The organism is Vibrio galatheae (assembly GCF_000967545.1).
Lineage (GTDB): Bacteria > Pseudomonadota > Gammaproteobacteria > Enterobacterales > Vibrionaceae > Vibrio > Vibrio galatheae.
This window is the reverse complement of record NZ_JXXV01000002.1, coordinates 1-46,018: the sequence shown is the minus strand read 5'-3', so window position 1 is coordinate 46,018 and position 46,018 is coordinate 1. Positions and strand designations below refer to the sequence as shown.

At 45.4% G+C, this 46,018-nt stretch carries 41 protein-coding genes and 1 other RNA gene; 15 read left to right on the top strand and 27 right to left on the bottom strand.

Going from position 1 to position 46,018, the window contains the following annotated elements; genetic code table 11:
• Positions 1–275: 275 nt before the first annotated feature.
• The 5 genes from eno to rlmD form a co-directional block, all read right to left on the bottom strand.
• Positions 276–1,574, bottom strand: coding sequence for a phosphopyruvate hydratase (gene eno, locus TW81_RS00360; protein WP_045953744.1), 1,299 nt, complete (start codon positions 1,572–1,574; stop codon positions 276–278).
• A 78-nt stretch (positions 1,575–1,652) separates the two neighbouring features.
• Positions 1,653–3,293: a CTP synthase gene (locus TW81_RS00355; protein ID WP_045953743.1), complete on the bottom strand. Its 1,641-nt coding sequence runs from the start codon at positions 3,291–3,293 to the stop codon at positions 1,653–1,655.
• A 212-nt stretch (positions 3,294–3,505) separates the two neighbouring features.
• Positions 3,506–4,303: a nucleoside triphosphate pyrophosphohydrolase gene (mazG, locus tag TW81_RS00350; RefSeq protein WP_045953742.1), complete on the bottom strand. Its 798-nt coding sequence runs from the start codon at positions 4,301–4,303 to the stop codon at positions 3,506–3,508.
• A 94-nt stretch (positions 4,304–4,397) separates the two neighbouring features.
• Positions 4,398–6,617 carry a GTP diphosphokinase gene (gene relA, locus TW81_RS00345; RefSeq protein ID WP_045953741.1) on the bottom strand — a complete coding sequence of 740 codons (2,220 nt, stop codon included), beginning with the start codon at positions 6,615–6,617 and terminating at the stop codon, positions 4,398–4,400.
• Positions 6,618–6,688: 71 nt separating this feature from the next.
• Entirely contained in the window at positions 6,689–8,008 is a 1,320-nt protein-coding gene (gene rlmD / locus TW81_RS00340) for a 23S rRNA (uracil(1939)-C(5))-methyltransferase RlmD (RefSeq protein ID WP_045953740.1), read from the bottom strand.
• Between the two features lie 183 nt (positions 8,009–8,191).
• Between rlmD and barA the strand changes: the two genes are divergently transcribed.
• Positions 8,192–10,981, top strand: coding sequence for a two-component sensor histidine kinase BarA (gene barA, locus TW81_RS00335; protein ID WP_045953739.1), 2,790 nt, complete (start codon positions 8,192–8,194; stop codon positions 10,979–10,981).
• A gap of 17 nt (positions 10,982–10,998) precedes the next feature.
• On the opposite strand, the gene acpS is transcribed toward barA, so the two are convergent.
• From acpS to rpoE, 11 genes are all read right to left on the bottom strand, one after another.
• Positions 10,999–11,379, bottom strand: coding sequence for a holo-ACP synthase (gene acpS, locus TW81_RS00330; protein ID WP_045953738.1), 381 nt, complete (start codon positions 11,377–11,379; stop codon positions 10,999–11,001).
• Positions 11,380–11,381: 2 nt separating this feature from the next.
• Positions 11,382–12,113, bottom strand: a complete 732-nt coding sequence (pdxJ, locus tag TW81_RS00325; protein WP_045953737.1) for a pyridoxine 5'-phosphate synthase — start codon at positions 12,111–12,113, stop codon at positions 11,382–11,384.
• Positions 12,110–12,832, bottom strand: coding sequence for a DNA repair protein RecO (recO, locus tag TW81_RS00320; protein ID WP_045953736.1), 723 nt, complete (start codon positions 12,830–12,832; stop codon positions 12,110–12,112). The genes pdxJ and recO overlap by 4 nt, the downstream gene beginning before the upstream one ends.
• Before the next feature lie 81 nt (positions 12,833–12,913).
• Positions 12,914–13,891: a GTPase Era gene (gene era, locus TW81_RS00315; RefSeq protein WP_045953735.1), complete on the bottom strand. Its 978-nt coding sequence runs from the start codon at positions 13,889–13,891 to the stop codon at positions 12,914–12,916.
• A complete protein-coding gene (rnc, locus tag TW81_RS00310; protein ID WP_045953734.1) occupies positions 13,884–14,561 on the bottom strand; it encodes a ribonuclease III in 678 nt (225 codons plus the stop codon). Before rnc ends, era begins: the two co-directional genes overlap by 8 nt.
• 163 nt (positions 14,562–14,724) lie before the next feature.
• Positions 14,725–15,621 carry a signal peptidase I gene (gene lepB, locus TW81_RS00305; RefSeq protein WP_045953733.1) on the bottom strand — a complete coding sequence of 299 codons (897 nt, stop codon included), beginning with the start codon at positions 15,619–15,621 and terminating at the stop codon, positions 14,725–14,727.
• Between the two features lie 90 nt (positions 15,622–15,711).
• Positions 15,712–17,505 carry a translation elongation factor 4 gene (lepA, locus tag TW81_RS00300; protein ID WP_045953732.1) on the bottom strand — a complete coding sequence of 598 codons (1,794 nt, stop codon included), beginning with the start codon at positions 17,503–17,505 and terminating at the stop codon, positions 15,712–15,714.
• 126 nt (positions 17,506–17,631) lie between these two features.
• A complete protein-coding gene (locus TW81_RS00295) occupies positions 17,632–18,102 on the bottom strand; it encodes a SoxR reducing system RseC family protein (RefSeq protein WP_045953731.1) in 471 nt (156 codons plus the stop codon).
• Entirely contained in the window at positions 18,099–19,064 is a 966-nt protein-coding gene (gene rseB, locus TW81_RS00290; protein ID WP_045953730.1) for a sigma-E factor regulatory protein RseB, read from the bottom strand. The genes TW81_RS00295 and rseB overlap by 4 nt, the downstream gene beginning before the upstream one ends.
• A complete protein-coding gene (locus tag TW81_RS00285; protein WP_204243966.1) occupies positions 19,061–19,684 on the bottom strand; it encodes an RseA family anti-sigma factor in 624 nt (207 codons plus the stop codon). The genes rseB and TW81_RS00285 overlap by 4 nt, the downstream gene beginning before the upstream one ends.
• Before the next feature lie 13 nt (positions 19,685–19,697).
• On the bottom strand, positions 19,698–20,276 hold the full coding sequence (rpoE, locus tag TW81_RS00280) for an RNA polymerase sigma factor RpoE (protein WP_045953728.1): 579 nt from the start codon (positions 20,274–20,276) through the stop codon (positions 19,698–19,700).
• A 412-nt stretch (positions 20,277–20,688) separates the two neighbouring features.
• Here rpoE and nadB point away from each other — a divergent pair, with 412 nt between their 5' ends.
• Positions 20,689–22,302, top strand: coding sequence for an L-aspartate oxidase (gene nadB / locus TW81_RS00275; protein ID WP_045953727.1), 1,614 nt, complete (start codon positions 20,689–20,691; stop codon positions 22,300–22,302).
• Between the two features lie 11 nt (positions 22,303–22,313).
• Here the strand turns inward: nadB and TW81_RS00270 are convergent, their stop codons facing one another.
• Positions 22,314–22,712 (bottom strand): protein YgfX, encoded by a 399-nt coding sequence (locus TW81_RS00270; protein WP_338061728.1) that lies wholly within the window; start codon positions 22,710–22,712, stop codon positions 22,314–22,316.
• Positions 22,681–22,941 (bottom strand): FAD assembly factor SdhE, encoded by a 261-nt coding sequence (locus tag TW81_RS00265; RefSeq protein WP_045953725.1) that lies wholly within the window; start codon positions 22,939–22,941, stop codon positions 22,681–22,683. Before TW81_RS00265 ends, TW81_RS00270 begins: the two co-directional genes overlap by 32 nt.
• A 200-nt stretch (positions 22,942–23,141) precedes the next feature.
• On the opposite strand from TW81_RS00265, the gene ygfZ reads away from it, so the two are divergent.
• The 3 genes from ygfZ (at position 23,142) to TW81_RS00250 (ending at position 25,422) form a co-directional block, all read left to right on the top strand.
• Positions 23,142–24,110 carry a tRNA-modifying protein YgfZ gene (gene ygfZ, locus TW81_RS00260; protein ID WP_045953724.1) on the top strand — a complete coding sequence of 323 codons (969 nt, stop codon included), beginning with the start codon at positions 23,142–23,144 and terminating at the stop codon, positions 24,108–24,110.
• Positions 24,103–24,579 (top strand): aminoacyl-tRNA deacylase, encoded by a 477-nt coding sequence (locus tag TW81_RS00255; protein WP_045953723.1) that lies wholly within the window; start codon positions 24,103–24,105, stop codon positions 24,577–24,579. Before ygfZ ends, TW81_RS00255 begins: the two co-directional genes overlap by 8 nt.
• 636 nt (positions 24,580–25,215) lie before the next feature.
• Complete coding sequence (locus TW81_RS00250; RefSeq protein WP_045953722.1) at positions 25,216–25,422, top strand: DUF1107 domain-containing protein; 207 nt, start codon at positions 25,216–25,218, stop codon at positions 25,420–25,422.
• 40 nt (positions 25,423–25,462) lie between these two features.
• On the opposite strand, the gene TW81_RS00245 is transcribed toward TW81_RS00250, so the two are convergent.
• Genes TW81_RS00245 through TW81_RS00235 form a run of 3 tightly spaced genes read right to left on the bottom strand, consistent with a single transcriptional unit; the run spans position 25,463 to position 28,486 of the window.
• The gene (locus TW81_RS00245) at positions 25,463–26,695 is read right to left on the bottom strand and encodes an FAD-dependent 2-octaprenylphenol hydroxylase (RefSeq protein WP_045953721.1); all 1,233 of its coding nucleotides are present in this window, start codon (positions 26,693–26,695) and stop codon (positions 25,463–25,465) included.
• A gap of 24 nt (positions 26,696–26,719) precedes the next feature.
• On the bottom strand, positions 26,720–27,895 hold the full coding sequence (gene ubiH / locus TW81_RS00240; RefSeq protein ID WP_045953720.1) for a 2-octaprenyl-6-methoxyphenyl hydroxylase: 1,176 nt from the start codon (positions 27,893–27,895) through the stop codon (positions 26,720–26,722).
• Positions 27,896–27,907: 12 nt separating this feature from the next.
• Entirely contained in the window at positions 27,908–28,486 is a 579-nt protein-coding gene (locus TW81_RS00235) for a YecA/YgfB family protein (protein ID WP_045953719.1), read from the bottom strand.
• A 236-nt stretch (positions 28,487–28,722) separates the two neighbouring features.
• Here TW81_RS00235 and TW81_RS00230 point away from each other — a divergent pair, with 236 nt between their 5' ends.
• From TW81_RS00230 to serA, 5 genes are all read left to right on the top strand, one after another.
• On the top strand, positions 28,723–29,031 hold the full coding sequence (locus TW81_RS00230) for a cell division protein ZapA (protein ID WP_045953718.1): 309 nt from the start codon (positions 28,723–28,725) through the stop codon (positions 29,029–29,031).
• A gap of 19 nt (positions 29,032–29,050) precedes the next feature.
• Positions 29,051–29,233, top strand: a non-coding RNA gene (ssrS, locus tag TW81_RS18900) — 6S RNA.
• A 33-nt stretch (positions 29,234–29,266) separates the two neighbouring features.
• Positions 29,267–29,854 carry a 5-formyltetrahydrofolate cyclo-ligase gene (locus TW81_RS00225; protein ID WP_045953717.1) on the top strand — a complete coding sequence of 196 codons (588 nt, stop codon included), beginning with the start codon at positions 29,267–29,269 and terminating at the stop codon, positions 29,852–29,854.
• A 99-nt stretch (positions 29,855–29,953) separates the two neighbouring features.
• On the top strand, positions 29,954–30,610 hold the full coding sequence (gene rpiA, locus TW81_RS00220) for a ribose-5-phosphate isomerase RpiA (protein ID WP_045953716.1): 657 nt from the start codon (positions 29,954–29,956) through the stop codon (positions 30,608–30,610).
• A gap of 252 nt (positions 30,611–30,862) precedes the next feature.
• Positions 30,863–32,092, top strand: coding sequence for a phosphoglycerate dehydrogenase (serA, locus tag TW81_RS00215; protein WP_045953715.1), 1,230 nt, complete (start codon positions 30,863–30,865; stop codon positions 32,090–32,092).
• Positions 32,093–32,157: 65 nt separating this feature from the next.
• On the opposite strand, the gene ilvN is transcribed toward serA, so the two are convergent.
• The 6 genes from ilvN to TW81_RS00185 form a co-directional block, all read right to left on the bottom strand.
• On the bottom strand, positions 32,158–32,652 hold the full coding sequence (ilvN, locus tag TW81_RS00210) for an acetolactate synthase small subunit (RefSeq protein WP_038174270.1): 495 nt from the start codon (positions 32,650–32,652) through the stop codon (positions 32,158–32,160).
• Position 32,653: 1 nt separating this feature from the next.
• Positions 32,654–34,378, bottom strand: a complete 1,725-nt coding sequence (locus tag TW81_RS00205; protein WP_045953746.1) for an acetolactate synthase 3 large subunit — start codon at positions 34,376–34,378, stop codon at positions 32,654–32,656.
• Between the two features lie 437 nt (positions 34,379–34,815).
• Complete coding sequence (locus tag TW81_RS00200; RefSeq protein ID WP_045953714.1) at positions 34,816–36,624, bottom strand: AMP-dependent synthetase/ligase; 1,809 nt, start codon at positions 36,622–36,624, stop codon at positions 34,816–34,818.
• Between the two features lie 165 nt (positions 36,625–36,789).
• Complete coding sequence (gene leuO / locus TW81_RS00195) at positions 36,790–37,749, bottom strand: transcriptional regulator LeuO (RefSeq protein ID WP_045953713.1); 960 nt, start codon at positions 37,747–37,749, stop codon at positions 36,790–36,792.
• A gap of 397 nt (positions 37,750–38,146) precedes the next feature.
• Positions 38,147–39,193, bottom strand: a complete 1,047-nt coding sequence (locus TW81_RS00190; RefSeq protein ID WP_045953712.1) for an MJ1255/VC2487 family glycosyltransferase — start codon at positions 39,191–39,193, stop codon at positions 38,147–38,149.
• 3 nt (positions 39,194–39,196) lie between these two features.
• Positions 39,197–39,724 (bottom strand): phosphatase PAP2 family protein, encoded by a 528-nt coding sequence (locus tag TW81_RS00185; protein WP_045953711.1) that lies wholly within the window; start codon positions 39,722–39,724, stop codon positions 39,197–39,199.
• Between the two features lie 488 nt (positions 39,725–40,212).
• On the opposite strand from TW81_RS00185, the gene leuA reads away from it, so the two are divergent.
• The 5 genes from leuA to TW81_RS00155 all read left to right on the top strand — a co-directional run bounded on the left by leuA (position 40,213) and on the right by TW81_RS00155 (position 45,902).
• Positions 40,213–41,760, top strand: coding sequence for a 2-isopropylmalate synthase (leuA, locus tag TW81_RS00175; RefSeq protein WP_045953709.1), 1,548 nt, complete (start codon positions 40,213–40,215; stop codon positions 41,758–41,760).
• Positions 41,761–41,825: 65 nt separating this feature from the next.
• Positions 41,826–42,917, top strand: a complete 1,092-nt coding sequence (gene leuB / locus TW81_RS00170) for a 3-isopropylmalate dehydrogenase (protein ID WP_045953708.1) — start codon at positions 41,826–41,828, stop codon at positions 42,915–42,917.
• A 65-nt stretch (positions 42,918–42,982) separates the two neighbouring features.
• Complete coding sequence (leuC, locus tag TW81_RS00165; RefSeq protein WP_045953707.1) at positions 42,983–44,383, top strand: 3-isopropylmalate dehydratase large subunit; 1,401 nt, start codon at positions 42,983–42,985, stop codon at positions 44,381–44,383.
• A 12-nt stretch (positions 44,384–44,395) separates the two neighbouring features.
• Entirely contained in the window at positions 44,396–44,998 is a 603-nt protein-coding gene (gene leuD / locus TW81_RS00160) for a 3-isopropylmalate dehydratase small subunit (RefSeq protein WP_045953706.1), read from the top strand.
• Positions 44,999–45,122: 124 nt separating this feature from the next.
• Entirely contained in the window at positions 45,123–45,902 is a 780-nt protein-coding gene (locus tag TW81_RS00155; protein WP_045953705.1) for a DUF547 domain-containing protein, read from the top strand.
• Positions 45,903–46,018 lie beyond the last annotated feature (116 nt).

Below are 46,018 nucleotides of genomic sequence, written 5' to 3'. Positions count from 1 at the left end.
CTTAACTGATCGGCATTACCCGAGAGCGGAGGCATTTTCTAAAGCTTTAAGTTGATAATTCGCTGGGAATTATTGACCTTTAACTTCTTTAAGACCGTTGAAAGGAGCGCGCTCACCTAGAGCTTCCTCGATACGGATTAGTTGGTTGCTTTCTTTTAGGTATGGCAGCAACACGGTCAGAACGGCTTATCGCTCTTAAATACCAATCTGAAAACAAAAACGCCCCCAAGAACGGAGGCGTTTTTTAAAGCTCTAAGTTAATAATCCGCTAGGAATTACTGACCTTTAACTTCTTTAAGACCGTTGAATGGAGCACGCTCACCTAGAGCTTCCTCGATACGGATTAGTTGGTTGTACTTAGCAACACGGTCAGAACGGCTCATAGAACCAGTTTTGATTTGACCTGCTGCAGTACCTACCGCTAGGTCAGCGATAGTGGCATCTTCAGTTTCGCCAGAACGGTGAGAGATTACTGCTGTGTAACCTGCGTCTTTAGCCATCTTGATAGCAGCTAGAGTCTCAGTTAGAGAACCGATTTGGTTGAACTTGATAAGGATAGAGTTAGCTACGCCTTTCTCGATACCTTCAGCAAGGATCTTAGTGTTAGTAACGAATAGATCGTCACCTACTAGTTGAAGCTTGTCACCTAGTAGTTCAGTTTGGTGCTTGAAGCCAGTCCAATCAGACTCGTCTAGACCATCTTCGATAGAAACGATTGGGAACTTGTTCGCTAGCTCAGCTAGGTAGTGGTTGAACTCTTCAGAAGAGAAAGTTTTACCTTCGCCCTTCATGTTGTAGATACCAGCTTCTTTGTCGAAGAACTCAGATGCAGCACAGTCCATAGCAAGAGTAACGTCTTTACCTAGTTCGTAACCAGCAGCTGCAACAGCTTCCGCGATAACTTCTAGAGCTTCAGCGTTAGACTTAAGGTTAGGAGCGAAACCACCTTCATCACCAACTGCAGTGCTGTAGCCTTTAGACTTAAGAACTTTAGCTAGGTTGTGGAATACTTCAGCACCGATACGTAGAGCTTCTTTAAGAGTCTTAGCGCCAACTGGTTGGATCATGAACTCTTGGATGTCAACGTTGTTGTCTGCGTGCTCACCACCGTTGATGATGTTCATCATAGGTAGAGGCATAGAGAACTGACCCGCTGTACCGTTTAGTTCAGCGATGTGCTCGTATAGAGGCATGCCTTTCGCAGCCGCAGCAGCTTTAGCGTTCGCTAGAGAAACGGCTAGGATTGCGTTAGCACCGAACTTAGATTTGTTTTCAGTACCGTCTAGCTCGATCATTACTGCGTCGATTGCAGCTTGGTCTTTTGCATCTTTACCAACTAGAGCTTCTGCGATTGCACCGTTAACCGCTTCAATAGCTTTAAGAACACCTTTACCTAGGAAACGTGCTTTGTCGCCGTCACGTAGCTCAAGAGCTTCGCGTGAACCAGTAGATGCACCAGATGGAGCAGCAGCCATACCTACGAAACCGCCTTCTAGGTGTACTTCAGCTTCTACTGTTGGGTTACCACGTGAATCGATGATTTCACGACCTAGAACTTTAACGATCTTAGACATTGAATGTTTCCTTCTCGTTGAATATATAATGTCAAAATTAAAGGCAGCAGAACGACTAACTCTACTGCCCGTATCCTTTTACTTCTCGAATTCGCCGCGTTGGTATTCACCAGCCGCTTTCACGAAACCTGCAAACAATGGGTGACCATCACGAGGTGTTGATGTGAACTCAGGGTGGAATTGAGCCGCTACAAACCAAGGGTGAGCTGGGTTCTCAATCACTTCAACCAATTTCTTGTCTGCAGATAGACCAGAGACTTTTAGACCTGCTTTTTCAATCTGTGGACGCAGATTGTTGTTCACTTCGTAACGGTGACGGTGACGTTCATGGATAGTTGCACTACCGTAGAGTTCACGAGCTTTAGTCCCTTTCTCTAGGTGACATAGCTGAGAACCAAGACGCATAGTACCGCCTAGATCAGATTTCTCTGTGCGCTCTTCAACGTTACCTGATTCGTCTACCCATTCAGTAATGAGACCAACAACAGGGTATTTAGTCTCTTTATTAAATTCAGTTGAGTGCGCACCTTCCATACCCGCGACATTACGCGCGTATTCAATCAGTGCGACTTGCATACCTAAACAGATACCTAGGTAAGGTACATTGTTTTCACGAGCGTATTTCGCCGCCATGATCTTGCCTTCTACACCGCGATCACCAAAACCGCCTGGTACTAGAATTGCGTCAAGACCCGCTAGCGCCTCATCGCCTTTGCTTTCTACATCTTGTGAGTCAACGTACTTGATTTTCACGCTTAGACGATTTTTAAGACCTGCATGCTTAAGTGCTTCGTTAACCGATTTGTAAGCATCAGGCAGTTCGATGTACTTACCAACCATCCCGATAGTGACTTCCGCCGTTGGGTTGGCTTCTTCGTAAATAACCTGTTCCCACTCAGACAGATCCGCTTCCGGAGCTGAAATACCAAAGCGAGCACATACTAGGTCGTCTAAACCTTGAGATTTGATAAGTTGAGGGATCTTGTAGATTGAATCTACGTCCTTCATAGAGATAACGGCTTTTTCTGATACGTTACAGAATAGAGCGATCTTCTTACGCTCGTTTGCCGGGATCATACGATCACTGCGACAAACAAGAATATCTGGCTGGATACCGATAGAAAGCAACTCTTTAACAGAGTGTTGAGTTGGCTTAGTTTTTACTTCGCCAGCTGCCGCTAGGTAAGGAACCAGAGTAAGGTGCATGAACATCGCGCGTTCACGGCCTAGTTCCACCGCTAGCTGACGAATCGCTTCCATAAATGGTAGTGATTCGATATCACCCACTGTACCACCAACTTCGACGATAGCCACATCGTGACCTTCAGAGCCAGCGATCACGCGATCTTTGATAGCGTTAGTGATATGAGGAATAACTTGGATCGTTGCGCCTAGGTAATCACCACGACGTTCTTTGCGTAGAACGTCAGCGTAAACACGACCAGCAGTAAAGTTGTTGCGCTTCGTCATCTTGGTACGGATGAAACGCTCATAGTGACCTAGGTCAAGGTCAGTTTCAGCGCCATCTTCTGTAACGAACACCTCACCATGCTGAGTTGGGCTCATTGTGCCTGGATCAACGTTGATGTAAGGGTCAAGCTTCATCATAGTCACTTTAAGACCACGAGCTTCTAAAATAGCCGCAAGAGATGCTGCTGCAATACCTTTACCTAGAGAGGATACAACCCCGCCAGTAACAAAAATGTAATTTGTCGTCATGTTTAACCTGAAATTGGTTGAATGAGGGAAAATGGATTTCTTCTGGACGGGATATAAATATACCAGAAGCCCTTATCCGCCACAACGTGAAATCTATCACACTGCAATTTTTTATTTTTTGCTTCAAATCAAACTGCACAAAGAGAAAACAGACAGCGAGATTTTGTTCTGAATCGCATTTCGCTTAAAAAAGCTTTCGCTATCTTTGCACTTTATTCTGGTTCTTGACGCTTTACCTGCTGCCAATATTCTTCCAATTGATCTAACGTACATCCGCCTAACTCTCGCCCCGCTTGGGCGACGTGCTGTTCAACGGCGCGGAATCGACGCGAAAACTTGAGGTTGGCTTTGCTTAACGCCGCTTCTGGGTTGGCTCCCAAATGACGCGCTAAATTTACGCAAGCAAACAGCAAGTCCCCCAATTCGAGTTCAACTTTTTCTTCATCTGGAGAGACTTGCAAAGCCTCATCCATCACCTCTTCTATCTCTTCATGCACTTTGTCTACCACAGGACCGATTGAGTCCCAATCAAAGCCAAATTGGGCGCACTTTTTCTGAATCTTTGTGGCACGCGATAAAGCCGGTAGAGAGTTCGGTATTGAGTCTAGAATACTTTGTTCCGTTTTGCCTATTTGGGCTTTTTCTTTCGCTTTTTCCGCCTCCCAATTGGCATTGATTTGCTCATCAGATTCAAATTCAACATCAGAAAATACATGTGGATGGCGACGCGTGAGTTTTTCGTTGACGCTCTCGACGACTTCAGAAAAATCAAACAAGTTCTGTTCTTTTGCCAATTGGCTATAAAAAATCACTTGAAACAATAAGTCACCCAACTCTTCTTTAAGGTTGGGCCAATCTCGGTTGTGAATGGCATCCACCACTTCATAGGTTTCTTCTATCGTGTGCGGCACAATAGTGTCAAAGCTCTGCTTCAGATCCCACGGACAACCACCCTCAGGATCGCGCAACTGCGCCATGATTTGTTCTAACTGCTCAATAGGATGATTCATATTCTTATGTTCCTTTAAATCTTTTATCTAAAGAAAAAGGTGAGCGGCCAAAACCGCTCACCTTTAGGTTATCTCTCTTTACCTTAGTTGGATACTACCCCAACCTCTTCACCGACATCACATCTTTAATCTGCTCAACGCGCTTGGAAACTCGTTGCAGTATTTCGATGTTAGTCACTTCTAAATCAAAATCCATGATCGCCAGTTGGCGGCGATAATCAACACGGTTTTTCATGCTAGTCACTTTGATTTTTTCATTGGCAAACAAGGTGGTGATGTCTTTCAACAAACCACTGCGCTCCATCGCTTCAACACGCACCGTCAAGATGTATGAGCCGACAAAACCACTGCCCCAAACGGTATCAATGATCCGCTCTGGCGCATGATGACGCAGTTCGTCTAGCTGCTCACAGTCACTGCGGTGTACCGAGATGCCGCGACCTTGGGTAATGTAACCCGAGATTTCATCCCCAGGGATTGGCTGACAGCAACGCGCTAGGTGGGTCATCAGGTTATCTACCCCTTCAACCACAACCGCATCTTTTTTTGGTCGACTTTGTGCTGGTGCTCTGTTTTCAGCCTCTTGTAACTTCTCTAATGCTTGCTGATCTTCCTCTTCCGCGGTCGGTTTATTGACCAAGGCATTGATGTGGTTAATGATTTGATTGATACGCAAATCACCGCTACCAACCCCCACATAGAGTTCGTCTGGCGTATTCATGTTGAAACGCTTAAGACCATATTGCTCTGCATCTTTTAGTGTCGCACCGATCTTGGAAAGCTCTTGTTCTAAGATCTCACGACCAGCTTCAAGGTTCTTCTCTCGACTCTGTTTACGGAACCACGCATTGATCTTGGCACGAGCACGGCTGGAAGTGACAAACCCCGTCGATGGATTTAACCAGTCACGCGATGGGTTAGGCTCTTTGGCGGTGATAATTTCGACCTGGTCACCCATTTGTAGCCTATGAGTAAACGGAACAATACGTCCTGCTACTTTCGCACCGATACAACGGTGACCAACCATTGAGTGAATGTGATAAGCAAAGTCGAGCGGCGTCGCCCCCATAGGTAAATCAACCACATCACCGCGTGGGGTAAACGCATAGACGCGATCATCAAATACCTGACTGCGCAGTTCATCCAACATCTCGCCCGAGTCAGACATCTCTTCTTGCCAATCAAGCAGTTTACGTAACCAAGTAATTTTCTCGTCGTAGCCACTACGGCCACCGCCACCTTCTTTGTATTTCCAGTGCGCGGCAACCCCTAATTCAGAATCTTCGTGCATATCTTTGGTGCGGATCTGAATTTCGATGGTTTTGCCTTCAGGGCCTAAGATAACCGTGTGAATGGACTGATAACCATTGGGTTTAGGGTTAGCAACATAATCATCAAACTCACTAGGTAAGTGCTTGTATTTAGTATGTACCGCCCCTAATGCCGCGTAACAATCTTGCAGTTTGTCAGCGATAATCCGTACTGCGCGAACATCAAATAGCTCATCAAACGCCAGCCCTTTCTTCTGCATTTTTCGCCAGATACTGTAAATATGCTTGGGACGACCACTAACCTCGGCGTTGATCGATGAGGCTTTCATTTCCGCCGTAAGATCATCCACAAAATCTTTGATGTACTGCTCACGCACAATCCGGCGCTCAGACAACTGCTTGGCTATCTGTTTGTATGTTTCTGGCTGCTGGTAACGAAAAGCGTAGTCTTCCATTTCCCACTTAAGCTGACCAATCCCCAAACGGTTAGCCAGTGGCGCGTAAATATTGGCACACTCTTGAGCTGCAGCTCGGCGCACATCTTCAGGGGCCTTCTTTACTTCAACCAAATAGGCAATTCGCTCAGCAAGCTTGATGATCACACAGCGGAAGTCATCAACCATGGCTAATAGCATGCGGCGCACATTATCAACTTGCGAAGATGCGGCACTGCCTTCAAGCGTCACGTTTAGCTGGCCTAAAGCCGCCATTTCTTCGACACCATCAATTAGCTTGATGGTCTCTTTGCCAAAATCTTCTTTGAACTGCTCACGTCCATAGGCACCGCTCGACACCAATGGGAATAGCAGTGCTGCCACAAGGGTGGCTTTATCCATCGACAAAGTGATAAGAATCTCGATCATTTCTCTTCCGCGCCACAAGAGCAGCGGACCTTGATCATTACCTTCTAAAATCGCTTCACTGCGGAGGTAAACTTCTTTTAAGCGCTGGGTAACCTTAGCATCTTGCTTTAGGCTAGCAATCCACTTATCTAGCTCAAACTGTTCGTCTTGATTTAAATGTGCGCTTCTTACCGCAACCATTATTTTCGTCCTGTTCTTTTTTATTCTCGAACTGCCCGTGTTGAGACTACTGACTCACTGGGAAGTTCGCTTTAATCCTTAACAAAGAGCGCCATTGATTCTAAATGGCTTGTATGTGGAAACATATCGAGCATGCCTAATTTATGTAATTTAAAGCCTTGATTAAGCAAGCTTTGAGAATCTCTGGCTAACGTAGCAGGATTACAAGATACGTACACAACTCGGCTCGCGCCTAGTGTTGATATCTGCTCTATAATACCACTTGCGCCCGCTCTAGCAGGATCAAGCAGTATTTTATCAAATTTTTCCTCAGCCCAGGGCTGACCAGAGACATCTTGCTCCAAATTTGCTTGGTAGAAAGCCGTGTTGGTAATCTGATTCGCCTTAGCATTGGCGGAGGCCTTTTCGACCATGGCATCCACGCCTTCAACCCCGACGACACTCGCAACTCGCTTCGCCATCGGCAAACTAAAGTTACCTAAGCCACAAAAGAGGTCTAACACTCTATCTTGTTGATTAACGTCAAGCCAAGACAAAGCCTGCTCTATCATCGCTTGGTTGACCTTTTGATTGACTTGAATAAAGTTGTTGGGCTCGAATGGTATCGTCACTCCCGCTTCTAAATAGTAACCAGATTCGCCGACAACTCGATTGAGCTGATCGCTTTCTGGCATCAGATATAAACTGGCATTGTGTAGACGTGCAAATTCTTCGAGGCTTTGCTGTTCGTTCTCTTTGAGCGCTTTTAGATGCCTCAGTACGATAAGCTTGGCGTTGTCACCTTTCACCAACTCAATATGACCAATATTTTCTCGATTTGAAAAGCGGTTTAACAGCTCATACAAAGGGACAAGCAGAGCATCAAGTTCTTTATCCAGTACCGGGCAGTGCGTAACCGTGACGATCTCTTTGCTCTGTTTTTTACGAAAACCAAATTCTAACGCTTGGGTTTTCTTATTCAGCTTTACACTTACTCGCGCTCGGCGACGATAACCTTTGTCATCACCACTAATCGGCGCTTCTAACGCGATGCTTTGCCCGGCAAACTTACTCATTAACTGAGAAAGGGTTTGCTGCTTGTACTCTTGCTGTGAAGCGCTGGCTAAATGCTGCATATTACAGCCACCACACTCGGCGTAATATTGGCAAAATGGCTCAACGCGCTGCTGACTCGCTTTTTGAATTTTGATCAACTTGGCGCGAGCAAACTTGCTCTTACTTTCGGTCAACTGAACCAGCACTTTCTCGCCGGGCAAAGCGCCTTCAATAAACATCGGCTTTTTGTTTTGATAAGCCATACCAGCGCCGTGATGATCCAACTTTTCAATCGTAACTGATTGATGCTTAGTATCGAGTTGAGTTTTCTTCTTCGGTTGGAAAAAACGCGCCATGTTTTGTGCCTACTATTTATGACCTTAGGGTCTATTGCTCGAAAATTTGCTGATGTCCTAGCTTTTCAGTCGGAATCATTGTCTGAGCCGACTGAGTTGATTATGCTTAAGCGATAACTTCGACGGCTTCTCTTGTTTTTGGAAGCTATTTTCCCATATCCACACCACGATGTTTAGACAATAATGACAAGATATGGCTTACGCGCCCGCGTTATTACCCTTACCTTAGCGCCGACGCTGATTATCGGCTTGCTTCTCAGTGCCTTTTTCTCATTCAACCGCTATCACGATTTAGAAAAGCAGGTTGTCAACTCAGGCTTAAGTATTATTGAACCGCTGGCAATCGCCAGTGAAGAAGGGTTAAAGAACAACAGTCGCGAAGCCGTACGCCGCATTATCAGCTACGCTCATCGCAAAAACTCCAAATTTGTCCGCAGTATTGCGGTATTTGACTACAATCACGAGCTATTCGTAACGTCGAACTTTCATCCCAATTTTGAGCTACTGACCTTTCCACGTACGGAACCTATTCCGTTGCTAGTAAGCTCTGTTTTGCAAGAAAACACCTTGATTCTTCGCGCCCCAGTGATCGCCGAATCTGGCATCGTCGCCACCATGAAAGGGCCAGACTCGAATCCAGCACTTGGTTATGTGGCGATTGAACTCGATCTCTCTTCTTTGCGCCTCCAACAATACCAAGAGATTTTCTCAGCTTTTCTCGTCATGCTGATTGGTTTAGGGCTATCCGCCGTGTTTGCTTATCGCTTGATGTATGACGTAACACGTCCTATTTCACACATGAAGAGTATGGTCGACCGAATTCGCCGTGGTCATCTAGATGTGCGTATTGAAGGTAAAATGCATGGTGAATTGGACTCATTGAAAAATGGTATCAATGCCATGGCGGTATCGCTGTCTGAGTACCATGTTGAAATGCAGCACAGCATCGACCAAGCCACTTCCGATTTGCGCGAAACATTAGAGCAGTTAGAAATTCAAAACGTCGAGCTGGATATTGCGAAAAAACGAGCTCAGGAAGCCGCGCGAGTCAAATCAGAGTTCTTAGCCAATATGTCACATGAGCTAAGAACCCCGCTAAATGGTGTGATTGGTTTTACGCGCCAAATGCTCAAGACCACCCTAACCAATAGCCAAACCGATTACCTGCTCACTATCGAAAAATCGGCCAACAACCTACTGAATATCATCAACGATATTCTCGACTTTTCTAAACTTGAAGCGGGTAAGTTGGCCTTAGAAAACATTCCATTTGATTTCCAATCGTCATTGGAAGAGGTTGTCAGCCTACAAGCCACCAGCGCTCATGAGAAAGGGTTAGAGCTAACATTAAAAATCGACCCTAAAATTCCAACCGGTCTTGTCGGCGATCCATTACGTATTCAGCAAGTTCTCACTAACCTTGTCGGCAACTCGATTAAGTTTACCGAACGCGGCAATATTGATATCAGCGTTGAACTCCGTTCGCAACGCGATGACTCAGTTGAGTTGCAATTCATGGTTCGCGATACCGGTATTGGTATCTCGGAGCGCCAGCAGTCACAACTGTTCCAAGCCTTTAGTCAGGCCGATGCCAGTATTTCTCGTCGCTATGGCGGTACGGGATTAGGTCTGGTTATTACCCAGAAATTGGTCAGTCAAATGGGTGGCGAAATCAGCCTAACCAGTCGCCTGCACCAAGGGTCGACGTTCTGGTTTACTCTTCGTCTAGCATCGACCGATATGCCGGTTAGCGATTTACTTGAAACTCAGGTGCTTCGTCAACGAACCTTGCTGCTGGTTGAACCTAACATGCAAGCCGCCTCGGTGATTCAACAAACACTGGTTCAAGAAGGTTTGGTCGTCACCTACCGTTCCTCTTTACCGGAAGAAACAGAAAGCTTTGACTACGTGCTACTCAACCTATCACCGAGCAAAGACAATGATGTCGAATCAGTTCAATTAATGGTTGAGCAAGCGATGCGCTGTGCCCCACACGTTGTCGTCGGCACACCAAGTACTGCCCTCGCCTTATCGGATCATTTAATTCAGCGATACCAGATTCACTGTATTACTAAGCCATTATCACGACGTAAACTGCTGCAAACCTTAGCCGCCAACCAGGAAAGTATCCCACTTTTTGAAAGCCCTGAGCAAAACAGCGAAACCTTGCCACTCAGAGTGATGGCCGTCGATGATAATCCGGCCAACCTAAAGCTGATCAGCGCTCTATTGCAAGAACGGGTAGAAAGTGTGATTACCTGTACCAACGGCGTCGACGCAGTAAAACAGGCCGAAGTACAACATTTCGACATCATCTTAATGGACATTCAAATGCCACACATGGATGGAGTCACAGCATGTGGCAACATTAAGCAAACTGAACTCAATGCGAATACCCCCGTGATAGCCGTTACCGCACACGCAATGACAGGAGAGCGCGATCGCCTACTAAAAGCGGGGATGGATGACTACCTAACCAAACCGATTGAAGAGCATGTTCTGCAACAAGTATTGATGCACTGGAACCCTCACACTAACGCAAAAGAACTGGAAAAGCTTGATATTTCCACCTCAGCTATGGTGATAGAAAATGAGGCTGAAAACTCATCCCCTATCGAGCACAGCAATATCATTATTGATTGGCAAGCAGCACTCAAACAATCGGCCAACAAACAAGATCTCGCGCGCGACATGCTGAAGATGTTGGTTGATTACATTCCGGAAGTTAACGCGATTGTGGAAGGCGCTTTGGAAGATGACCACTTCGATGTCGAACAGTTTATCCACCACGTACATAAATTGCATGGCAGTAGCTCATACTGTGGTGTGCCGAGGCTAAAAAGTGTGTGTGCGACGATAGAAAAAGCCCTGCGTTCAGGCTCTAGCATTGAAGATATTGAGCCAGAATTGTTCGAGCTACAAGATGAAATGGAAAAGGTCGAAGCAAGCGCTAAGCCCTATCTAGAAGTATAAACAAAAGAGCTAAAGTATTAGCTCTCTAGAATCACAGTCGCCACCGCATAGTGGCGCTCATCAGAAATAGACAGGTGGATATGCCCCACCTGTTTTTGTTTGGCTAATTCCAATGCTTTCCCTGTTAGGGTCAGCACGGGTTTACCGAGCTCATCGTTGGTGACTTCAAAGTCTTGAAAACTGACACCAAGTGCAATACCCGTTCCCAGCGCTTTTGATGCAGCCTCTTTTGCCGCAAAACGCTTAGCTAGGAATCGACCTTGCTGTTTAAGCGTGGCAAACTTTCCAAGCTCAGTTTGGGTTAAGACTCGCTTAGCAAACGCATCGCCGCTTCGAGAGAAAGCTTTTTCGACGCGCTCAATCTCAGCGATGTCTGTACCTAAACCCACGATTGCCATGACTAACGACGAGCCTCAACCATAACGGCTTTCATGTCCGCAACCGCTTTATGCAATCCATCAAAGACCGCGCGGCCAATAATTGAGTGACCAATGTTCAACTCAAAGATTTCTGGAATTGCCGCGATCGGTGCAACATTGTGATACGTCAAGCCGTGACCAGCATTTACCGTGATACCAAGATCGGCAGCGTAACTTGCTCCAGCCGCAATTTTCTTTAGTTCATCTTGCTGATCGGCTTCAGTCTCGGCATCGGCATAGTGACCTGTGTGCAATTCAATAAAAGGTGCGCCACACGCTTTCGCTGCATCAATTTGTTCGCGGTCTGCGTCAATAAACAGCGACACTTTAATCCCAGCTTCAGTGAGTTTTTTCGTTGCCGCTTTTACCTTGTTGAGGTGCCCCGCAACATCAAGGCCACCTTCTGTAGTCAGCTCTTCACGCTTCTCCGGTACTAAACAAACATATTCTGGCTTGGCATTCAGCGCAATTTCGACCATTTCATCGGTAACGGCCATTTCTAGGTTCATACGTGTTTGCAGAGTTTCACGTAGAATGCGGACATCACGATCATTAATATGACGGCGGTCTTCACGAAGGTGGATAGTAATTCCATCAGCCCCGGCACGCTCAGCGATTTCGGCTGCGTGAACAGGATCAGGATACTTAGTACCACGCGCGTTACGTAGCGTTGCGATGTGGTCGATGTTTACACCTAGGTAAATTGAACTCATTTTCCAATACTCCGTTTGGGAACCATACTCATAAAGAGTTCCCTGCTTTTTAATGGTTTGCCGCCAAGATACGGCTTTAGGGCTATACGTGTAAAGCGTTTTGCCGCTTTAAGTTGTTCTTTTGTGGTGAAGCGACGTTCACTAATGGCAATCAGTTCACTACCATAGAAAGTCAGGTTATCGCTACGCACTGAGGCGATAAATCCTTTTTGCTCGCGATAACGATAAGTCATCTTAGGGTCAACGGGCTCGCCCGTACCGGCACAGTGCATAAAATCCACCCCATATCCCATTGCTGACAGCAAGGCGAGTTCAAATCGTCTTAAGGCTGGTTCGGGGTTGTCACACTGAGCAAGCTCAGTCAATGCGTGTAAATAGTCGTGAAAAAGTGCAGGCATGGCGACTTCCGCCATCAGAACGCGGCCAATCAGTTCATTGACATACATTCCTGAATAAAGGTTGATTCCCGTTAGCGGCAAACCAAGGCTGATTGGCTCGGCTTGGCGCAATGTTTTCATTGAACCGTTGCCAGACCATTTAAGCAATAGTGGAGTAAAAGGCTGCAGTGCGCCCTTGAGGTTTGAGCGTTTACTCCTTGCCCCTTTGGACATCAGAGTGACACGACCATATTCCTCGCTAAACACGTCGAGAATCAGACTCGATTCGCTATAAGGTCGGCGATGAAGCACGAAACAGCGCTGTAAACCTTCTGATGACATAACACCTACTAATCTAAAAAAGGAGCCAAGCGGCTCCTTTTCAATATCACTATGGGAGCGAAGCGTTATGCCTCTCTCTGGTTACAGATCGTCAATGTAGCCAAGTGAACGCAATGCACGTTCATCGTCCGCCCAACCCGATTTAACTTTTACCCAAGTCTCTAGGTAAACCTTGCGACCAAAGAGCTCTTCCATATCAAGGCGTGCTTCACGACCAATTGTTTTGATCTTCTCGCCGCCTTTACCAATCACCATTTTCTTCTGGCCATTACGTTCCACTAAGATCAACGCATTGATATGGAAGCCGTCAGTTTCTGGGTTGTAATCAAAACGCTCAATCTCAACCGTAACTGAATAAGGCAGTTCCTCACCAGTAAAACGCATCAGTTTTTCACGTACGATTTCCGACGCCATAAAACGTTGCGAGCGGTCTGTTACATACTCTTCTGGGAAGTGATGCGTCGCTTTCGGTAAATGTTCACGGACATGTTTACGTAGCACATCAATGTTTTTACCTTGCTTAGCCGAAATTGGCACAACATCAACAAAGTCCATTTTCTGCGACATATCCATCATGTGCTGCATGACTTCATTACGATCTTGGACGTTATCGACCTTGTTGACACACAACACGACCGGGAAATTAGCTTTTTGCAACTTAGTCAGAACCATTTCATCATCATTGGTCCAATGCGTTCCATCCACAAGGAAGAACACTAAGTTGACATCACTAAGAGACGAGTTCGCCGCGCGGTTCATCAAACGGTTGATGGCACGTTTCTCTTCGATATGTAGTCCAGGTGTATCAACGTAGATCGCTTGATAATCGCCTTCGGTATCAACACCCATGATACGGTGACGCGTCGTTTGCGGTTTACGCGATGTAATCGAAATCTTCTGACCAAGAATACGGTTAAGAAGTGTTGATTTACCTACATTTGGGCGACCTACAATCGCCACAAAGCCACAGTGTTGATTTTCTGGCGTACTTTCTGGTTGGTTATCCGACGAGAAATACGCGTCGATATCAAATTCGTTGTTGTCAGTTGAATCAGTCATTGGTCAATTGCTCTAGTGCTAATTCAGCAGCCGCTTGTTCTGCCTTGCGGCGGCTGGTGCCCTTACCAATAACAGGTTGTCCAATACCTGCCACTTCGCACGAAACCGTAAATTCTTGGTTATGTGCTTCACCTTTAATATTAGTCACTGTGTAAGCAGGTAGCGGCTTTCTTCTTCCTTGGAGGAACTCTTGCAAACGCGTTTTGGGATCTTTCTGAGAAACACCCGGTTTGATCCCATCAAGACGCGTTTTGTACCAGCTTAGAATAATGCCACGCACCACCTCAATATCGCTATCTAAGTAAATAGCACCTATGATGGCTTCCACAGCGTCGGCAAGAATTGAATCACGACGGAAACCGCCACTTTTTAATTCACCTGGACCTAATTTTAAGTGATCTCCTAGTTCGAATTCACGACCTAGCTCCGCAAGTGTATGGCCACGTACTAAAGTGGCACGCATGCGGCTCATGTCCCCTTCGTTAACTTTCGGGAAACGGTGATAAAGATCATCAGCAATGACAAAACTTAAAATTGAATCGCCCAAGAACTCAAGACGCTCGTTATGTTTACCATTAGCGCTGCGGTGAGTCAGCGCTAAACTGATTAGCTCAGCATCATTAAACTGATAGCCAAGCCTTTTCTCTAGTTGTGCAATAGGAGAATTCATGCTCTCTCATTCATAGTTTTTAATTTTCTAAATAGTTGGTTTCACAGCTAGGCGACTAATAAATCCAGCCCTATGAACATAGAAGTCCTATTTAATTAGGGCGGCCGGCGTTCCGGTGGATTTATACAGTCAACAACGCTGTGGTAACAACTATGACGAAAATTTAGTTAATACCACCGATGCGGTTAAACCTCACACCAGTTGGAATCCAAGACGGTAAAACACTGTCTGCACTACGCTCAAATTCAAAGCTAATCCAGATGCCGACGGCTTTACCGACTAGGTTTGCTTCAGGGACGAAGCCCCAATAGCGACTGTCGGCACTGTTGTCACGGTTATCGCCCATAACAAAGTACTGACCTTCAGGTACAACCCACTCATTGACACCATTACGTGGTTGATATAATTCAACGCGATCACGGCGCAGCGGATTAACCAAAATTTGGTGGTCAACTTGACCTAACTTTTCATCCAATTGAATCAACGGAATACCGTTTTGGATAAAAGGACTTTCTTCAACATTCGACAGTTTCACTGACTGACAACTGCTGTCACCTTGAGACTGAATGCAGATTTCTTTTTTGCTGTTATAACGTACTGTATCCCCAGGCATACCAACAACACGCTTAATGTAGTCAATGCTTGGCTGTGGCGGGTACTTAAATACCACTATATCCCCACGCTCAGGCTTGCCTGTTTCGACCAGTTGAGTACGCCAAACGGGATCTTTCAAACCATACGCATATTTCTCAACTAAGATAAAGTCGCCGACTAGAAGTGTTGGCATCATCGAACCCGATGGAATCTGGAACGGCTCGTAAATAAAAGAACGTAGCACTAACACCGCGGCAATCACAGGGAAAATAGACACACTATTTTCAATCCACCACGGCTGCGTTTTTACCTTGGCGAGTAGAGCGGCATCTATACCATTGGTTTGCGCTTCGACTTCAGCCAGTTTTGCTTGGCGCTTTTTTGCAAACACCAACTTCTCTAAAACCCAGACAACACCCGTTACAAAAGTAACAATCACTAGGATGAGTGCAAATGTATTCGCCATTGACTTCCCTTATCTCAAAAATACGAAAGTGAAAGAGCCGAAACCCTTTCACTTATTTAGTTATCTTATTGAGCGTGGTAACCCAACAAATTAATCTTTTCCTACGTGAAGAATGGCTAGGAACGCTTCTTGAGGCAGTTCGACGTTACCGATCTGCTTCATACGTTTCTTACCTTCCTTCTGCTTCTTCAGTAGTTTCTTCTTACGACTCACGTCACCACCGTAACACTTAGCGATTACGTTCTTGCGCAACTGCTTAACCGTCGAACGTGCAATAATGTGGTTACCGATTGCCGCTTGAATCGCGATATCAAACATCTGGCGAGGAATGAATTCCTTCATTTTCTCTACCAGCTGACGACCACGAGTCTGAGAGTTATCTTTATGCGTGATAAGCGCCAGTGCATCAACTTTGTCGCCGTTAAGCAGTACATCGACACGAACCATGTTCGACGCTTCAAAGCGCTGGAAGTTGTAATCAAGCGACGCATAGCCACGAGACGTTGATTTTAGACGGTCGAAGAAGTCGAGTACTACTTCAGCCATCGGAATATCGTAGGTCACAGCCACTTGGTTACCGTGATAAACCATATCAACCTGAACGCCACGCTTCTCAACACATAGTGTAATAACGTTACCAAGATAATCTGAAGGCACTAAGATATTACAACGTGCGATAGGTTCACGAATTTCTTCGATGTCATTCACCGCTGGCAGTTTAGCTGGGCTATCAACATAGAGAATTTCACCGTTTGTTTGCGATACTTCATAAACTACAGTTGGCGCCGTGGTGATCAAATCAAGATCGTACTCACGTTCTAAACGCTCTTGAATTATTTCCATATGCAGCATACCAAGGAAACCACATCGGAAACCAAAGCCTAATGCCGCCGAGTTTTCTGGCTCGTAGAATAGCGATGCGTCGTTAAGGCTCAGTTTACCTAACGCATCACGGAAGTTTTCATAGTCATCAGAAGAGACAGGAAAAAGACCTGCGTATACCTGAGGTTTTACCTTTTTAAAACCTGGTAACGGTGTTTCACTGCCGTTTTTCGCCAATGTCAGCGTATCACCAACTGGGGCACCTAAGATGTCTTTGATACCACAAACAACCCAACCCACTTCACCAGTACGCAATACATCCGTATCAACCTGTTTTGGCGTAAAGATACCAAGACGATCGACACCCCAAGTTTGGCCAGTACTCATCACTTTGATCTTATCGTTCTTCTTCAGTTCACCATTTTTAATACGAACCAGAGAAACAACACCAAGATAGTTGTCGAACCAAGAGTCAATGATAAGCGCTTGCAGTGGCGCGTCTGGATCGCCTTCTGGCGCTGGAATCGCTGAGACAATATTCTCTAATACATCATCAACACCGATACCTGTTTTCGCACTACAACGTGTTGCTTCCATCGCATCAATGCCGACGATTTCTTCGATCTCTTCAGCAACGCGCTCAGGATCGGCGGCTGGCAAGTCAATTTTGTTCAGGATTGGCACAACCTCAAGATCCATTTCGATCGCGGTATAGCAGTTTGCTAGCGTTTGAGCTTCTACACCTTGCCCTGCATCGACAACCAATAGCGCACCTTCACAGGCAGCAAGAGAGCGTGATACTTCATATGCGAAGTCAACGTGCCCAGGAGTGTCGATAAAGTTAAGCTGGTATGTTTCACCATCTTTAGCTGTGTAGTTTAGAGTCACACTCTGAGATTTAATGGTGATACCACGCTCACGCTCAAGATCCATGGAGTCAAGAACCTGTGCGGCCATTTCACGGTCGCTTAAGCCACCACATACTTGGATCAAACGGTCTGATAGGGTCGACTTACCATGGTCGATGTGGGCGATAATCGAAAAGTTACGAATGTGCTTCATGATTTGGTGTGACTAAACTCTTTAAAATAGGGACAAGAAAGCCGCTCTAACATCGATAAATTTCACGGTTAGCGACGGCATTTCAATCAAGTTGGCAGATTCTACCCAATTTCTAGCGACTTCGCACTAGCTAATTGGTTCGCCCAATACCCTTAGAAGTATGACTTGTTGCGAGGATTGCTGCTCTAATTTAGCGGAAAAACGTTTTGCCAGAAAAATCCCACCTAGCGTTGCCAAGGCAGAACACAAAATTACGCCCCCTTCGCCAAAAGCAAACATAGGTGCCAACCACCACTGCGCAACGAATGCACCGATAATCATGGCGAATAAGGGAAACAGATAAACCACCGCTGCCGATTGCAGCAAACTTTTTTCTGGCAAACCAATCTCAACTACTTGCCCAGCGGTGACCATTTTTTGCGTCATTAGATGCCAGTGGAGTGATTTGTTACCAACCGCCTTAGAGACAATGCCAGTGCCACAGCTTTTTTGCGATGAACAACTGCTGCAGCTAGTTTGTTGCTCGCAGCTCAATTCAACATCAAAACCACCAGCGACGGGTTTAACCGCTGAAACGGTCGCTAATGCCGTCATCATTGTGTGGCACTCTCATTGCTCTTGAACGTCACAGATTGAGCAATACGTTTCGCGGTTTCTGGCGGTATATCACCAATCACTGAGATTTCTCGGTCGCCACGAACAAAGCTATGCAGCGTTCTGCGTCCTTGGCGAACCAGTTGGCCTTTCAGCGATAAGTTATCGCTATCAGAGACATAGACAGAGAAGCTAAATAGCCCATCGCCATACATCTGGCTTTCCACCATGCGTTCAGTATTGGTCATGCGATAGCGGTTCAACTCTTTTGCTTCAAAACCATTAGGAATCCACCCGACCGTCCAGAAAGGATTAGTTATTTGACCTTTGGGCAGCGATAAAACTTCAGGCAGTTTAACCTGATTCAAACTACTTAAGATATCGCCGACTCTCTCATTAATCGAATACGAAATAGTGCGATATTGTTCCAAAACCTCTCCATCTCGATCAACTAAGTCAGCACGCAACGGCAATTTAGTGCTTTCATCCACCCACAGTACATACGAATAACGCTGGCCATCTTTAGGAACGACACGCAATACCTGACAGGCTGTCCCTGCTTCACGGGCACGCCCTACAGGGATAAAGTCATAAAAATGGCTGAGTTGGTTTACGTCAGAGTTTAATAAAGGAATGATCGGCGCAACGATTTTGCCAGAATCAATAGTAAATGGCTCAACGCCTGGTTCGATGTAACTCACCTCGTCACCGCGGCGGATCACCTCTCTCACAGGACCACTTAGGTAGACCAAGTGAGCGAGTTGTTGCTCTTCGGCTCTAGCGTGACGGTAAAGCAAAGGTTCGATACTGTTTTTCTTTATCAGTATATAGGAGAGTTCGTAATTGAGATGCTGACTAGCCTCGTTCATTTGAAGCAACAAAGCCTCTGCAGCGTTTTGTTCTGCAAAGGCTGTTGGTGTATTCAAACTGAACAGTGTCAGCGCACTGATCAGAAATTTTTTCATTCAACTACCGTTTCAGGATTATCACTATGCCCAATGTTTTCACTGTTTAAGCGTAGTTGTAGTTCGTAATCTTGTAACATCGCGTGGATACGACGACGTTGTTCCTGAATATTGACATCATTCGTTGGCTGCTCAACTGAGGAGCGAGTCAAACTGACAGGCTCAGCGGTGCCAGAAAATGGAATCGTTTGTAGAACAGGTAAGGTTTCTGTCTCAGGTGAAGTGGTAGCATCGCTTCCGCCATACTGCTGGACACCCAAGATCACAGCTAAAGAAACACACGCAGCCATTGCTACCTGACCAAATTGATTCAGCCACGCAGGTAACTGTTTGCGAGCTTGCATTGGCGTAGGTTGAGACTCAACTTGACGATGTTGTTCCAACTGAGTAACCGTCGAGTGAGCAGGTTCACTCTCAAGCGCTAACGCAACACTTTCAGCGATATTCCATTCCGGTTTTTCCGGAGCATCACCTCGCATCACATCACCAATCAAGTGATAATTTTGCCAAATCTGCAGGCTATCTTGGTCTTGCTCTAATTCAGAAATTAAAGCCTTATCAACCAACTCTCCATCCATGAGTGCTGAAAGTTTCTCTTTGTCAGCCATTATTTTCACCATTAATGTTACTGGTCTAGCGTTGTAAAAGGGGTTGAATTTTCTTTTCAACCGCTTCACGAGCACGGAAGATACGCGAACGCACCGTTCCTACAGGGCAATCCATAACCGCTGCAATCTCTTCGTAGCTTAAGCCATCGAGCTCGCGCAACGTCATTGCGGTATTTAAATCATCAGGTAGCGCTTCAATCGCACTGAAAACAACACGTTTCAATTCGTTGGACAACGTTAAGTTCTCAGGGTTCGAAATTTCTTTTAACGCACTGCCTGTTTCGTAATATTCAGCATCATCAGTATCCACATCTTGCGCCGGTGGTCTGCGCCCTTGGGCAACAAGGTGGTTTTTTGCAGTATTAACGGCAATCCGATATAACCAAGTATAGAAGGCACTTTCACCACGAAAGCTTGGTATCGCTCGGTACGCCTTTATAAATGCTTCTTGCGCTACATCGGGAACATCACCAGGATTATTCACATAGCGAGAAATAAGGTTGCAGACTTTATTCTGGTACTTAGTCACCAATAAGTTGAATGCTTGCTTATCCCCATTCTGAACTCGCTCAATTAATACTTGATCGGTCAGCTGCTCGTTCATTCGAGCGGGTACTCCTATTGTTATTCGCCCTTACCTTCTCAGATATGAGCACTAATTATGCACAATGTAGTCTTGACACCACTGCTTACATGAGCACTATTGTGACCTAGCAAATAATGATAAGTTCAAAAATTCTTAAAACTATTTTTGCTAGGCAGCATCAATCTACTTCTTGATTCAGATTGTGAGGATCAAGGTAGAGAAAAGCAATGCTATTTACGAAGAATTGCATTTATGCAAAGCCACTCCCACAGTGGTACTATTGCTGAGTGACACCTCTGTATTCAGAGTCAAAGTTGCAATTCAATCAAAGTTTTTTGAGCGGGATCGCTCTGTTGCCGTGCCAAGCCGCAGTGGTTTTGGGGATATAAAGTGGCACAGGTACAATTTAACTCGGGAATTTAAAAGTTTTATGAACGCAAACCGTGAACATCAATGTGATGTGTTAGTGGTAGGGAGTGGCGCGGCAGGTCTGTCGTTAGCGTTACGTGTCGCAGAGTATGGAAAAGTCATCGTACTCAGCAAAGGGCCGCGTAGTGAAGGTGCGACCTACTATGCACAAGGTGGGATTGCCGCCGTGTTTGACGAGTCGGACAGCATTGAATCTCACGTTCAAGATACCTTGATTGCCGGAGCTGGCATTTGTGAGCAAGAAACGGTGGAGTTCATTGCAAAAAATGCCAAAGAGTGTGTCCAGTGGCTGATTGATGGTGGCGTTCCTTTTGATCGCATGGAAAATGACAGTGACGAAGCTCCTCGCTACCACTTAACCCGTGAAGGTGGTCATAGCCATCGCCGAATTTTACACGCGGCCGATGCAACGGGCATGGCGATGCAAACCTCATTGCAAGATAACGTCCACAACCATCCCAATATCACGGTTCTAGAACGCCACAACGCGCTTGACCTCATTACCGAAGATAAAGTCGGTGGTAATGAAAACAAAATAGTTGGCGCTTATATCTGGAACCGCAATGAAGAGCATGTAGAAACCGTGCGCGCTAAATTTGTTGTCTTAGCAACAGGCGGCGCTTCTAAAGTCTACCAATACACATCCAACCCTGACGTCTCTTCCGGTGATGGCATTGCCATGGCGTGGCGTGCAGGCTGCCGTGTAGCCAACCTCGAGTTTAACCAGTTTCACCCAACATGCTTGTATCATCCAGAAGCACGCAACTTCTTGCTGACCGAGGCGCTGCGAGGTGAAGGGGCCTATCTACGCCGACCTGACGGCTCGCGCTTTATGGCTGATTTTGATGATCGTGGCGAGCTTGCGCCGCGCGACGTAGTTGCCCGTGCGATCGACTTTGAAATGAAACGTTTAGGTGCGGATTGCATGTACCTAGATATCAGCCATAAGCCCGCCGATTTCATTGAAAAACATTTCCCAACCATCAATATGCGCTTACTTGAGCTTGGGATCGACATGACCAAAGAACCGATCCCGATCGTTCCCGCAGCTCACTACACCTGTGGTGGGGTGATGGTCGATCAGCGAGGTCAAACCGATCTTTCTCAACTTTATGCCATCGGTGAAGTCAGCTATACCGGTTTACATGGTGCCAACCGTATGGCGTCGAACTCACTCCTTGAGTGTGTAGTATATGCTTGGGCGGCAGCGAATGACATCATTGCCAGTTTAGACAAAGCCACCTTGCCACCCGTTTTACCTGCTTGGGATGAAAGCCAAGTCAGTTGCTCTGACGAAGAAGTGGTGATCCAACATAACTGGCATGAGTTACGTCTATTTATGTGGGACTACATGGGGATTGTCAGAACGGATAAGCGCCTTGAACGTGCGTTACGCCGTATTCAATTACTGCAACAAGAAACGCATGAGTATTACAGTAACTTCAGAGTTTCCAATAACTTACTTGAATTGCGCAACTTATTGCAAGTCGCTGAGCTGATGGTGCGCTGTGCAATGGAACGTAAGGAGAGTCGTGGCCTGCACTACACGCTAGATTATCCTGAACTTGCACAAGATAGCGGCCCAACCATACTATTGCCAGAGCAACAAAAGTAACCACGGGGAGCCTAGTGCTCCCTTTTTAACACCACCAACAAATGACGATAGTTCGCTTCCGCTAAGCTATCACGCCACAGTATTACGCGTGTCTTATCCGCCTTGGTAATTAACAATCCAAACGCCATTACCACAAAATTCACTTTGCTTATCTTAAATGCTCCGAGGGCTGTTTTGCACTCCGCAGCGCCACTAAATTCGACCTCACCTTGCAAGGACGGTAGCAAGATATCATTGGCGGCAATACGCTTAGCGAGTAAGTAAAACAAATAGCAACTAGCGGGGAGCGGAATTGAAGAGAGGGTAATAATTGAAATAGCCAGCATCACAATCAAGACACTGGCTATGGAAGAGGTATATGAAGGGCGAAGGATAAACCTAGCGCACTTTGCTGAGGTTATGCGCGACAATCTTATCGACCATAGCTGCGTGGCCTAGGTTTTCACTGCGGCCATGCCCCATAATCCAAGTGAACAAATCGGGATCATCACATTCGAGTAGCGACACGAAGTCATTTTTTTCATTTTCTTGTAGGGCGTCAAAACATTCTTCAAAAAAAGGCATAATCACGACGTCAAGCTCTAGCATTCCGCGGCGACATGCCCATTTAATACGCGCTTTTTCTTCTGCGGTATACATTCTAATTCCTCACCTAATCGGTTGTTTGCGCCGAGTGTAACAAGCAAATCCACTTACAACTAGTACGCCAGTCACACTCCCGAGCAAGGTCATGATTTTCCGCTTTCAACTTGTAATTAAACGCCTACAACTCTAAAGGTTGTTTATCACTAGGATTCAGCGCTAACATACAGCTATCACGATTTTATTAGGTAATAATCATGGACTGGCAGAAACCATTTTCACCGCTAAAACTTGCGTCAAGTGATGCACTTCCTTCACTCGCGGTGGCAAACCTTCCATCTTGGAGCGCCATCACTATGGTGGGTGACGATAAGAAATCCTATCTTCAAGGTCAGGTCACTTGCGATGTCGTCACCTTAGATGAACAAACCTCAACTTTCGGTGCTCACTGTGACGCCAAGGGTAAGGTATGGAGTGTCTTTCGTTTATTTCATCACAATGGCGGCTATGCCATGTTCCAGCCTGCCTCTATCATTGAAAAAGAACTTGCGGAGCTGAAAAAATACGCCATTTTCTCTAAAGTAGAAATGGCTCAAACGCAAGAAATGGCTTTGGGTGTAATGGGTGAATCCGCAACGGCGTTTATCGATACACTGTCATCTCAAGGTGGTGATGTACGTCCAATTCAGGGCGGTACTGCAGTGAAAATCGACGCTAAACGCTGGCTACTATTAGTGGATGCGCCTTGTGCAGAAAAATTAGTGACAGAGAGCCAAGCAGAGAAAGTGTCACAAGAGCTGTGGACTCTGTACGATATTAAGGCCGGTCTACCACTGCTCAACGCTGAACAGCAAAACGAACATATTCCACAAGCACTCAACCTTCAAGCGCTTGGTGGCATCAGCTTTAGCAAAGGTTGTTACACTGGGCAAGAGACCGTCGCTCGTGCCAAGTATCGAGGTATCAATAAGCGCGCACTGTTTATCGTCCAAGGTGCAGCAGAGTCAGAGATTGATGCCAATGCTGAATTAGAACGTGCTGTAGGTGATAACTGGCGTAGTGCCGGGAAGCTACTTGCTAGCTACCGATATACAGATGGTCAGGCGCTCGCTTTGGTCGTATTGCCCAACAATCTCGACCTAGACACTAAGCTACGTTTAAAAGATCAACCTGATCACGAATGGACATTTGCATCCTTGCCATACTCTTTAGAAGATCATGACTGATCCTATATCGACCCACATAACGCAATATCTTGCACAGCAGCAGATCGATTTTCGTCTGCTGCCTCACCAATCTCCAGCGACCACCATTGAAGACGCAGCGCAACAACGCGGTATTCGTCCGGCACAAATGGTTAAATCTATTGTGTTGAGAGACATGAGTAACCGCTTTGCTATTGCCTGCGCCCCAGGCGACAAGGCAGTCGATCCGAAGAAAGTGAGAGCTCTGCTTGATTGGAGACGCATGACTTGTGTGGCAGTAAATGAAGTTGCCTCTCTTACAGGCTATAAGATCGGAACGGTTGTCCCCTTGCTGTTGCGTACGCCCATGGTCATTGTATTCGACCAACAACTGTTACTAGAACCCGAAGTCACCATCAGCAGCGGCTCGAATATGGCAGGTATAGCGCTAGATTGCCAAGACCTTGTCCAGCTCTGCCAACCTGTTATTGGCCAAATCTGTCGAGATTAACTCCAATCCCCAGAATAAAAGTCATTTATCGGCAATTTATTGCAATCGATTACATTAAAGCTTGATCATCATCGCAGCAATAATCATTTTGTAAATAAATGATTATTCAAAATATAAGCATAAGTAGTCATTGTAATTGTTTTGAAGTATGCTGTCTTCGTTGGTTAAAGCTCGTTCAATTTTATTCAATTGAGCGGCACAGCCTGACAATGAGTTGGTATGTGGCTCGTCAGGATTGTGAATCCTTCTCCAACTAAAAAGTGAATCCACTGATTGTTTCAGGACATCCACTTTTTGTGTAATGCATCTGTGACTATTCGCCCGCGTGTTATTGCGGGCTTTTTTTTCCATTTATTACAAATCTTTCACACCATCTCAAAAAGTTAAACTATTCTTAAATATGTCATATAACTGAGGCTTAATATTTCACAATTTCGAGTCAGTGACAGGTTCCCTCCACAGAACATAAATGAGGTTATCGTCACAACAAATTGGATATTTATCCGCAATTTTGCCCACAACAACACAAATATCCAAACAAGCCAGTTTCATCTGCATTTTCCACCATCATAATCACAACTTTCAGGCTGGGAAAACGTATAATTTGCAGTGCTTGCTAAACATAAGGATGACTGTATGAGACTGTTTAAGCGCTATACACCAGGTATGATTGCTAAACACATTAGCCGGTTATTTAAGGGAAGGATTTACATATACGGGGTTGGAAAGTTTGAGTTTGATAATGGTAAACTCATCTTGCCAGAAAAAGCGAAGCGCAAACATTTTAGAGCGGTTAAAGAGATTAACCAAGAAGTCATGAAACTTCGCTGTGCTTACGCATAGTTCAAATTTTTTAGGGTTGGCACTGCCAACCCTTTTGCATTTATATGACTTGTGAAGTGTGTTTCATGTGCTGAGCCAACTCAGGCAAGTTGCCCTTTAACCCAAGAGCACGTTTCATGATTTCATCTTTTGCCCCAGGTAGTTGCCCTGCCAGCTTCATGCCAATACCACGAATCAGTTTTTTCGCCGGATTATTACCTTCAAACAGATCTTTAAATCCTTGCATAGCCGCAATCATCTTTGCCGCTTCTGACTTTCTCCAGCGCTCGTAGCTACGCAAATTACGCTTGCTGCCAATATCTTCCCCTTGCTGCCACAGTTGAATCACTTCCTGAGCCAAGCTTGCAGCATCGAGTAAACCGAGGTTAACACCTTGGCCTGCAAGTGGGTGAATTGTATGAGCAGCGTCACCGACCAAGGCAACCCTGTCGGTCACAAAGTCACGTGCGTAACGCATACGTAGAGGAAAAGCAAAACGCTCACCTTCGACTTTACATAGCCCTAAGCGATTATCGAATTCTGCAGTCAACGCCTTATTGAACTCGCCATCTGACATATTGATCAGGCGTTCTGCTCGATTGGGCTCAGTCGACCAGACAATAGAACTGAGGTTATCTTCACCCAATGGTAGAAAAGCAAGCGGGCCTTGTGGAGTAAACACCTGACGAGCAACACGTTGATGATCTTCTTTAGTACGAATATTGGCAACAATCGCGCTATGACCATAATCCCAATGTGTAAGTGGAATATCTTGCTGCTTACGAACCCAAGAATTTGCACCATCGGCACCCACAACCAGCTTCGCCGTTAACGCTTGACCACTATCCAAAGTTAACCAAGCTTCGCTTTCGCCTATCGCCATTGACGCACACTTCTCTGGCATCAACAAAGTCACATTGCTTTGCTGCTTGACCTGTTCAAGAAGGGCAAGTTGAATAACGCGGTTTTCAACAATATGACCTAGGTCTGGCTGCGCCAACCGCTGAGCTTCAAATTCAATCCGGGCAAAGCTATCTTGCTCCCACACTTCCATCGCCTGATAAGGTGCCGCTCTACGCTGAGTAATTCCCTGCCAAGCATTCAAATTTCTCAACACGATTTCACTCGAACGACTTAACGCAGATACACGAACATCGGGCAACTCATTCAGTTCGCTCTCTGGGGCTCGACTTTCAATTACCGCAATCCGCAATTCAGTATCTTTGAACGCAGCCGCGAGCGCTAAGCCAACCATACCACCGCCGACAATGGCGATATCTACACTTTGCATCATATGCCTATATCCTTTCCAGCGCCTCTAACGAGCCACTAAACCTAATGTTCGCCTTAATAACGGGGTCTTGAGTAGCGGTAAATTATCCATACTGAATAACCCTAAATTGCGTCCTATACGCAACGACAGATAGTCATTTGAGAAGATGTGCACTAACGCCGACGTCATCGCGATGGTGGCATCACGATCCTCGCTGCGAGCAACCTTAAATTGCTTAAGAGTATGATAACTACCAGGGTCTTGACTTGCGCCAGCGATACATTCAGCCAAAGTCGCGACATCGCGAATGCCCAAGTTAAACCCTTGCCCAGCAATCGGGTGCAAGGTCTGCGCAGCATTACCAACAATGGCAAATCGGTGCGAAATGTTTTGTTTACGGTAACGCAGCAACAAGGGATAACTCGCACGTTGGCCTGTCTGATGTAATTTCCCTAACCGCCAACCAAAGGCACTTTGCAACTCAGATAAGAACTGCTCGTCGCTTTCAGCAATGATTTGTTTGGCACGTTCCGGGGTGAGGCACCAAACCAAGGACATACGCCCCTGCGACATTGGCAACAACGCTAGTGGTCCTTGTTCAGTAAAACGTTCAAACGCGCGTCCTTGATGAGGAACTTGAGTTGTAATGTTGGCGATGACAGCCACCTGCTCAAAGTCATGCTCACTCAGTTCCATACCCAGTTGTTGACAGCAAGTCGAGATTGCTCCATCAGCGGCAACTAACAGCTTGCCTTCAATACTTTCGCCATCACTTAATTCAATGGTGACTTTTGACTCGCTACGCTGCACTAGCTCCACGGCAGCATGCAACACAGTGATATCGGCGTCGAGCTGGACTTGTTGATGATAGATGCGTCCAACATCGGCCAGTTCAACCACATAACCTAACGCGTCTACGCCCACCTCTTGAGTGCGAATATCAGTCATACCTGCATGTGAACGATCAGAAACATGGATATGTTCAATCGCGGTCGCGACCTTAGCAATCTCTTGCCACAGTTCCAACCGTTTTAAAATCTCGACCGTGCCGTAAGACAAAGCGATTGAGCGAGAATCAAAACCTGGATGAGCTTGATGATCAACTTGGAACGGTTCAATGACGGCGACTGAGAGCGGCTGAGATGACAGCTTGTTAATCGCCAGCGCAAGCGTCATTCCCGCCATCGCGCCACCAGCAATAACTACATCAAACTGCTTCATGACACATTCCTATCAATGAATCGTTGGCGCAGCTGAAGGCTCCGCTTTTCTCTGACCAAATTCAGCATGAATGGTCAAAACACACGCTTTAACGTGCTCAACAACTTGTTCAAGCAATTGCGCTTGTTCTTGCAAATCATCATCTTCATCAATACCCAACTTGGCGATTTCTTCTAAATCGGCCAAGGCTTCTTTGGCATCGTTTGAAGCTTTGTTGAGTGCGGTATTGACCAAGCCTAGCCCTGAAATAAAATGGTTAACCCAATCTGCTAAGCCATCCGCAATATCAAACAAAGTGGCGCTAGCATCTTCATCTGGCAATAAGAGATCGAGTTCCATCTCTGTTCCTGTAAGCTCTGCTACTGTAGCGTCTAACGTCGCCTCTGCTAGCTGTAAGGCCTTCGTCGGCCAGCCCATTCCCTCACTCACATAGTCAAACACCATAGGCTGCCAGCTTTTATCTGTCAGGCTTAAACCACCACTTAACATGCCAGTTAATAATCCATGCAATTCTGCTGGATTCACCGCTAACCCCGCAGACTGTAGTTCGCTAGCAAACGGGAGGTATTCAGGTAATTTTGTTTTGCTCATTGGAATGGCCTAAATCGGTATAAATATCCTCAATCGTATCACTTACCAACGCGAGCGAAAATGAAGGATTGGCAATTGTGAGTAGCTTTTACTCAAATTGCCCAATTACTGTGTTATTGCGCTCTGATTTGTTTTTCCTTGAGTCGAAAAGCTTGAATCTTAATTGGCGTTTTTCTATAGTTTCCTCCTCGGTGATTATCTGCTTTATCACCTTAGGCAACAGATATAGAGTCGATATGAGTAATCAAGCGGTGGAAGTTGAAATCTTAGGCAAACTCACTCGAGTGAACTGTCCTGCGGGGCAAGAAGAGTCGTTAATTAAGGCCGCAGCGCGTCTTGAAGATCGCTTGCAAGATTTATCAGCAAAGACCAAGATTACCAATGAAGTGCAACTTTTGACTTTCGTTGCGTTAAACTTCTGTCATGAGCTTGAGACTCGTGATAGCGATTCAAAGCAGGAACAAGATGCAATGTGTGAGCGAATGGAACTGCTTTCTGCATCACTAGATAAAGCGATAAGTAAAGTTAAGCCAGGACAGCAATAAACCTTTACACCGTCAAGAATTTACCCTGGAGTGTTCGTGAGGGGATTAAGTCCCTGAGCCGATAAGCAATACCAAAGGGTTAGTACTTGATAGCTATTGAGCAAGCTCGGCTCGTACCGAGAAGCCTACGGTTATCTCTGCTGATCCGCCTTGAACCAGCTGGTTCAAGGGTCCATTTCTCCAACGGCACTCTGGGGTATTCCTAACACGATACTCTGCAAACACGGGTAACGTCATGATTCTTTCTCGACAAGACTTTCGTCAAACCATACGCCAAAAGCGTAATCAACTCAGCAGTGATGTTCAACACTTAGCAGGATTGGACTTAATCAAACAATTCGCCACACTGCCCGAACTCAATCACGCTCAGCATATCGCTTTATACCTTACTACCGATGGTGAATTAGAGACCATGCCTCTGATTGAATGGTTATGGCAACAAGGGATACAAACCTATCTGCCCGTCATTCACCCTTTCTCAAAAGGGCACCTGCTCTTTTTACACTACGACCACTCTACCCCAATGGTCCTCAACCGTTACTCAATTGCCGAGCCTAAACTTGAACAAGCTCGCATTCTACCTGTTCGCCAGCTCGATCTCATTTGCACGCCATTGGTCGGATTCGACTCTACGGGTCATCGACTTGGTATGGGCGGTGGATATTACGATCGCACTTTAGAACCTTGGTTTCATACCGGACAAGGCCCCAAACCTATTGGCCTTGCCCACGACTGCCAACATGTCGAGCGTCTGCCCACTGAGTCATGGGATGTCCCTCTACCTAAAATTGTGACCCCAACCAAGATTTGGCAATGGGATTAATTCCCTTATTGAGATTCCTTTGGCATAACTTCAAGTCTCGTAAAGATAAGGCTATAATCGCTCCGCAAACGATATTACTACCGCCTTTAGGAGATGAGCATGACTCAAGATGAAATGAAGAAAGAAGCTGGTTGGGCAGCACTGAAGTATGTTGAAAAAGACAGCATTGTTGGTGTTGGTACGGGCTCAACGGTCAATCACTTCATCGATGCACTAGCAACTATGAAAGATGACATTAAAGGTGCAGTTTCAAGCTCTGAAGCTTCAACAGAAAAACTCAAAGGTCTCGGTATTGAGGTTTTCGACTGTAATGAAGTGGCAAAGCTCGACATTTATGTTGATGGCGCAGACGAAATCAACGCAACTCGCGATATGATTAAAGGTGGTGGCGCAGCACTGACCCGCGAAAAAATCGTTGCTGCTATTTCGGATAAGTTTGTTTGTATTGTCGATAATACCAAAGCGGTCGATGTGCTTGGTCAATTTCCACTACCTGTGGAAGTTATCCCAATGGCACGCTCTTATGTCGCACGTGAGCTTGTCAAACTCGGTGGTGACCCAGCGTACCGTGAAGGCGTCATCACAGACAATGGCAATGTGATTTTAGATGTCCATAATATGCAGATCACAAACCCGAAAGATTTAGAAGATAAGATCAATGCTATTGCTGGCGTTGTGACTGTCGGACTGTTTGCCCATCGCGGTGCGGATATTGTGATTACTGGAACGCCTGAAGGGGCAAAAATCGAAGAATAAGCTCTTCTTTTTTGTTGTTTCATTACAAACGGCGCTATTAGGCGCCGTTTTTTCGTTTTACTCTATAAAAATTATGCCTTATTCCGTAATTTTCTTACCCAAAGTAATTTTTTTTTGATAACTTAGTGGTCAGAAGACGCACAAGGAAAACGTTTGCGTAACATATAACAACGGTAAAAACGTTTGCTTTACCTGCTTTTGCTTAATGTGCGCCCTTTAAGCCCAAATTTCCCCACTTTAAGGAAGAAGACAATGGCCAAAGTTTCACTGGAAAAAGACAAAATTAAAATTCTTTTGCTTGAAGGTCTACACCCATCATCTGTAGAAGTTCTTCAGGCCGCTGGTTACACCAATATTGAATACCATAAAGGCTCGTTGGCAGAAGACGAGTTGCTTGAAGCGGTGAAAGATGTTCACTTTATCGGTATCCGCTCACGCACAAATCTATCTCAAGAAGTGATTGATGCGGCTGAAAAGCTCGTTGCTATCGGCTGTTTCTGTATTGGAACAAACCAAGTTGACCTAAAAGCTGCCGCTGCACGCGGTATTCCAGTATTTAACGCACCGTTTTCAAATACACGTAGTGTCGCTGAACTGGTACTTGGCCAAGTGCTACTACTACTGCGTGGCATTCCAGAGAAAAACGCGCTTGCTCATCGTGGTATTTGGAAAAAAAGTGCAGACAACTCTTACGAAGCTCGCGGTAAGCGCCTAGGCATTATCGGCTATGGCCACATTGGTACCCAGCTCGGTATTATTGCCGAAAACCTTGGTATGCGTGTTTACTTCTACGATATCGAGAACAAACTCTCGCTCGGTAACGCGACTCAAGTGCATACTATGAGTGAGCTGCTTAACAAATGTGATGTCATTTCACTCCACGTACCGGAAACGGCAGGGACGAAAAACATGATGGGTGCAGAAGAATTTGCCCGCATGAAGCCAGGTTCAATTTTCATTAACGCCGCACGCGGTACTGTAGTTGATATTGAAGCACTGTGTCACAGCCTTGAGTCTGGTCACCTTGCCGGTGCAGCGATAGACGTGTTCCCAACCGAGCCAAAAACCAATGCGGATCCGTTTGAGTCCCCGTTACAGAAATTCGATAACGTCATCTTGACACCGCACGTTGGTGGTTCAACACAAGAAGCACAAGAAAACATTGGTGTTGAAGTTGCAGGCAAACTTGCTAAATACTCAGACAACGGTTCTACGCTATCAAGTGTTAACTTCCCTGAGGTATCTTTGCCTGAGCACCGCGATTGTTCGCGCCTGCTGCACATCCACCAAAACCGTCCAGGTATCTTGACCCAAATTAACACCATCTTTGCTGAAGAAGGCATCAACATCGCGGCTCAATACCTGCAAACTGCGGCAGACTTCGGTTATGTGGTAATCGATGTCGAGACAGAGCGTTCGCAAGAAGCGCTAGACAAACTGAAAAGCATTGAAGGCACCATTCGCGCTCGAATCCTTCACTAATTAGCAGTCCTAAATGCAAAAAACCACCGACAAATCGGTGGTTTTTTTATCAGAAACGTTGTGAATTAAGGCTTCAAGGCGCGTTCACCACGCGCAATGCCAACCACGCCACTGCGTGCGACTTCAATCACTTCGGTTACTTCAGAGATGGCTTGTATAAACGCATCAAGCTTTTCACTAGTTCCAGCCATTTGTACCGTGTACTGGGAAGCCGTCACATCAACAATTTGACCACGGAAAATGTCAGCAGTACGTTTTACTTCTGCGCGAGAAAAACCGCTGGCTTTCACTTTGACCATCATCAGCTCACGTTCAATGTGGTCTAGCTCTGTGACTTCTTGCACTTTAAGAACATCAATAAGCTTGTTCAATTGCTTTTGAATCTGCTCAAGCTCCATATCATCTGAAATAGTGGTGATATTGAGACGAGACAGAGTTTCGTCATCCGTTGGCGAAACCGTCAAAGACTCAATGTTGTAGGCACGTTGAGAGAACAGACCCACAACACGAGAAAGCGCACCGGGTTGGTTTTCCAGTAGTAGTGAAATAATGTGTCTCATATTAAGTTCTCTCCGTTTTGCTTAGCCACATTTTGTCCATACCCTCGCCTTTAATTTGCATTGGGTAAACATGCTCAGTTTCGTCTACATTGATATCAACAAACACTAAGCGATCTTTCATATCTAATGCTTGTTTCAAACCAGACTCCAGTTGATCTGGAGACTCAATACGAATACCCACATGCCCATATGCTTCTGCGATAGCTGCAAAATCAGGAACAGAACTCATGTACGAGTTAGAATGGCGTCCTTGGTAAATAATGTCTTGCCACTGTTTTACCATACCAAGGAAGCGGTTATTTAGATTAATAATCTTAACCGGGATGTCATATTGCAGCGCTGTCGATAGCTCCTGAATATTCATCTGAATACTGCCATCGCCAGTCACGACAACCACTTCTTCATCCGGTTTAGCGAATTTAACCCCCATACCTGCAGGTAAACCAAAGCCCATGGTGCCAAGACCACCAGAATTAATCCAACGGCGCGGTTTATTGAATGGGTAGTAAAGCGCGGCAAACATTTGGTGCTGACCAACATCCGATGCAACATACGCATCACCATTGGTAAGCTTGTGTAGCGTTTCAATTACTTGCTGAGGCTTAATCCGCTCAGGTGAGGTTTCATAAGATAGACACTGACGATCACGCCAAACTTGAATTTCATCCCACCAGCGATTGAGTGCCTCTTGATCATTTGTGCTTCCCTGCTCTTCCAGCAGATTAAGCATGCTCTCAAGCACTTTTTCTGCAGAGCCAACAATCGGCAGATCCGCCTTAACATTCTTTGAAATCGAAGATGGGTCGATATCAATATGCATCACTTTCGCATCTGGACAGTACTTTTCTAAGTTGTTGGTTGTTCTGTCATCAAAGCGAACGCCGACACCAAAAATTAAATCTGCATTGTGCATTGCCATGTTAGCTTCATACACACCGTGCATGCCTAACATACCTAAGGCGTTCTTATGCGTACCGGGAAAAGCACCTAACCCCATCAATGTACTAACAACAGGTAAGTTTAATGCTTCAGCCAATTTAGTGAGATGTTGCTCAGCTTCAGAAATAACCGCACCGCCGCCAACGTACAGTACGGGCTTTTTCGCTTCAAGGAGTGCTTTTAAGCCTTTCTTAATTTGCCCTTTGTGGCCTGTGGTTGTTGGCTTGTACGAGCGCATCGCCAGAGACTGTGGATATTCATAAGGCAGCTTGATCTGAGGATTCATCACGTCCTTAGGTAAATCGATCAACACAGGACCAGGGCGGCCAGTTGTTGCGATGTAGAAAGCTTTCTTGACGGTTTCAGGAATATCTTCCGCTTTCTTAACTAAGAAGCTATGTTTCACAACCGGACGAGAGACACCAACGATGTCACACTCTTGGAATGCATCGTTACCAATCATGTTATTTGGCACGTTGCCAGAGATAACGATCATTGGGATCGAGTCCATGTACGCCGTTGCGATACCAGTAATGGTATTGGTCGCGCCGGGACCGGAACAGACAAGCACAACACCTGGATTGCCTGTTGCACGTGCGTAGCCATCGGCCATGTGAGTTGCGGCTTGTTCATGACGAACAAGGACATGTTTGATTTGATCTGTTTTGGCGTGAAGCGCATCGTAAATATCAAGAACAGAACCTCCAGGGTAGCCAAAGATCTGTTCAACGCCTTCTTCGATCAGAGATTGCACAACCATCTCTGCACCGGACAACATTGCTGCCATATTTTTCTCCTTAACCAGTTTGCCTTTACGTAAGGTCAACGCAACGGGCTGGTTTTTCATAGTCTAGGTCTTATTCGTAGCCTAATACGAAATACATCCACTTTTTCGGCTATGTCTTGCTCACAGGTAACATAAAGCAAGGTCACGCAACAAATGTAACGTTTTCTTAGCAACGGGTCTAATGCGACCTTGCTCTCAATTTAAACAATATCCTCTTCATCAACATCAGACAATAAATACTGGCTACCACCAGAGCAAACCACAATTTAATTCACCTTAAAAACATAAAAATTTGGTAGATAATATTGTTAATATGCACATACCGCTCCCCAATTAAAAGCAAAGTAAGTGAGCAATAAGCATAAAAAAATCCCTCAGAAAGTGAACTCACTCTTTGAGGGATTTTTAAACAGTTGAGAAATTTACTTAGGGAAAAGCTACTTCTTCTCTACCTTATCATTGTACATTTCTTCGATTTCATCCTGATATTTGTCGTTAATCACCTTACGACGCAGTTTCTGCGTTGGCGTTAACTCACCATCATCCATAGAAAACGCTTTAGGCAACAGTTTAAACTTCTTAACCTGTTCAAACTTCGCCAGTTCTTTTTGCAGATCGTTAACACGTTTTTCCAACATCTCTACAATCTGGTGATGTTTGATAAGCTCGACTCGATCGTGATATTTGATGTTCAGTTCTTTGGCATACTCTTCCAACGAGTCATAACAAGGCACAATCAATGCAGAAACGAACTTGCGTGTATCAGCAATCACAGCAATCTGCTCGATAAAGTGATCTTTACCGATCGCGCCTTCGATCATCTGTGGTGCAATATATTTACCACCGGATGTTTTCATCAGCTCTTTGATTCGATCGGTAATAAACAAATTGCCATTCTCATCAATATGGCCCGCATCACCCGTTTTTAAGAAGCCATGTTCATCAAAAGTCTTAGCAGTTTCTTCGGGCATCTTGTAATAACCACGCATCACCATCGGGCCACGAACTAAGATTTCGTTGTTCTCACCAATTTTAACTTGTGCGCCTGGCATCGCCATACCGATAGAGTCAGGGTTAAAACACTTGTCATCCCAACATGATACGGTCGCTGTGGTTTCAGTCATCCCATAGCCAAGCTTAACGTTTATACCTATAGCGTGAAAAAAGCGGCCTATGGTTTCATCTAACTTAGCACCACCACATGGCATAAAATTGATTTTCCCACCGAGCAGAGCGCGCAGTTTAGATAACACTAATTTGTCAGCCAGAGCGTAAGACTTTTTCAACACCAGTGAAGGTTTACGACCTTCTTGGTGACACACAGCCATTTTCGCCCCCATATTGACCGCGCAAGTAAACAATACTTTGCGAATGAAAGGCGCCTTGGCGACTTTTTCATGGATAGCTGAAAAGATCTTCTCGTAGAAACGGGGGACCGCACACATCACTGTCGGGCGAACTTCGCTCAACGCATCACGAACTTGCATCGTGTCTTGCAGGTAGCAGTTTGTCGCACCTTTATACAACACATAAAATGTCCAAGCTCGCTCAAACACATGCGATAGAGGCAAGAAACAGAGTGATACATCCGATTGCGACAAGCTAAGGCGATGGTCATGCCCTTCTAGCTGCGCACCAATATTGGCGTAGTCCAACATAACACCTTTTGGCTGACCTGTGGTACCTGATGTATAAATCAGGGTGAGCAAATCGTCGAGATTGGCTTGATCGAGACGAGTATCTAGCTCTTGCTTGTGCTGGCTGTCAATGTTGGTGATAAAACCTTGCCAACTGATCGCAAACGGGTGTTCGCCAACATCAATTTCATCGGACATAGCAACAATCAGTTCAAGCTGTTCGCACTGATCAAAAATCGATACTGCAGCATCAAATTGAGCTTGCTCACCGACGAACAGCACACGTACGTCTGCATTTTGCACAATATAAGCCGATTGAGCGGCTGTATTGGTCGGGTAAATGGGCACCGTCACCGCACGGATTTGCAATGCTGCAAAATCAGCGACCGTCCACTGAGGCATATTGTTAGAAAAAATCCCGATTTTATCCTGAACTCTGATCCCTTGAGCCAAAAGAGCAAGTGACAAAGCATCCACTTGCTGACCAAATTGCTTCCAGCTAATGCCATGCCAAACATTGCCTACTTTATACTTAAGTGCAATGCGATCATTGCCCTTTGCAATCTGGTCACGAATACGTTTTACGATATGAAAATCTAGGTTGGCCATCTTTACTACCTTTAGCTTACACCTGTAAGCCTTACTCAGCGCACAAGTGTACACATTTAGGGTTTAAAAAGACAATTGATGGGTATCAAAGTTATCAACATAAATGTAAAAAAGCCTTGAATGGTATCGACCAGTCAAGGCTTTTAAACTCGGTTGATGAAGAAATTATGCGAGTGCGACAACTTCACCACAAATCACCATCAATTGATCACGTAACCAGATGTGACCTTTATCTTTCTCACTTGATTCATGCCAGCTTAGATAACCGTTGATTTTGCTGTTCTCGAATGGGAAGTCGATCACTTGTAGTTGATCTTTATTCGCAGCGTTTTCTACCATCCAACGCGGTGCAATGGTAACCAGTTTAGACTGACCAACTACGTAAAGTACGTTACTTAAGCTTGTGCCTTCGTAATAGGCTTGTACATCAAGATTGCGGTAAGCTTGCTCAGAGAAGCTGCGCTGGCCATGAACTTTCGATAGTTTGGCATGACGCTCGCGTAACAACATGTCTGGTGTTACAAGATCCTGAATACGTGGGTGCGCTTTAGAAGCAACGACCACTAATTCATCTTGGAAAATTTCAGTGCTTGAAAACCCTTGCTCATCAAAACGTGCATAATCGATAACAAAGTCGATTTCTTGATAGCGCATACGCTCTGCAAGATGGCGATCAAACTCTGCGTCAAGGTGAAGCTGAACGTTCGGTGCAAGTTCATGAATCGTCGCCATGATTTTCGGAGCAAAACGCATATCACACGGGCTACAAATCGCCAATTTAAACAAGCGAGTTGACGTCTCTGGCGAGAAAACTGAGCTTGGTAATTCATTGCGAATCAGTTGCAGTGCTTGACGAACCGGGCCAAACAGTTGGCGTGCACGCTGAGTAGGCTGAATACCGCGCCCCTGACGCATAAACAGTTCATCGTTAAACATCACTTTAAGACGAGCAACCGCGTTACTAACTGCTGGTTGTGACATACCTAAATTGTGCGCTGCGCGAGTAATGTTTTGCTCTTGCATAACAGCATCAAACACAGTCAATAGGTTTAAATCTACTCCTCTTAACGTACTTTCCATGCGGTAGCTTGCGATAGCACTCATAGACTCTCTTTTGTCGATCATTGGATATGCCTCTTTAAATTCGTCAGCGTAAATAGTTGTTAATTTGAAATTTGAGCTACGAATAGATAACCCATTTCTCGCCTCATCTTTTGTATTTATCTGTTAGATGTTTATCAGCGAGCCATCACTATCGACGATTCATTCAGCAATTAGCAATTAGATTGACAATTAATCAGTATTTTTTACCCAGAACCAATATTACCCTTTATATTACAGATAGTTATGATAAGTATAAAAAAACATAAAAGCGCGTTATTCGTGCTTAGTCATAGATATTTTGAATAGAAGGGTTAAATTTACTGCCAGTACAAGACATGTTTTTTAACTATAATTATGACACGCAAACCAAAAACAGCATCAATAAGTGATGCTGTTGAACGAAGTGAAAAGTGGTCGACTAAAGATTGGTAACATAGCTTGGAAAGTCGACCTTTTCCCATAGGTGTTCCGTCAGTGTTGATTTGTCTTCCCAGTTGCCTTGTTTAATCCAATCAACAATTGCCTTAGCAACATCTGGATAATTCACACTTTCAGCACTCGACTCATCAAGCCACTTTCTCACTACCGAGGCATCCAAAATTTCCATGCACGTCGCAAGGCCTAAATCTTCCAGTGTTGCGACATTGCTCACCTGTTCAAACTGACCAGTCAAAGGTTTAAGAAGCAACTTCTTACCTAGCGTCAGGGCTTCTGATGGCAGCTCAAAGCCACCATTGGCAATCACACCTTTGCATCGGTTGAGATGTAATTGAAACGACTGTAACCCGAGCGGCATAAACTCAATATTATCGATAACCTTAGGTTCGATAATCTCTGGGTGATAGCAAACAAAGTGTTGAGAGGTAAACCTCAACAATAACTCAGTAATGTCGGCTATGCTTTCAAACGGAAGATAGACCAGCACAAACGCTTCTTCCGTTGCCTCAGCCTTATGGGTGTGAACAATCGGTGGCAAGATTGGCTGATCAAAATGGTACCAGTGCAACCCAATATGATGATCTGCGGGTGCGAAATAGTGTATGACTTGCTTATCTAACCAGCTCGCCCCTTTGAGCGGCACCGAATAACGAAATGCGTTCTGATGGCTAATACTGATCGATGGCACCCCTTGCTGTTTGGATGCCCATGCAGAAACTGGCTCAAAGTCATTAAGCACTAAATCATAGTGTGACAAATCCAGTTGATTCACATCTTGCCAAAACTGGACTAAGTTGTTGGAAGTGCAAGTTTTGAAGTAATTAACTTTGCCTTTATCTGTGGCAAATGAAAGTCCACGACGCGTTTGATAAGCCCCAAACTGCTCCATCGAAAAATATTTACTTTGTTCTCGCCCAGTGAACAAGTAATCAACCTCTAATCCAGCTTCAGCTAAGCATTTCGCCATCGCCCGAGCACGTGCGATATGACCATTCCCCGTTCCTTGAACACCATAGAGGATTTTCATCGTTTAACTCCCTACGATTCCAAGCGCGGCTTGGGCACTCAAGATACCCAACAATGCCCCAAGCAACACATCCGTTAAAAAGTGAACGCCAAGCAAAATACGCGAGCTCGCAATTAACGCCGCCCAAACAAAGGCAAATAGCTGTAACTCAGCAAAATAGAATCCCGTTACCGTTGCCATAAGAAAAGCAGCCGCGGTATGACCAGAAGGCAAACTGTATCTATCTGACGGTGTAATGAACGAGGTGACTAAATCTGAAAGCTCTTCTGGTCGACGACGCTTAAAAAGGTTTTTCGCCAGCCAGTAGATAGGGAGTTCAATGGCAAACGCCAATAGACCCACGAGCAGAAATAGTTTTCCTTCATCTCCTGCAGTCAAATAAGCAAGTAGTCCTATACCTGCATATAAGTGCCCATCCCCGGTATGCGACACCGCTTTACTCATTCGAGATAACGGATGAGTAAACTTGTGCTGCAAACAAAATAGAGAAAACGCCAGATCAAACTTGGCAATTGGTTCTATTGAACGCATTACCGACTCCTTTTTTGACGGTACTGGGCTCACGTTAACTGTGATTGGTGACAGCTTGGTGAAAGTTTGGCGCAATTTCGGTTACATGCTGGCCTTCAATACCCTTATTGATGTTTTCTATAAACAACAGCGAAACAATAGATATTTCATTGAGTAATCCCCGTAACAGCGCTGACCTGAATAAAAAAACAACTTTAGGGTTGACGTTGCTCTTTGAGTGCGGTACTAATTTGTTAACTTAAATATGTGGATTATGTAACGCCCGTATAGGAACCGTTAACAATGATGAACCATTTTTCTCTCCTGCTGAGCCTCCTCCTTATCGTGACCAATTCGCGCGGGTAGGCTGTGGAAGAAAAATAACCACACAGAATTACACTAAACCCGCACTCAGATGCGGGTTTTTTTATACCTAGCGGTTTATTGCTAAGTAATGGAAATAGACGATTAACAGGTGCAATAAGCATCAAATCACTAAGGAAGCGAACATGAACGATCAAGTCATTATTTTCGACACCACTTTGCGTGATGGCGAACAAGCGTTGTCAGCAAGCTTGACGGTTAAAGAAAAACTGCAAATTGCCTATGCGCTTGAAAGACTCGGCGTTGATGTCATTGAAGCTGGCTTCCCTATTTCATCACCTGGTGATTTTGAGTCAGTCCAAACCATCGCTAAGAATGTTAAAAACAGCCGTATTTGTGCTCTTTCGCGTGCCGTTGCAAAAGATATCGATGCTGCGGCAGAAGCGTTAAAAGTCGCAGACCAGTTCCGTATCCATACTTTCTTAGCGACCTCTACTATTCACGTGCAAGACAAACTTCGCCGCAGCTACGATGATGTTGTTGAAATGGCAGTAAATGCCGTCAAGCATGCACGTAACTACACAGATGATGTAGAATTTTCATGTGAAGACGCAGGACGTACGCCTATCGACAATCTATGTCGTATGGTGGAAGCCGCGATCAATGCAGGTGCAACGACAGTTAACATTCCTGACACGGTTGGCTATACCGTACCAAGTGAGTTTGGCGGCATTATCCAGACTCTGTTCAACCGAGTACCCAATATTGATAAAGCGGTAATTTCGGTTCACTGTCATGATGACTTAGGCATGTCAGTCGCAAACTCCATTGCTGCGGTCCAAGCTGGCGCACGCCAGATTGAGGGAACAATCAATGGTATCGGTGAACGTGCTGGTAACTGCTCGCTAGAAGAGATTGCGATGATCATTAAAACTCGTCAAGAGTTTTTAGGCGTTCACACAGGTTTGAAGCATGATGAAATTCATCGCACCAGTAAGCTGGTCAGCCAGTTGTGTAATATGCCGATTCAAAGCAATAAAGCCATTGTCGGTGCTAACGCTTTCAGCCACTCTTCAGGCATTCACCAAGATGGCATGCTAAAGAACAAAAACACCTATGAAATAATGACTCCTGAGTCTATTGGCCTTAAGAATCAAGCGCTCAACCTAACCAGTCGTAGTGGTCGTGCGGCGGTGAAGAGTCATATGGATACCATGGGCTATAACGAAGATGAGTACAACCTAGACGCACTGTACGAAGATTTCTTGAAACTAGCTGACCGCAAAGGTCAAGTGTTTGACTACGACCTAGAAGCCTTAATGCACTTCTCGAACCTTCGCGAAGAAGATGATTTCTACAAACTGAACTACCTAAGTGTGCAATCAGGTAGTGTTATGGCTACTACAAGTATCAAGCTACTATGTGGTGATGAAGAGAAATGTGAAGCGGCGGTAGGTAATGGGCCAGTCGATGCACTTTATCAGTGTATCTATCGCTTAACGGGATATGATATTGTGCTAGATAAGTTTGATTTAACGGCGAAAGGCGAAGGTGAAGACGGTTTAGGTCAAGCCGATATCATTGCTAACTACAAAGGTAGAAAATACCATGGAACTGGTGTCTCTACCGATATTGTCGAAGCGTCAGGCCAAGCACTATTGCATGTAATCAATAGCATTCATCGCGCGGATAAGATTGCAGAAATCAAACAGAAAAAAATTGCAACAGTATAAAGATAAAAGACTCAAGGGACGCGAGTCGTCCCTTGAGAAAAATATAAAAAGATTCAAGGATTAACATGACAGACAAATCTTACAAAATTGCCATCCTTCCTGGTGATGGTATTGGCCCAGAAGTCATGGCTCAGGCACACAAGGTGCTCGACGCTATAGAAAAGAAACACGGTATTGAATTTGCTCGTGACGAGCATGATGTGGGGGGTATCGCTATTGATAATCACGGCTGCCCACTACCCGACAGCACAGTCAAAGCGTGTGAAGAATCAGACGCAGTACTATTTGGCTCAGTTGGCGGCCCTAAATGGGAGCATCTACCGCCAAACGACCAACCAGAACGTGGCGCGCTACTGCCACTGCGTAAGCATTTCCAACTATTCTGTAACCTGCGCCCAGCTCAAATCCATAAAGGCTTAGAAGCATTCTCACCTTTGCGCGCCGATATTTCAGAGAAAGGGTTTGATATTGTTGTGGTTCGCGAGTTAACTGGTGGGATCTACTTCGGTCAACCCAAAGGACGTGAAGGCGAAGGCGCAAATGAAAAAGCTTTCGATACCGAGGTTTATCACCGTTTCGAAATCGAGCGTATTGCAAAGATTGCCTTTGAATCTGCTCGTCTACGTCGCAAGAAAGTCTGCTCTATCGATAAAGCCAACGTACTGCAAAGTTCAATTCTATGGCGTGAAGTGGTTGAAGAGATCGCGAAAGACTACCCGGATGTTGAACTATCACATATGTATATTGACAACGCGACTATGCAGTTGATCAAAGATCCTTCTCAATTTGATGTCATGCTTTGTTCCAACATCTTCGGCGACATCATCTCAGATGAGTGTGCCATGATCACTGGCTCTATGGGCATGCTGCCATCGGCTTCTCTCAACGAAAGTAAATTTGGCCTGTACGAACCAGCAGGCGGCAGTGCACCGGATATTGCTGGCAAAAACATTGCGAACCCTGTAGCTCAAATCTTGTCGGCAGCCCTCATGCTTCGTTACAGCTTAGGCGAAGAAGAGGCAGCACAAGACATTGAAACTGCGGTTTCTAAAGCACTCTCGGCAGGCGAATTAACAGGCGACCTTTCTGGAGACAAGCCTGCGCTTTCGACCTCTGAAATGGGCGACAAGATCGCTGAGTACATTTTAAATTCTTAATCAATTAATAATAATTATTTGCTCCCGACAAGCCGTTGTTGGGAGTCTCACACAGGAATGTGATGATGGGCAAAACACTATACGAAAAAGTCTACGACGCACACGTTGCGGTAGCCGCTGAAGGCGAGAACCCGATTTTATACATCGACCGCCACCTAGTGCATGAAGTTACCTCGCCGCAGGCTTTTGATGGTTTACGCGAGAAAGGCCGCAAAGTTCGCCAAGTCAGCAAGACTTTTGCGACCATGGACCACAATGTTTCGACGCAAACGAAAGACATCAACGCATCTGGTGAGATGGCGCGTATCCAAATGGAAACGCTATCAAAAAACTGCCAAGAGTTTGGTGTGACTCTTTACGACATTAACCACAAATATCAAGGTATTGTGCACGTTATGGGGCCTGAGTTAGGCATTACTCTACCGGGTATGACCATTGTGTGTGGTGACTCACATACCGCAACCCATGGTGCATTCGGCTCTTTAGCATTTGGTATTGGTACTTCTGAAGTTGAGCACGTTCTTGCGACACAAACGCTGAAACAAGCTCGCGCCAAAACAATGAAGATCGAAGTTAAAGGCAAGGTTGCTCCGGGTATCACAGCCAAAGACATTGTATTAGCCATTATCGGCAAAACAACGGCGGCGGGCGGCACTGGCTATGTGGTCGAGTTCTGTGGCGAAGCCATTACCGATCTCACGATGGAAGGTCGTATGACGGTGTGTAATATGGCAATTGAATTAGGCGCGAAAGCGGGTCTAATCGCACCAGATGAAACCACCTTCGAATACATCAAAGGCCGTAAGTTTGCGCCTCAAGGCCAAGACCTAGAAGCTGCAATCGAATACTGGCAAACACTAAAAACAGATGACGATGCCGAGTTTGATGCTGTTGTTACTCTGAACGCCGCAGATATCAAACCACAAGTCACTTGGGGCACCAACCCAGGTCAGGTTATCGCCGTTGATGAGCCAATTCCTAGCCCAGAAAACTTTTCTGATCCAGTAGAGAAGGCTTCTGCAGAAAAAGCATTGGCTTATATGGGTCTAGAGGCGGGCAAAGCACTATCAGACTACAAAGTAGACAAAGTCTTCGTCGGCTCTTGTACTAACTCACGTATCGAAGATATGCGCGCAGCAGCGGCGGTAGCGAAAGGTCGTAAAGTAGCTGATAACGTACAAGCGCTTATTGTTCCTGGCTCTGAGCAAGTAAAAGCACAAGCAGAAGCCGAAGGCTTGGATGCGATCTTTAAAGACGCAGGCTTTGAATGGCGTCTACCAGGTTGTTCTATGTGTCTCGCGATGAATAATGACCGCCTAGGTCCACATGAGCGCTGCGCATCGACCTCAAACCGTAACTTTGAAGGACGCCAAGGTCGTGATGGTCGTACCCATCTAGTGAGCCCAGCGATGGCAGCCGCCGCTGCAATTGCGGGCCACTTTGTTGATATTCGTGAGTTGGATTAAGGAGAGAAACACATGTCAGGTTTTAAACAACACACAGGCTTAGTTGTTCCTCTAGATGCAGCGAACGTTGATACCGATGCCATTATCCCTAAGCAGTTCCTACAAAAGGTTTCTCGTCTAGGCTTCGGTAAACACCTATTCCACGACTGGCGCTTCCTTGATGATGCAGGAGAGCAACCCAATCCTGAGTTTGTCATGAATGTTCCGCGTTACCAAGGCGCTTCAATCTTGCTAGCTCGTGAAAACTTTGGTTGTGGTTCATCTCGTGAACACGCACCTTGGGCGCTGGCTGATTACGGTATTAAAGCCATGATTGCTCCAAGCTTTGCCGATATTTTCTACGGTAACTCGATCAACAACCAGATGGTTCCTGTTCGCCTAACCGAACAAGAAGTTGATGAGATTTTCCAATTTGTTGAAGCCAACGAAGGCGCAGAGGTAGAAGTCGACCTTGAAGCAAACAAAGTAAGAGCGAATGGCAAGGAGTACTCATTTGAAATAGATGAGTTCCGTCGCCATTGCCTACTCAACGGTTTAGACAATATTGGCCTAACGCTGCAACACGAAGATAAAATTGCCGCCTATGAAGCAGACATCCCAAGCTTCCTTAAATAGATAGAGCTAGTAATTTGACAGATGAAAGGTTGGCCTCGGCTAACCTTTTTTGTTTGCGGCGAAACAAACTCTCTGTTAGGAAGGTCTAGTTGTGAAAGCAATTTCTATTAAAAGGCTTAAGCTAATGACACGCATCGTTACTTTGTTACTCACTTTTATATCTTTTCATATTGTCGCTGCACCAAAATCCGATCTCTGGCCTTTTTGGCATTCATCAAACTCAAGTAATAGCGCGACAATTTCGCACCAAGAGTGGCAGTCATTTCTCGACAGCTATTTGATCAAAGATGGCGACTATACGTTAGTTAAATACGCTTCCGTCTCTCACCAAGACAAGCTTAAGTTAAATCAGTATATTGATTCACTTTCAAAGATTGATCCGAGAGCTTACTCCTCAAGAGAACAGTATGCTTATTGGGTCAACCTGTATAATGCGATTACTGTCCAACTGATATTGAATGCCTATCCAATCGAATCCATTACTAAGCTCGGTGGTTTATTTAGCTTTGGACCTTGGGAAGATGGTGTCATTAAAGTCGCAGGCAAAGATCTAAGCCTTAATGATATTGAACACAGAATTCTTCGCCCAATCTGGAACGATCCTAGAACGCATTACGCGGTTAACTGCGCAAGTCTTGGTTGCCCCAACTTACAAAGCCAAGCTTTCACCGCCGAAAATACTGAGCAGCTACTAGATAAAGCCGCAAAGGAGTTCATCAATAGCGATAAGGGCGTACTTCTATCAAATGGTAAGACTCAGCTGTCATCGATCTATGACTGGTTTGCCGATGACTTTGGTAACAAACAAGGGTTAGTTCAACACCTAGCTAAATATCGCCCTGAGCTATCGAGCCTAAGTGGCAAGTTTAGTTATGAATATGATTGGGACTTGAACGAAAAATAGAGGCAAGCTCGTTCTACACTCTCGCATGACGGAGCCGCTCTTGGTGCAAAGCGTTCTAAAATGCAAAAGGCCCGTTACATAAGTAACGGGCTTTTAAATAAGTGGCGGAGCGGACG

Excerpts from the sequence above, each read along its gene's own strand:
- TW81_RS00185 (WP_045953711.1), bottom strand. The coding sequence starts at position 39,724 with ATGCGTTCAATAGAACCAATTGCCAAGTTTGATCTGGCGTTTTCTCTA.
- eno (WP_045953744.1), bottom strand. The coding sequence starts at position 1,574 with ATGTCTAAGATCGTTAAAGTTCTAGGTCGTGAAATCATCGATTCACGT.
- TW81_RS00265 (WP_045953725.1), bottom strand. The coding sequence starts at position 22,941 with ATGTATACCGCAGAAGAAAAAGCGCGTATTAAATGGGCATGTCGCCGC.
- rpiA (WP_045953716.1), top strand. The coding sequence starts at position 29,954 with ATGACTCAAGATGAAATGAAGAAAGAAGCTGGTTGGGCAGCACTGAAG.
- acpS (WP_045953738.1), bottom strand. The coding sequence starts at position 11,379 with ATGGCAATCGTGGGTTTAGGTACAGACATCGCTGAGATTGAGCGCGTC.
- rlmD (WP_045953740.1), bottom strand. The coding sequence starts at position 8,008 with ATGGCGCGTTTTTTCCAACCGAAGAAGAAAACTCAACTCGATACTAAG.
- leuD (WP_045953706.1), top strand. The coding sequence starts at position 44,396 with ATGTCAGGTTTTAAACAACACACAGGCTTAGTTGTTCCTCTAGATGCA.
- TW81_RS00255 (WP_045953723.1), top strand. The coding sequence starts at position 24,103 with ATGACTGATCCTATATCGACCCACATAACGCAATATCTTGCACAGCAG.
- mazG (WP_045953742.1), bottom strand. The coding sequence starts at position 4,303 with ATGAATCATCCTATTGAGCAGTTAGAACAAATCATGGCGCAGTTGCGC.
- pdxJ (WP_045953737.1), bottom strand. The coding sequence starts at position 12,113 with ATGAGTTCAATTTACCTAGGTGTAAACATCGACCACATCGCAACGCTA.
- leuB (WP_045953708.1), top strand. The coding sequence starts at position 41,826 with ATGACAGACAAATCTTACAAAATTGCCATCCTTCCTGGTGATGGTATT.
- rnc (WP_045953734.1), bottom strand. The coding sequence starts at position 14,561 with ATGAATTCTCCTATTGCACAACTAGAGAAAAGGCTTGGCTATCAGTTT.
- rseB (WP_045953730.1), bottom strand. The coding sequence starts at position 19,064 with ATGAAAAAATTTCTGATCAGTGCGCTGACACTGTTCAGTTTGAATACA.
- TW81_RS00230 (WP_045953718.1), top strand. The coding sequence starts at position 28,723 with ATGAGTAATCAAGCGGTGGAAGTTGAAATCTTAGGCAAACTCACTCGA.
- TW81_RS00205 (WP_045953746.1), bottom strand. The coding sequence starts at position 34,378 with ATGGCAGCAATGTTGTCCGGTGCAGAGATGGTTGTGCAATCTCTGATC.
- TW81_RS00225 (WP_045953717.1), top strand. The coding sequence starts at position 29,267 with ATGATTCTTTCTCGACAAGACTTTCGTCAAACCATACGCCAAAAGCGT.
- TW81_RS00200 (WP_045953714.1), bottom strand. The coding sequence starts at position 36,624 with ATGGCCAACCTAGATTTTCATATCGTAAAACGTATTCGTGACCAGATT.
- leuA (WP_045953709.1), top strand. The coding sequence starts at position 40,213 with ATGAACGATCAAGTCATTATTTTCGACACCACTTTGCGTGATGGCGAA.
- TW81_RS00190 (WP_045953712.1), bottom strand. The coding sequence starts at position 39,193 with ATGAAAATCCTCTATGGTGTTCAAGGAACGGGGAATGGTCATATCGCA.
- ilvN (WP_038174270.1), bottom strand. The coding sequence starts at position 32,652 with ATGAGACACATTATTTCACTACTACTGGAAAACCAACCCGGTGCGCTT.
- TW81_RS00235 (WP_045953719.1), bottom strand. The coding sequence starts at position 28,486 with ATGAGCAAAACAAAATTACCTGAATACCTCCCGTTTGCTAGCGAACTA.
- lepA (WP_045953732.1), bottom strand. The coding sequence starts at position 17,505 with ATGAAGCACATTCGTAACTTTTCGATTATCGCCCACATCGACCATGGT.
- TW81_RS00155 (WP_045953705.1), top strand. The coding sequence starts at position 45,123 with ATGACACGCATCGTTACTTTGTTACTCACTTTTATATCTTTTCATATT.
- ubiH (WP_045953720.1), bottom strand. The coding sequence starts at position 27,895 with ATGAAGCAGTTTGATGTAGTTATTGCTGGTGGCGCGATGGCGGGAATG.
- serA (WP_045953715.1), top strand. The coding sequence starts at position 30,863 with ATGGCCAAAGTTTCACTGGAAAAAGACAAAATTAAAATTCTTTTGCTT.
- lepB (WP_045953733.1), bottom strand. The coding sequence starts at position 15,621 with ATGGCGAATACATTTGCACTCATCCTAGTGATTGTTACTTTTGTAACG.
- rpoE (WP_045953728.1), bottom strand. The coding sequence starts at position 20,276 with ATGAACGAGCAGCTGACCGATCAAGTATTAATTGAGCGAGTTCAGAAT.
- leuO (WP_045953713.1), bottom strand. The coding sequence starts at position 37,749 with ATGATCGACAAAAGAGAGTCTATGAGTGCTATCGCAAGCTACCGCATG.
- barA (WP_045953739.1), top strand. The coding sequence starts at position 8,192 with ATGACAAGATATGGCTTACGCGCCCGCGTTATTACCCTTACCTTAGCG.
- TW81_RS00245 (WP_045953721.1), bottom strand. The coding sequence starts at position 26,695 with ATGATGCAAAGTGTAGATATCGCCATTGTCGGCGGTGGTATGGTTGGC.
- TW81_RS00250 (WP_045953722.1), top strand. The coding sequence starts at position 25,216 with ATGAGACTGTTTAAGCGCTATACACCAGGTATGATTGCTAAACACATT.
- recO (WP_045953736.1), bottom strand. The coding sequence starts at position 12,832 with ATGTCATCAGAAGGTTTACAGCGCTGTTTCGTGCTTCATCGCCGACCT.
- era (WP_045953735.1), bottom strand. The coding sequence starts at position 13,891 with ATGACTGATTCAACTGACAACAACGAATTTGATATCGACGCGTATTTC.
- TW81_RS00285 (WP_204243966.1), bottom strand. The coding sequence starts at position 19,684 with ATGGTGAAAATAATGGCTGACAAAGAGAAACTTTCAGCACTCATGGAT.
- TW81_RS00355 (WP_045953743.1), bottom strand. The coding sequence starts at position 3,293 with ATGACGACAAATTACATTTTTGTTACTGGCGGGGTTGTATCCTCTCTA.
- TW81_RS00295 (WP_045953731.1), bottom strand. The coding sequence starts at position 18,102 with ATGATGACGGCATTAGCGACCGTTTCAGCGGTTAAACCCGTCGCTGGT.
- relA (WP_045953741.1), bottom strand. The coding sequence starts at position 6,617 with ATGGTTGCGGTAAGAAGCGCACATTTAAATCAAGACGAACAGTTTGAG.
- leuC (WP_045953707.1), top strand. The coding sequence starts at position 42,983 with ATGGGCAAAACACTATACGAAAAAGTCTACGACGCACACGTTGCGGTA.
- nadB (WP_045953727.1), top strand. The coding sequence starts at position 20,689 with ATGAACGCAAACCGTGAACATCAATGTGATGTGTTAGTGGTAGGGAGT.
- ygfZ (WP_045953724.1), top strand. The coding sequence starts at position 23,142 with ATGGACTGGCAGAAACCATTTTCACCGCTAAAACTTGCGTCAAGTGAT.